Genomic DNA, 43,406 nt, shown 5'->3' on the forward strand with positions numbered 1-43,406 from the left:
TGGTGTCTTCCCTCCGGCGCGACGGCACCGTGATTCCGGACAATCTCCGCTGGGGCGTCTTCGTGGTGTTCGAGGGCGAGACCGACTATGCGCGGCGCTGCTTCGCCGAATACGGCGTCGCCACCGACCGCGCCGGCCGCTACGCCGCGCTGTGGCGACCCTACCATTTCATCGGGCTGGAACTCGGCGTCTCCGTCGCCTCCGCCGCGCTGCGCGGCGAAGCGACGGGCTGCGCGGAACGCTGGGCGGCGGATTGCGTGGCGGTGGCCAAGCGCGACCTGCGCGTGGGGGAGGTGCTGGACGGCGAGGGCGGGGCCATGGTCTGGGGCCGCTGCATCCCCGCCGCGCGATCCGTCGCGCTGGGCGCGGTGCCGATCGGGCTGGCGCAGGGCGTGGCGCTGGCGCGCGCGGTGCCGGCCGGCGCCCTGCTGACGGAGGCGGACCTCGCGCCGCGCGCGGCGGACGGGGCGGAGGCGCTGGCCCTGCGCGCCGCCATGCGATCGCTGCGCGAAGCCTGAGTGAATAGTTCGATCCATCTGATGAATGCGGGCTTCTCCCGACGCGGCTCCGACGGCTAGGTTGTAAACAAATGCCCATGGCGTCCGCATTCCGGCTGCTTTTCGCGGCCGTCATCCTGTTTGGCGGCGCCTGGCCCATCACCAAGGCCGCTCTGGCGGACGCAACACCGCTGTGGTTCGGCACGGGCCGGTCTGCCCTGGCGGCGCTGGGGGCGGCCATCCTGCTGGCGGCGCTCGGCCGGCTGCGGCTGCCGGCGGCGGAGGATCGCCGTGCCGTCGCCTTCCTCGGCCTGTTCCAGCTCGGGGGCTTCTTCGCGCTGACCCATCTGGCGGTGGCGCTGGTGCCGGCGGGGCGCACCGCGGTGCTGTCCAATGTCGTGACCTACTGGCTGATCCCGCTGTCGGTGCTGGTGCTGGGCGAGAAGGTCTCGCCCACGCGCTGGGCGGCGGCCGGGCTGGGTCTGGCCGGCGCCGGCGTGCTGATCGGCCCCTGGGCGGTGGACTGGTCCGACCATGACGTGCTGCTCGGGCATTTCATGCTGGTGATGGCCGGGCTGCTCTGGACCATTGCCATCATCGCCTCCCGCAAATGGCCGCCGCGCACGCCGATGTTCGACCTGCTGCCCTGGTGCTTCGGCATCGGCGCGCTGATGCTGGCGCCGATCGCCCTGATCGTGGAACCCGAGGGCGGCGTTGGTGCCGGCGGCTGGCCGCATCTGCTGTATATCGGGCTGATCGCCGCGCCGATCGGCACGTGGTGCGTGATCGAGGCCGGCCGCAAGCTGCCCGGCGCCGTCGCCTCGGTCGGCTTCCTGATGGTGCCGGCCTTCGGCGTGCTGGTCTCCACCCTGTGGCTGGGGGAGCCGCTGGGCTGGGACGTGCTGGTGGGCGGCGGTCTGATCTTCGCCTCTGTCGTGATGGCGGCGCGCGGATGAACGTGATGGCGGCGCGCGGATGAACGTGATGGCGGCGCGCGGATGAGGCTCGCGGTCACCACGCTGGGCGAGGGCGCGCCGGTGGTGCTGCTGCACGGGCTGCTCGGCGCCGGGCAGAATTTCGGCACGGTGCAGAAGGCGCTGGCGGCGGAGGGGTTCCGGGTTCTGGCGCTGGATTTGCGCAACCATGGCGCCTCCCCCCACGCCGCCGGGATGGCCTACCCCGACATGGCCGCCGATGTGGCGGAGACGATGGCCGCGGAAGGCGCCTGGCCGGCGGCCGTCATCGGCCATTCCATGGGCGGCAAGGTGGCGATGGCGCTGGCCCTGACGCGGCCGGAGGGCGTTTCGCGGCTGATGGTGGCAGACATCGCCCCGGTCCCGTACCCGGCGCCGCTGTTCAACGCCTATATCGCCGCCATGCGCGGCCTGGATCTGCGCCCGGGCCTGGCGCGGCGGGAAGCCGATGCGGCGCTGGCCCCCGCCATGCCGGCGGCGCCGCTGCGCGCCTTCCTGCTGCAGAACCTGGACTTCGCCCAGGAACCGCCGGCCTGGCGGATCGGGCTGGAGGCGATCGCCGCCGGGATGCCGGCCATCGCCGGCTGGCCGGATCTGCCGGGGCGGTATGAAGGCCCGGTCCTGGTGCTGGCGGGGGAGAGGTCGGACTACATCCAGCCGGGGCATCGGCCGCTGTTCCAGCGCCTGTTCCCGGCCGCCAGGCAGGGCTCGATCCCGGCCGGCCATTGGCTGCACGCGGAAAACCCAACGGCCTTCCTGGCGCAGGTGCGGGGCTTCCTGGCGGCCTGATCCAGGCGGCCTCCCGCCGGCGCCACGCCCCATGCCGCCTGGCGGCCGCCTGCTCGCGGACATGTGTCTGGCGCAGAGCGCGCCGCGCTGCCATCCGCTGGATGCCGGGCGCCCGCGACGCGGGCGGAGCCCGGTCCGCGCCGGTGCTTTCCCGGCTGTCGCAGGACCCCGCCTTTGGGCGCTGGGGCGGCGGCATCGATGCCAATCGGGCCACGGGCGCTTCGCCGACGGGCCGCAGCCAGAAGACAGTCCTTGCCGGCATGATCAGCCATGCACACCGCACAATCTTCGTGCATATCCAGAAGACGGGCGGAACCTCGGTCACCGCCGCCTTCGGCCAGCCGATCAACGCGCCGGACAAGCATCACCGGGCCGACCAGCTGCGGGAGCGCCTCGGGGCGGCGGTGTGGGACAGCTACTTCACCTTCGCCTTCGTCCGGAATCCCTGGGACCGCCTGGTCTCCTGGTGGTCCATGATCGATGCGATGCGACCCCGGCTCGACAGCGGGGCGCCGCTGAACGCCTTCAGCCGCTACGTGCTGCGCAGCGCGCGCAGCTTCGAGGAATTCCTGCTGCACGCGACCGAGGAGATCGTCGAGGAGGGCGGCGCCAAATCCATCACCCGCTGCCAGACCGACTATCTGGTGGATTCGCAGGGCCGGTTGCTGGTGGATTTCGTCGGCCGCTTCGAGACGCTGGAAGCCGATTTCAGCCGCATCGCGGCGCGGCTCCCCCAGCCGCCGGCGCCGCTTCGGCACATGAACCGGAGCCGGCGCTCCGACTACCGGCAATACTATACGCCCCGCCTGGCCGATCTGGTCGCGGCCCGGTTCAGCAAGGATATCGAACGCTTCGGCTATCGCTTCGGGGAAGCTGCCGCGGGGCACGCCCCTCAGGAAAGCCCGGTCTTCGGCCGCGCCTCAGTGAATTCATCCGCCTCGGCATCCGGCCCCGGGCCGGGCGTTCCGTAGTCGAAGCCGGGCACGCCGCCGCCCTGGGTATCCTGGCCCGCCTGGCCCGCGCCCCCCACCACCTGGTCCAGGGCGTCCTCGGGAATCGGCTCGGGCCTGCTGCGCTGGGTCACGTCGATGCTCCTTTCCTGCTGTCTTCGATCTGCACATTTTATCCGATTGCAGACGAGGCAGGAAAGTCACGGGCAGTTCAGGCCTGGCCGAAGCCCAGCCGGATCAGCGTGATCTCAGGCGGCACGCCGAGGCGCACCGGCAGCAGCGAGGTGCCGAGCCCGCCGGAGACCACCAGGTGCCGCCCCTGCTCCACCACATGCCCATAGGCATAGCGGTTGCCGAAGGCGGAGGGGACATAGGGCGAATAGCCGGCCAGCCGCACCTGGCCACCATGGGTGTGGCCGCAGATCGTCAGCGCCACGCGGTCCGGCGGCACGGAGGGGAAGAGGTCCGGCTCGTGGCACAGCAGGATCACCGGGTCGCGGTCCTGTACCCCGCCCAGGGTGCGGTTCAGGTCATTGGCGCCGAGGAAGCGGCCGCCGCCCTCGCTGAAGGCCCAAAGGCTGCCGCTGCCCGCCACCCAGAAGCCGCGGCCGCGGAAGCCGGTCTTCACCGCGGCGTTGTGCAGCACCGAAATGCCGGCATCGGCCAGCACGCGGGCGGTGCGGGGCACGCCGCGGCGCGACCGCTGCACCTGCGGGTCCTCCCACCAATCATGGTTGCCCAGCACCGAATGCACGCCATGCGGCGCGCGCAGCCCCTTCAGCACCGCCGCCGTCTCCGCCACCGGGATGCCGTGCTTCACCAGCGCGCCGCCGCCCATGTAGTCGCCCAGCAGCACCACCAGCTCCGGCCGCAGCGCATTCGCCGCGGCGACGATCTCCGCCACCCGCTGCAGGGGCATCTGCGGCTCGCAGGCATGGATGTCGGCCAGCGCCACGATGCTCAGCGGGTTGCCGCGCGGCCAGCCGGGCGGGTCCAGCCGGTATTCGGCGATGCCCAGCCGGTAGGTGGGCTCGATCCAGAAGCCATACAGCCCGGTCGTCGCCCCCAGCACGGTCAGCCCGCCCAGGGTCGTCAGCAGCGCGCGGCGTGTGGACATGCAGGCTCCCTCGGTTGCGCGATGGCGGAGCGGGCCGATCTGCCGGGGATGCAGCAGATCAAATCGCCCGACCGGCCGCCCGACTGGCTCACCGACCGGGCCGCCACGCTCCGCCACCTCGCCGGATTCGCGGCGCGCATGGGGCCCGATTATGCGCAGGGTCGCAACAGCGACCTCGGCCCGGGCGCGCCCGCCGCCGTCTCCCGCCTCTCGCCCGCCTTGCGCCACCGGCTGGTGACGGAGGCGGAGGTGGTGGGCACGGCGCTGGCCGCGCAGGGGGCGGAGCCGGCCTCGAAATTCATCGAGGAGGTGTTCTGGCGCAGCTACTGGAAGGGCTTTCTCCAACTGCGCCCGGCCCTGTGGGAGGATTACCGGCAGGGCCTGGCGGAGGATCTGGCGCTGGCCGCCCGGGATGCCGGGCTGCGCGCGCGGCTGGCGGCGGCGGAGGCCGGCGCCACCGGCATCGCCGCCTTCGATGCCTGGGCGGCAGAACTGCGCGACCATGGCTGGCTGCACAACCACGCCCGGATGTGGTTCGCCAGCATCTGGGTCTTCACGCTGCGCCTGCCCTGGCGGCTCGGCGCCGACCTGTTCCTGCGCCAGCTGCGGGATGGCGATGCGGCCTCCAACACCCTGTCCTGGCGCTGGGTGGCCGGGCTGCACACGCCGGGCAAGGTCTATGTGGCGCGGGCGGAGAACATCGCCCGCTTCACCGGCGGCCGCTTCAACCCCGCCGGGCAATTGGCGGAGGATGCGGCACCGCCGCCACCCGAGCCGCTGCCGCCGCCGCGCCCGCTGCCGCCGGCCGGGCCACTCGCCGGGCGCCTGCCGCCCGGCCCGCTGGCGCTGCTGCTGCACGAGGACGACCTGCACCCGGAAAGCCTGTTGCCGCCCGGCGTGCGCATCGCCGCCATCGCCGGCCTGGCCTCCCCCCGCGCGCGTTCGCCGCTCGGCTGCGCAGCCCTGGTGGAGCGCCATGTGCAGGCCTGCCTGGCCGATGGCCTGGGCCGCGCCGCGGCGCGGTTCGGCGTGGCGGCGCAGCCATTGGCGGCGGCGGCGGTGCCGGGCTGGGCCGCCGCGCATGGCCTGCCGGTGGTGATGGCGGAGCCGCCCATGGGCTGGAACCCGGCCGCCACGCTGCTGCCCGGCGCCATCCTGCTGCGCCGCGACTGGGACGCGGCCTGCTGGCCGGCGGCGACCCGCGGCTTCTTCGCCTTCAGAGAGCGGATCCCGGCATGGCTCCGGGAACTGGCCCCTTCGCCGCCTTCGGCTTGAGGCTGCCTGCCTTCGCCGCATCCGCCGCGCGCCACAGATACCAGGCGGCGACGGACCGGTAGGGCGCCCAGGCGGCGCCGATCTCGGCGAGTTCCTTCGGCTTCGGCTGTGCCTCCAGCCCGGCCGAGACCCGCCAGCCCTCCCGCACCCCGAAATCGTCGATCGGCAGCACGTCGCGCCGGCCGAGGGTGAAGATCAGCAGCATCTCCACCGTCCAGCGGCCGACGCCGCGGATCGCCACGAGCCGTTCCACCAGCGCCTCGTCCGGCAGCCGCGCGGCGACCCTGGCGCTCGGCACCAGGCCGCCGGCGGCCTTCTCCGCGATGTCGCGGATGGCGGCGACCTTGTTGCCGGAAAGCCCGCAGCCGCGCAGCGCCTCCGCCGGCATCGCCAGCACCTGCGCCGGGGTGGGGAAGGGCATGCCGGGGAACAGCGCCACGAAACGGCCGAGGATCGCCTCCGCCGCGCGGCCATGCACCTGCTGGTGGGCGATGGCGCGGACCAGCGCCTCGTAGGGGTCGCGCAGCGCGGGCACCAGCGTGCAGGGGCCGATGCGGCGGATCACGGCGCGCAGCACCGGGTCCTGCCGCAGGTGACGAAGCGCGGTCGGGCCGGCGAAGGGGCGGGGGGTGGTCATGGGGCCGAGGCTAGCCTGAAGCGGCGCGCGGTGCAGCCATGCGCGATTTTTGAGCGGTCGCTCATGTCAGCCACGCAACCGGCGCCATGCAGAAAAATCGTTGAAAATGAGGGGCGTGAGATTCGTTTCCCTGTGTTTCGCTGCGCTTGCGCAACCCTTTCGGCGTGGGTCCAGATGCGCCCGCCTGCCAAGGGAGAGACCGAGATGACGTCGCACCCCACCCCCCTGATGCCGCAAGGGCCGAGCCCGAACGGCGACGAGACGACCCACGGGAAGGACAGCGCCTTCCCCTTCATCGGCAATTTCCACAAGACCCTGCCGCATGACCGCTTCGGCATGGTCGACCCCGCCGCCTACGAGGTCTTCCGCCAGGCGGCGGCGGACACACGGCCGGGGCCGGCCGCGCCGGACTATGAATCGCTCGGTGGCGGCGCGGTGCCGCCCGGCAGCATCCCCGCCGGCAATCGCAGCGCCGCGCCCTTGGTCAGCCCTCAGGCCGGCCGGGCGCGCGAATTGCTCGGGCTCGACCCGTTCCAGGTGAACCTCTGGCCCGCGCCGAAGGTGCTCTCCGACAGCACGGCGGCGGAGATGACGGAGCTGTTCTGGATGGCGCTGTGGCGCGACGTCCCGTTCGACGCGCTGCAAGGGGGCGATGCCGCCACCATGGCGTCGGTGCAGGATGCGGTGGCGGAGCTGACGCCGATCTTTGAGCGCGCCATCGCCGCCGATGGCGAGTCCGGCATCCGGCCCGGCCTCGACCTGCCGATGGACGCGCAGGGGCGGCTCGACCTCAACCCGATGACGCTGTTCCGCAGCGGCTTCCAGGACGAGCAGCTTGGCCCGATGGTCAGCCAGTTCTTCCTGCACGACGTGCCCTTCGGCACGCAGACCATCAGGCAGACCCAGTTCCCCTACGCGCCGCGCCGCGACTACCTGCAGAACACGCAGGACTGGCTGATGGCGCAGAACATCGGCCGCGACACGCATGGGCGCCCCTACCCTAACGCCAACGACTTCGGGGACGACAATGCCGCCTATGAGCCCGGCAACGCGCAGCGCTACATCGGCAGCATGCGCGACCTGGCGCGCTTCGTGCACAAGGATGCGCTGCACCAGGCCTATTTCAACGCCGCCCTGCTGCTGCTGGACTGGGGGGCGCCGTTCGATGCCGGCAACCCCTATGCCAGCCGGCTGAGCCGCCAGGCCGGCTTCGCCACGCTGGGCGGGCCGAACCTGCTGACCATGGTCTCCGAGGTCGCCTCCCGCGCCCTGAAGGTGGTGTGGCGGCAGAAGTGGATGGTGCATCGCCGCCTGCGGCCGGAAGCCTATGGCGGGCTGATGACCATGCAGCACGTCCACGACAAGGCCATCGGCCTGCCGGACTGGGTCTTCACCACGCGCGCCGCCGCCGCCATCCGGCAGAAGAACCACGCCGCGAATGCGGGCACGGCGCATGCGGCGGAGGACAATTTCCTGCTGCCCATGGCCTTCACCAGCGGCGCGCCGGCGCACCCCGCCTATGGCGCCGGCCACGCGACCGTCGCCGGCGCCTGCGTCACCGTGCTGAAGGCGTGGTTCGAGGAGAAGCACCCGATCAAGGGCCTGGTCGAGGCTTCGCGCCACCCGCAGACGCGCGCGGTGCAGCGCCTCTTGCAGCCGACGGTCACGGCGGGTGCGCTGCCGGCCTATGCCGGCGCCGATGCCGGGGCGATGACGGTGGGCGGCGAGCTGAACAAGATCGCCAGCAACGTCGCCATGGGCCGCACCATGGGCGGCGTGCACTGGCGCAGCGACAACACCCGCAGCCTGCGGCTGGGGGAGGCGATCGCCACCGTCATCATGGCGCGGGAGGTGAAGGAGTATGCGGAGGCCGATGTCAGCTTCCGCTATTGCAGCTTCGACCGGCACGAGGTGCTGATCGACCCGTCCGGCGTGAAGGTGCCGGGCGACCCGCCATTGCAGGCCTGGTATGCCGGGCTGCTGGCCCGCTGCGGCATCTGACGGGCGGGCGGAGGGGGCGTGCCCCCTCCGCCACCGGCTTACCGGAACACCATCTGCGGCAGCGCCATGGCGATCCAGGGCACGTAGGTGATCAGCATCAGGCAGGCGAAGATCACGCCGATGAACACCGGCAGGTAGCGCATCATCTTGTCCACGCTGGTGCCGGCCACCTGCGCCGCGGCGAAGAGGTTCACGCCGAAGGGCGGCGTGATCATGCCCATCGCCAGGTTCACCACCATGATGGTGCCGAAATGCACGCCATCGATGCCGAAGCGCTGCGCGGTTTCCTGCAGCACCGGGGCCAGCACGATGATCGAGGCGCTGGTCTCCACGAACATGCCGATGACGAACAGGAACAGGTTCACGCCCAGCAGGTACAGCGCGGCGCCGTCGAAGGTGGTGACGAGCCACGCCGCGGCCGCATCCGGCACGCCCTGCCGGTTCAGCAGCCAGGAGAAGACGGCCGCGCAGGCGATGATGAACAGGATCACCGCGCTGCTGATGACCGACCGGCGGAAGATCGGATACAGATCCCGCCAGCCGATCTCCCGGTGCAGGAACATGCCGACCAGGACCGCATAGGCCACGGCGATGACGCTGGCTTCGGTCGGTGTGGTGATGCCGCCATAGATGCCGCCCAGCACCACCACCGGCATGAAGAGCGCGAAGCCGGCCTGGCGGGTCGCCACCAGGAAGGGCAGGCGGCCCTCGCCATCCTGCAGGCCCCAGCCCTTGATGCGGCACCAGACCAGCACCGTGCCGACCAGCGCGCCGGCGATGAGCAGGCCCGGGCCGAAGCCGGCGATGAACAGTTCCGGGATGCTGACCTGCGTGGTCACGCCGTAGAGGATCATCGGGATCGAGGGCGGGATCACCACCCCGAGTTCGGCCGATGTCGCCTGCAGCGCCGCGGCGAAGGCCACCGGGTAGCCGGCGCGCACCAGCGCCGGGATCATGATGGCGCCGACGGCAAAGGTGGTGGCGACGGAACTGCCGCTGATGGCGGCGAAGATCATGCAGGTCAGCACGCAGGTGGCCGGCAGGCCGCCCTGGATGCCGCCGACGATGGATTGCGCGAAGGCCACCAGGCGGCGGGAAATGCCGCCGACATCCATCAGGTTGCCCGCCAGGATGAAGAAGGGAATGGCGGCGAGCGGGAACTTGTCCAGCGCCACGAACAATTGCTGCGCGGCGACGATCAGCGGGAAGCTGGTGAAGCCGGCGATGCCGACCAGGGCTGCGATGCCGATGGCGATCGCGACCGGGATGCTGGCCGCGAACAGCACCAGCATCACCGTAAGCATCGTGCCGCTCATCGGCTGCGCTTTCCCATCGAACGGTGCAGGCTCATACCGCGCTCTCCAGTTCCTCGTTGCGGCGGTCGAGGAAATGCCCGATCGCGCCGAGCATCGCGAAGGCCGCGCCGAGCGGGATCGCGGCATAGCCCCAGGACATGGAGACCTCGAGCCCCGCCATTTCCTGGAACTGCACGCGCTGCGCCATGATCCAGCCGAACCAGAAGGTGACGCCAAGGAAGGACAGCGTGCAGGCAAGCGACGCGGCCTCGATGGCGCGACGCAGGACGCCGCCGGTCAGACGGTGCGCCACGTCGATCGACACCAGCGCGCCCGCCCGCAGCGCCACGCCGACGCCGATATAGGCCATCCAGACCAGCGCGGTACGGACCAGCGCCTCGGACCAGATGGAAGGCGTTTCGGTGGCGAAGCGCGCAAACACCTGCCACAGCCCCGCCAGCACCGCGATGGCCAGTGCCAGGCAGGCCAGCAGCGCCGCGATGAAGGTGACGATGCGGTCCAGGCGCAGCAGCGCCGCCCGGATCGTGCCGCGGGTCCCGCCGCCGGGCCCGGACCCGACCCACAGCGCCAGCAGCACGACGGCGAGCGTCGCCGCCCCCGTCACCTGCAACGGCACCACGTTCATCATGTTCATCGCGTTGCTTCCGGCTCTCGAAGGGGCGGGGCGCCGTGGCCGTTCCCGCTCAGTTGGCGCGCCAGTCGCGGATGCGGCGCAGCGTGGCGGAATCCAGCGTCCGCTCCCACTCCGCGAAGGCCGGGGCCAGCGCCGCCTGGAAGGCGGCGGTGTCCACCTGGGTGATCACCGTCATGCCGCGGCGGCGCAGCTCGGCCACGCCGGCCTCGTCATCCGCGCTGACCCGGGCGCGGTTGGCGACCTGCGCCTCACGCGCCGCCTGCTGGAACAGGGCGCGATCCGCCTGGCTCAGCCGCGCGATCATCGCCGGGTTGCAGATCATCACCTGCGGCGAATAGACGTGGCGCGTCATCGTCATGTAGCGCTGCACCTGGTTCAGGTTGTTCGCCACGATGACCGAGATCGGGTTTTCCTGCCCATCGACGGTGCCCTGCTGCAGGGCCGGCACCAGTTCGGAAAACGCCATCGGCGTCGGCAGCGCGCCGAGCGTGGTGAAGGCGCGCATGTGCACCTGGTTTTCCATGGTGCGGATCTTCAGGCCGCGCACATCGGCCGGCGTGTTCACCTCGCGCCGGGAATTGGTCAGGTTGCGGAAGCCGTTCTCGATCCAGATCACGCCCACCAGGCCGCGCGCCGGGAAGCGCGCCAGCACCTGCTGGCCGATCTCCGAATCCAGCACGCCGCGGGCATGGGCTGCGTCGCGGAACAGGAAGGGCACGTCGAACAGCCGCACTTCCGGCACGAAGTTGCCGACCGGGCCGGTGGAGGTGAAGGTGCAGTCGATGGTGCCGATCTGCACGCTCTCGACCATCTCGCGCTCGTTGTCGTTGCGCTGGGTGGCGACGCGGTAGCGCCCGCCGGTCAGGCGTTCCAGCGCTTCCTTGAAGGTGCTGGCGCCGACGCCGGTGTGGCTGTTCAGCGGCAGGGCGTGCTGCACCGTCAGCTCGGTCTGCGCCAGCGCCGGGGCGGCGCCAAGGGCGAACGGCAGCACGAGCGCGGCGGCCTGGGCCACGCGGCGGATCATGGTCATCGATGAGCTCTCCCTGGATGAGCCCCGTTGGATCGGCGCCCTATGCACAAGCCGTATAGAAGGATTGCGGCGGGAGCATCAATCCTGCGGGAGCCACGCAGGCGGCCTCGCGCGTCGATTCAATCACCGGGGCGCGGAATTCCGCGCCCCGGTGGCCCCGCCTCAGTTCGGCTGCCAGGCGCGGATGCGGCGCAGCAGGGCGCCGTCCAGCGTCCGCTCATACTCGGTGAAGGCCGCGGCCAGCGCCTGCTGGAAGGCGGCGCTGTCCACCTGCGTCACCACCGTCATGCCGCGGCGGCGCAGCTCCGCCACGCCGGACTGCTCATCGGCCGTGACGCGCGCGCGGTTGGCGGCGGCGGCGGCCTTGGCGGCTTCCAGGAAGGCGGCGCGATCGGCCGCCGACAGGCGCGCCAGCATCGCCGGGTTGCAGATCAGGATGGCCGGCGAATAGACGTGGCCGGTCAGCGTCAGGAAGCGCTGCACCTGGTTCAGGTTGTTCGCGACGATGACCGGGATCGGGTTCTCCTGCCCGTCCACGGTGCCCTGCTGCAGCGCGGGGACGAGTTCGGAGAAGGCCATCGGCGTCGGCAGCGCGCCGAGGGTGGAGAAGGCGCGCATGTGCACCTGGTTCTCCATGGTGCGCACCTTCAGGCCGCGCACATCGGCGGGCGTGTTCACCTCGCGCCGCGAATTCGTCAGGTGGCGGAAGCCGTTCTCCATCCACACGACGCCGGCAAGGCCGCGGGCGGAAAAGCGGCCCAGCATGGTCTGGCCGATTTCGCTGTCCAGCACGCCGCGGGCATGGGCGGTGTCGCGGAACAGGAAGGGCACGTCGAGGTTGCGCGTCTCCGGCACGAAATTGCCGACCGGGCCGGTGGAGGTGATGACACATTCGATGGTGCCGATCTGCACGCTCTCGATCGCCTCGCGCTCATTGTCGTTGCGCTGGATGACGACGCTGTAGCGGCCGGCGGAGGCGCGCTCGAAGCTTTCCTTCAGCGCGGTGGCACCGGCGCCGTAATGGCTGTTCAGCGGCAGCGGGTGCTGGATGGTGATCTGCGTCTGCGCCATGGCCGGGGCCGCGAGCGGCAGCGCCAGCGTGGCGGCAAGGGCCAGGCGGCGGGTCATCTTCATCAAGGCGGTTCACTCCCCGTATGCGGCCACCCGGTTCGGCGACCCCGATGGGGTGCGGTATAGGTGAAGGCGGGGCGGGGCCACAATGCCCCGCCCGAGGCCCGATTCAGCGGCTTCCGCTCAATGCGGCGTGGCTGCGTGCGGCACCGGCAGGGGCAGGCCGAGCGCCAGCGTCTCGTTCGCGGCGGCCGCCCCCTCCCACAGCAATTCGACGCCGATATAGGCGATCAGCGCCAGCCCGACATAGGCGATGAGCTTGTAGCGATCGAGCAGCCTGGCCAGCGCGCCGCCCAGCAGGCCCATCAGCAGGATGGAGACGGTCAGGCCGATCACCAGCATCACCACGTTGTTGCGCGCCACCGCGGCCACCGCCAGCACGTTGTCGAGGCTCATCGAGACGTCGGCGATGATGATCTGGCGCAGCGCCTGCACCAGCGTCTTCTCGGCCGGCTCGGCGCCCGATTCGGCTTCCGCCGCCTCATGCCGCAGCTCCTTCCAGAAGCCCCAGGCGATGTAGAGCAGCGCCAGCCCGCCGATCAGCTCCACCCACCACAGCCCCAGCAGCCAGGTGGCGCCGAGCGAGAAGACGATGCGCAGCGCGGCGGCGGTCAGGATGCCGAACAGCACCGCCTTGCCGCGCAGGTGCGGCGGCAGGCCGGCCGCGGCCAGGCCGATGACCACGGCGTTGTCGCCTGAGAGAATGATGTTCAGCCAAAGAATTTCCAGGAACTGCGGTGCCTGGGCGTAAAGCGAGTCCATCCCTGATCTCCGGGCACGGCTTTCCCTGGCCGTTCCTGCCCAGGGCGCTTCTAACCGCCCGGCCCGTTGTGCCGAAGTGTCGACTTGGCAACGTCTCGGTCATGCCGGAGATGCCCGTCAGGTTAACCCCGCGTTACTTGTGCCAGGCCGGCCTGCGCCAGAAGCCAGTCGCGAAAGACACGGAATCCCTGCGCTGCCGCCCGCTCCGGCCGGTGCACCAGGTACCAGCCCTCCGGCTTGGCCAGGGCCAGGGGAAAGGGGGCGACCAGCCTGCCGGCGGCCAGGTCGTCGTCGACATAGGGCCGCACGCCCATCGCCACGCCCAGCCCATCCGCCGCTGCCTGCAAGGCCTGGCCATAGAACTCGAAGACCGGGCCGGCAGCGGTGACCTGCGGTGCGCCGGCGGCGGCGAGCCAGCGCGGCCAGTCGGCCTCGGCATGCGCCACGCGCAGCAGGGCGGCCCGGGCCAGCGCGGCTGGGCTGGGCAGGCTGCGGGCCATCTCCGGCCGGCAGACCGGCACCAGGTCGGCGCCGAACAGCCTTGTCGCCATCAGCCCCGGCCAGGCGCCCTGGCCCAGGCGGATGCCGCAGGTCCAGGCCTCGGAATGGGGGATGGCGGCGCCGCCGGTGGTGATGCGCACCTCGATCCCCGGCGCGCGGCGCTGGAAATCCGCCAGGCGCGGGATCAGCCAGCGGATCGCGAAGGTGGGGCCGACGCCGACCACCAGGGCGCCGCCACCGGCCCGCTCCGCCACCTGCTCGGTCAACCGGCCCAGCGCATCCAGCAGCGGCAGCACGCCCTCCGCATAGGCGCGGCCGGCCTCGGTCAGCGCCAGGCGGTTGGCCTGGCGGATGAACAGCGCCACGCCCATGCGCTGTTCCAGCAGTTTCACCAGCCGGCTGACCGCAGCGGGCGTCACGTGCAACTCCGCCGCCGCGGCCACGAAGCTGCCGCCGCGCGCGGCGCTGGCAAAGGCGCGGATGCCGTTCAGGAAGGGCGGGCGGGGGGCGGGCAGCATCAGGAAATCTCATGCCAGGCTCAGCATTCGCAGTTTGTGTGCCGGCGCGCGCGGGCGCAATGAAGGCCGCGGAGGAAACCGGCCGATGACCATTGCCACCATGCTGCTGCTCTGGGCCGTGATGGTCGCCACCTCCCTGCTGTCCGGCATCTTCGGGATGGCCGGCGGGCTGGTGCTGGTGGGCGTGCTGCTGATGGTGCTGCCGCTGCCGCTGGCCATGGCGCTGCATGCGGTGACGCAGATCGCCTCCAACGCCTGGCGCGCCGCCTTCCTGCTGGCGCATGTGCGCTGGCGGATCGTGGCGGCCTACATGCTGGGCTGCGTGCTGGCGACGGGGCTCTGGTCGCTGGTGTTGTTCGTGCCGGACAAGCCGGTGGCGCTGATCGCCCTCGGCCTCAGCCCCTTCCTGCTGAAGCTGCTGCCCGCCGGCGCCAAGGCGGATCCGGAACGGCCGGGCCATGGCCTGGCCTGCGGGCTGGCCAGCATGTCGCTGATGCTGCTGACCGGCGTGGCCGGGCCGCTGCTGGATGGTTTCTTCCTCGGCGGCCGGCTGGACCGGCACGGGATCGTCGCCACCAAGGCGGTGTGCCAGGTGCAGGGCCATGCGCTGAAGCTGCTGTATTTCGGCGGGCTGGTGGCCGGGGCGGATGCGCTGGACCCGGTGCTGGCGGGGGGTGCCGTGCTGGCCTCGCTGGTCGGCACGCTGGCGGCGCGGCCGCTGCTGGCGGCGCTGACCGAGGTGCAATACCGCGCCTGGGCCGGGCGGCTGGTCACCGGCATTGCCGCCTTCTACATCGCCCAGGGCGGCTGGCTGCTGCTGTTTCCGTAACGTGAGGGAGGTGCCGCGATGGACCCCGAGGAGGCCCCCAAGGAAGCATTGATCCGTGACCTGCTGGCCTGGCTGGCCCCCGCGCCGCGCCCCTATGCCGAGGTGATGGAGGCCTGGCGTACGAGCTGCCCGCGCCTGACGGTGTGGGAGGATGCGACGGAGCGCGGCCTGATCGCCTGCGAAACCCGCGATGGCGGGTTGTGGGTGGCCGTGACGCCCGCCGGGCGGGCCGTCCTCGGCGCTACCCCAGCCACGCCACCATGATCCAGCCCAGCACCAGCACCCCGGCCAGGGAGGGCGCCAGCAGCCGCCCGATGCCCGCCGGCCGCGCGCCATCGGCCAGCAGGCCGCAGATCATGGCGGTGACGGCAAACGACATGCCGGCCCCGGCGGCGCCGGCGAAATTGTGCAGGGCCGGGGCCAGCAGCGGCGGCAGCCCGGCGGCCTGGCCCAGCGCCGCCTGCACCGGCATCAGCGCGGCGTTGGAGCCCACATTGCTGCCGGTGACGATGCCGGACGCCAGCCCCAGCACCGGCACCGCATAGGGGGCCAGCGGCCCGAGCGCCGCGGCGGCGGCCAGCGCCAGCGCCCCGGCGATGCCGGACCCCGCCATCCAGCGCGCCAGCACCACATAGAGCAGCATGGCGAGGGCCGGCCGCCGCGCCCGGCCAAGGGCGGCGGCCACCCGCGCCCGCGCATCCGTCCGGCGCAGCAGCAGCAGGCCGGCGGCCAGCCACAGCACCACGGCCACATGCGTCACCGGGAAGCCCGGCAGGTCGGGATAGGGCGTCCAGGCCGGCGCTGTCTGCCAGCCGCGCGCCAGCAGCAGCGCCGCCGTCAGGCCCAGATAGGGGGCCATGGCGCGCCCGGCGCGGCGCCAGCCCGCGGCGCCCTGCGGCGGCTCCAGCCGCCACAGGCAGGCCAGCAGCGGGATGCCGGTGGCCAGGATGCCCGCGGCCTCGAAGGGGAACAGCGCGTGGCTGCCCAGCAGGATCGCCGCCATCGCCAGCAGCAGCGCCATCTGGGCCAGCTTCTCCCGCCCCGGCACGGCGATGCCGGCGGCGCCGCACAGCCGCCACAGCACCGGGCCCATCAGCAGCAGCCAGGCGGCATTGGGCCAGGCGGTCAGCGCCGCCACATCCTGCGCCGGCAGGCCGGTCAGCGCCGCGCCCAGCGAGGTGCCGGGGCCGAGCCCGCCCCAGGGCACCAGTGTCAGCGACAGCAAGGCCATGGCCCCCGCCGGCGCCCCGCCCAACCCCATCCCGCGCAGCGCGGAAAGGGCGAAGACGGCGCCGACGGCGAAGCCGGTCACGCTCTCCATGAAGCCGCCCATCAGCAGGCTGGCCACGAAGATGCGGCGCGGATCGGCCGGCTGCGTCGCGGCGCCGGGCCGGGCCGGACCCGCCACCGCCGCGTGGAACAGCAGCCCGCCCATCACCACGGCGATCGGCTTCAGCGCCAGGAAGCCGCCGCGCAGCGCCTCCGCCAGCAGGAAGGGCAGGGGGGGCGCCTGCAGCGTCAGCACCACCGCCGGCAGCGCCGCGGCCAGCGCCGCCAGCACCGCCGGCACCGGGCCGGCGCGGCCGGAGACCAACAGCGCCACCAGCAACAGCAGCGGGGCGGCCTGCAGCGCCAGGATCATGCGGAACCTCTTGCGGAACGGGTCGGCGGTGCGGCATCTGCGGGGCGATGCTCTACGCCGCCTATGGCAGCAATCTGCGCCACACCCGCATGCTGGAACGCTGCCCCGGCGCCACGCCTGCCGGTGCCCTGCTGCTGCCCGGCTGGCGCCTGGTGCTGCGCCGCGCGGCGGATGTGGAGCCGGATTCGTCGGGGCTCCTGCCAATCGGCCTGTGGCAGGTCGGGCCTGAGCACCTGGAACGGCTGGATCGGGCGGAGGGCACGGCGCTGCGCGTCTATGACCGCCGTCGCATCGCCCTGCCGGATGGCAGCGGCGCCTGGATCTATGTCGGGCATGGGCTGCGCCAAGATCCGCGCCGGCTGCGCGCCGACTATGTCGAGCATCTGCGGCATGGCTATCGCGACTTCGGCCTGTCGCCCGCACCGTTGGAGGCGGCGCTCGCGGCCTGCGGATTCATCGGCTGAGCCGCCGCGGGCGGCGCGGCCTGCGCCACGGCGGCCAGCGGTGCCGCCCGGCGCCGCGCCACCGCGGCTTCCCGCCGCGTGATGTAGATGGCCGACCCCACGATCAGCACCGCCCCGGCCGCCAGCCAGGCATCCGGCACTTCCCCGAACAGCGCCACGCCGAAGCCCGCGGCGAAGACCAGCCGGACATAGGAGATCGGCGCCAGCACGCTGGCATCCACCATGCGCAGCGCGGTGATCCACAGCTGCATTCCCGCAGGCCCGCAGATCGCGCACAGCAGCAGCAGCCCGGCATCGCGCCAGCCCGGCCAGGCCAGGTGCGGGATGGCGATGGGCAGGGCGAAGGCCACCGCCACCACGCCGATCCAGAACATGATGGTGCCGGTGCGCTCCGTCCGCGCCAGCAGCTTCGTGGTCATCACGATGCCGGCGCCGAGCAGCGCGGAGGCGAGGGAGGCGGCGATGGGCCAGCCCAGCGCCAGCGTGCCCGCATCCGGCCGCACCACCAGCACCACGCCGGCGAAGCCCACCAGCGTTGCCGTCCAGCGCCGCCAGCGCACCACCTCGCCCAGCACCGGCCCGGCCAGCGCGGTGACGAACAGCACGGCGGAGAAGGACAGCACCGTCGCCATGGCCAGCGGCAGCCCGGTGAAGGCCAGGTAGTAGGTGTACCAGGACACCACGGAGAGCACGCCGCGGAAGATCTGCATCGGCAGCGCCCGGGTGCGCGGCAGCGTCGGGTCGCGCGCCAGCGAGGGCAGCGTCCAGGCGAGCTGGCCGAGCGCCCGGGCCAACACCAGCGTGGTCACCGGCACATCGGCCATCGCCTTCACCAGGATGGTCTCCAGCGTGAAGACGAAGCCGGCCGCGATGGTCAGCAGTGCGGCGCGGGCATAGACGCTCACCGCCGCCGCGCCTCCGCCACGGTGATGACCAGGGCGCCGGACAGGATGATGGCCGCCCCCAGCCAGCCCCAGGCATCCGGCAATTCGCCGAAGATCGCCCAGCCGGCGATCGCCACCACCACCAGGCGCAGATACTGGAAGGGCGCGATGGCGCTGGCCTCGCCATGGCGCAGCGCCTCCGTCACCAGGAAGATGATGCCGGGCATCACGGTGGCGATCACCAGCAGCAGGCCGAGGTCGACCAATTCAAGCGGCACCCAGGCACGCACCGCGAGCGGCAGCACGCCGAGGCTGGTGAACACGCCGACCCAGGCGAGCACCGTCAGCGTGGCATCGGTGCGCGTCAGCGCGCGGGAGGACAGGGTGATGCCGCACCAGGCAATGGCGGCGACGATGGCGGCCGCCGCACCCAGCACATCCACCTGCGCCCCCGGCCGCAGCATCACGGCCACGCCGAGCAGCCCGGCGATGGTGCCGAACCAGCGCCAGCGATCCACCCGCTCCCCCAGCACCGGGCCGGCGAGCAGCGTGGTGAACATGACGTTGGTGAAGGACAGCACCGTGCCCGTCGCCATGTCGAGCCGGGTGAAGGAGTAGTAGTACAGGCCCCAGCAAATCAGCGAGGACAGGCCGCGCAGCGCGTGCATCGGCAGGCGCCTGGTGCGGAACACGGCCAGGCCGCTCGTCGCGATGCGCGGCGTCACCCACAGCAGCTGGCCCAGCGCGCGGGCGAACAGCTGCACCTCCACCGGGATGCCGCGCAGCGTCATCCAGCGGATCATCAGCACCTCCGCCGCGAACAGCACGGCGGCGGCGGCCATCAGGGCGGCGCCGCGCAGGTTACCGCTTCTCTCGGGGCGCATTGACGCGGGGCTGGTCCTGTCTAGCCTGGATCCCAGGGTGGTATGCCGGCGCCACCGGGCGCAAGCGCGCCGGGCGCATGGCCGGCATCGGCCTGGATGGAAAGGCCGGCATCGGCCTGGACGGAAAGGCCGGCATCGGCCTGGATTGTTCGGCCGGCATTGTTGAAGGGGGGCGGCAGTTGGCGGGACGCGAGGGGGCGAGGGACGCCGTGGACCACGGGCCGATCCTGATCTGGGGGGCGGGCGCCATCGGCGGCACGGTGGGGGCGCATCTGGTGCGGGCGCGCCATGCGGTGGTGTTCTGCGACGTGGTGGCGGACCACGCCGCTGCCATCGCCGACCCGGCGCACGGCCTGCGCATCGAAGGGCCGGTCGCGGCCATGAAGGTGGTGGCCCCGGCGGCGACCCCGGACCGCGTCCAGGGCGTGTTCCGCCGCATCTTCCTGGCGGTGAAGACGCACGACACCGAAGCCGCCTGCCGGCAATTGCTGCCGCACCTGGCGGAGGACGGCTATGTGCTGTCGCTGCAGAACGGGCTGTGCGAGCGCGTGATCGCCGAGGTCTGCGGCGCGCATCGCACCATGGGGGCCTTCGTCAATTTCGGCGCCGACTGGATCGAGCCCGGGCGCATCCTCTACGGCAACCGCGGCGCCGTGGTGGTGGGCGAGCTGGATGGCGCCACCACGCCGCGCGTGCAGGCGCTGCACGCCCTGCTGGCCGAGACCTTCGAGCCGGATGCGGTGCTGACACCGAACATCTGGGGCTATCTGTGGGGCAAGCTGGCCTATTCCAGCCTGCTCTACGCCCAGGGCCTGGCCGAGAAGGGCATCGCCGACACGCTGGCCCGCACCGAATTGCTGCCGCTGGTGCGCGCCCTGTGCGGCGAGGTGATTGCGGTGGCGCGGGCGGAAGGCATTTCTCCGCTTGGCTTCAACGGGTTTGTGCCGGAGGCCTTCGGGCCGGGCGGCACGGAGGATGCGGCGCGCGCCTCCATGGCCGCGATGGAGGCCTTCAACCGCCCCAACGCGAAAACCCATTCCGGCGTCTGGCGCGACCTGTGGGTGCGCCACCGCGCGACGCCCGCCGATGCGCAGATCGGCGCGGTGCCGCCGATCGGCCGCGCCCACGGCCTGGCCTGCCGGACGCTGGAACGGCTGATCGGGATGATCCACGAATGCGAGCGCGGCGAGCGCCCGATGTCCGACGACAATCTGCTGGAGTTGATGCGATGAACATCCGCTATGACGGCGTGGTGGTGGCGGTGACGGGCGCCGGCCACGGCTATGGTCGCGCCATCGCCCGCGGATTTTCCCGGGTGGGCGCCAGGGTCTTCGCCTGCGACCTCTCGGCGGAGGAGCTGGCGGAGACGGCTTCCGGCGAGGCCGACATCACCACCGCCGCCTTCGACCTGACGGCCAAGGGCGCCGCCGCCGGCTGGATCCGCGACATCGAAGCCGCGACCGGCCAGCCCCTCGGCGTGCTGGTCTGCAATGCCGGCGGCGTGCGCGGCCAGGTGATGCGCCCGATCGAGGAGGTGCCGGAGGAGGACTGGCACGCGATCTTCGACATCAACACCCATGCCGCCTTCAACCTGTGCAAGGCGGCGGCGCCGGGCATGAAGCGCGCCGGCACCGGCCGCATCGTCACCATCAGCAGCGGCGCCGGGCTGAAGGCGAGCCTCACCGGCATCCAGGCCTATTGCAGCTCGAAGCATGCGCTGGTGGGGCTGACGCGGCAGCTCTCCCGCGAATTCGGCCCCTTCGGCATCACGGTGAATTCCGTGGCGCCGGGCTTCGCACTGTCGAACCCGGCCTCGATCAAGCAGTTCGAAAGCTATGGGGAGGAAGGCCAGAAGGCGATGCTGGGCCGCATCGCCATGCGCCGCCTGGGCGAGCCGGAGGACATGGCGCATGCGGTGATGTTCTTCGCTTCGCCCTTCGCCAGCTGGATCACCGGCCAGATCCTGCAGGTCGACGGGGGCAGCTGAGCGGCCCGGCAGGCCGCGGCGATCCGCGCCGAAATCCCGCGGGTGCTGCTGCGCCGCGGGATCCGGGTGCCTTCGCCGGTTTCGCCTGCCGGCCGGCTTCAGCCGGCGGCGGGCGCGCAGGCCTGCAGCGAGCCGCCGGCCAGCCCGCGCCGGAAGGCCGCCACGCGCTGCGCGGCGCTGCCATGGGTGAAGCTTTCCGGCACCACCTGCCCGCCGCCGCGGCGCTGCAGCCGGTCGTCGCCCACGGCGGCGGCGGCGCCCAGCCCTTCCTCGATGTCGCCTTCCTCCAGGATGGCGCGCGCATCCTGGGCGCGGCGCGCCCAGGCGCCGGCCAGGCAATCCGCCTGCAGCTCCACCCGCACCTGCGCCGCATTGGACTGCCGGCCCTGGCCCAGCGCGCCGAGCAGGTTCTGCACATGGTGGCCGACCTCATGCGCGATCACATAGGCGGCGGCGAAGTCGCCGGGCGCGTTCAGCTGGCGCTGCAGCGCGGCCAGGAACTCCAGGTCGATGTAGACCTGCCGGTCCTGCGGGCAATAGAACGGGCCGACCGTGGCCTCCGCGGTGCCGCAGCCGGTGCGCACGGCGCCGCTGAAGAGCACCAGGATCGGCGGCTCGTAGGTCCGGCCGATCTCGCGGAAGGCAGGGGTCCAGACATCCTCGGTTTCCGCCAGCACGCGGCGCACGAAGCGCGCGCCGGGGTCCTGCGCCGGCGGGCCCTCCGTCTGCACCTGCGCCGGCCCTGCCCCGCCGGCACCGGACAGGATCACCGCGGGATCGACGCCGAACAGCAGCGCCAGCACCACCAGCACCACGCCGCCCAGCCCGCCGCCCACCGCGATGCCGCCGCGGCGGATGCCACCGCCACCGCGGCGGTCCTGCACATTGTTGCTTTCCCGCCCGCCGCCCAGCCGCATCGCCGACCCTCCGTCACGCGATGGCAACGTCCGGCGGTGGATGAAGTTGCGGCGGCCGCCCCTCAGCCGCCGCTGAGCAGCGCGGCCAGGGCCGGCGACAGGCCGAGGCCCGTCCGCCCGGCGGGGGCGGCGAAGCTGCCGGTGCGGGGCTTCGGCAGGTGCAGCGCCGCCAGCGCCTCGGCCAGCTTCACGGCGCAGGCGATGCCATCCAGCAGCGGTACCGCCGCGCGGTCCTGCAGCCGCGCGGCCAGGCCGGCCAGCGCCGCCCCGGCCAGCACCACCGAATCGCAGCGTTCCGCCATCGCCGTGGTCGCGGCCAGCACCTGCGCTTCCGCCGCCGCCGGATCGGCGATGGCCTGCTGCGGCGTCAGCGGCAGGCCGACGACCGCGGCACAGCGCGCCGCCAGGCCGTGCCGGGCCACCAACTCCTCATAGGGCCGGGCCTGGCCGAGCGTCAGCACGCCGAATTGCCCGCCGACCAGGCAGGCCGTCAGGCAGGCGGCCTCCGTCATGCCGATCACCGGGCAGGGCATCAACTGCCGCGCGGCGTCCAGCGCCGTGTCGTGGCTGACCGCCAGGATTGCCGCCTCGATGCCCCCGGCATGCTCGGCCAGCGTCGCCAGGATGGCGTGGCCGGCGATGGCGTTCTCCGCCCGGGTCGAGATCACGGTCGGCCCGAAGGCGGGCGTCGCGCCGATGATCTCGGTGGCCGGCGCGGCGGCGTCCCGTGCGGCGGCGACGCAGGCCGCCGTGATCGCCTCGGTGGTGTTGCCGTTCAGCACCAGGATGCGCATGGCTCAGCCGCCCACCATGGCAGCGCCGTTGCCAGCGGCCGCCGGACCCTCGCCGAGTGCCAGCAGCCCCTGCGGCAGGGCGCGGGAGGTCTCCGTCAGCAGCAGCAGCCGGAGCGCCACCCGCATCCCGGCGGCGGGCGTCGGGGCGGCGGGGGCGGGCGGCGCCGGCTCGGCCTCCACCAGGCTGTCCCGGGCCTCGGGCGTTGGCGGCACGGGGTCGCCAGGCAGGGCTTCCGCCGGTGGCTCCGCCACGCCTTCCGCCCGGCGCTTCCAGACCTGCAGCGGGTTGAACAGCAGCACGTCGCCGGGCCGCACCTCCATCCGCAGCGCCAGGCCCGGTTCGGCGCAGAGGCTGTCCAGCAGGTCCAGCGCCTGCACCTGGGCGCCCGTCAGCCGCGGGGTCTCCGGCAGGCGCTGCGCCGCCTCGATGGCATCCCGCGCATAGCGCCCGACGAAGGCGCCGGAGGCGGAGGAGAACACCGGCAGGTCGCGCACCTGGCCATCCGGCGTCAGATGCGGCAGCGGGCGGTGCAGGATCTCCAGCGCCGCGCGGTCGCGCTTCATCATCTCATTGTGCACGGTGGCTGCGGCGACCAGCATCGCCGGGTCCACATCCGGCGGCTGCCGCAGCACCAGCAGCGCGACCACATCGGCCGCATCGGCATGGAAGCGCCAGCGCAGCTTGCCGCCGGCCTGGCTGGTCAGGCGCTGCACCGCCCCTTCCGCCCCCGGCAGCGGCCGGCCGAGATGCACGCCGAGCGCCATCAGCAGCGCTTCCTCCGCCAGGTTGGCGTCGCTGCGGCCGAGCGCGAGGCCGCGCAGCAGCACGAAGCCGCGGCCGGTATCGAGCCGCGTGGCGGCGTTGCGCAGCACCGCGCCGAGGCGGGGCAGCGGCGCCTCGGCGGCCGATTCCGGCGGGCGCCCGCCGAGCGCGGCCAGCGCCTGCTCCAGCTCCGCCGCATCCTCGGCACCGACCGGGATCATCCAGTCGGAGGGGCGCAGGTCGGTGGCGCGCCAGGCGGCGGGGCCGGCCTGGGGCACCAGGCGCGGGCGTGGCGCGACCAGCGCGGGGGAGGGGGCGGAGGAGGGGGGGGGCTTGTCGCTCATTGCCGCCACACTACCAGCCCGCGCGCCCGCTGCCACATCTTGCCTTGCCGGCCGCCCTGCCCCCAGGCTGGCGGCAGAGCAGGAGACGCAAGCCGATGGACGCCCCAGCCCCCACCCGCGCGGATTTCGACCCGGCCGGCCTGCCCTTCGACGTGGAGTCGATGCTGGCCGGGCTGCGCGGCTGGGTGGAATGCGAAAGCCCCACCTTCGACGCCGCGGCGGTGAACCGCATGATGGACCTGGCCGGGCGCGACCTGGCGCTGCTGGGCGCGCGGGTGGACCGCATCCCGGGCCGCATGGGCTTCGGCGACTGCGTCCGCGCCCGCTTCCCGCATCCGCTGGGGGAGACGGTGCCGGGCATCCTCATCCTGGCGCATCTGGACACGGTGCACCCCGTCGGCACCCTGGCGAAGCTGCCCTGGCGGCAGGAGGGCGGGACCTGCCGCGGCCCCGGCATCTTCGACATGAAGGGCGGCACCTACCTCGCCATCGACGCCATCCGCCAGATGCACCGCGCCGGCGTGCCGATTCCGCTGCCCGTCACGGTGCTGCTGACCCCGGACGAGGAGGTGGGCAGCCCCTCCACCCGCGACCTGATCGAGGCCGAGGCCAGCCGCGCCCGCTTCGTGCTGGTACCGGAGCCGGCGCGGCCGGATGGCGGGGTGGTGACCGGCCGCTACGCCATCGCCCGCTTCAACCTGCGCACCACCGGCCGGCCCAGCCATGCCGGCGCCACGCTGGGCGAGGGCCGCTCCGCGATCCGGGAGATGTGCCGCCAGGTGCTGGCGATCGAGGCGATGACGACGGAGGACTGCACCTTCTCCGCCGGCGTCATCCGGGGTGGGCAATGGGTGAACTGCGTCGCCACGCATTGCGATGCGGAGGTTCTGTCCATGGCCAAGCGGCAGGCGGACCTCGATGCCGGGGTGGCGCGGATGCTGGCGCTCCAGCCGGCCGCGCCCGATGTGGCGCTGGCGGTGACCCGCGGCGTGACCCGCCCGGTGTGGGAGGCCGATGCCGGCACCATGGCGCTGTATGGGCTGGCACGGCAGGTGGCGCAGGGGCTGGGCTTCGACATCGCGCACCAATCCTCGGGCGGCGGGTCCGACGGCAATTTCACCGGCGCCATGGGCATCCCGACGCTGGATGGCCTCGGCGTGGCCGGCGCCGGGGCGCATACGCTGGACGAGCACATCGCCATCGGCAGCCTTGTGCCGCGGGCGCGGCTGTTCGCGGGGATCCTGGCGCGTCTTTCTTGAGATTGGGCGAGCGTCCCAATTTCTGTTAATCTTCCGCCCAACGGAATGCGGGAGATCGACATGCGGCACCGGATGGCACTGATGGTGGTTATTGGGCTTGGCCTGCCGGGCCTGGCGCTGGCGCAGGGGGCGGCGATCAACGGGCCGAACGCGGCCCAGCTGCATGGGCAGAACTGGAACATGCGCCAGGACCTGTCCTCCGCCACGCCGGCGGATGGCGTGCCGGAGACGCGGACCCAGCGCCTGCGCCGCCAGGCCGCGGAAGCGGCGGCGCGCGAACGGGCGCAGCAGCAGGGCATTCCGCGGCGCTGACCGACCACTGTTCAGCGAGGTGGGGCAGCCGGTTGGGGCGTTCGGCTTGGGAAGCGCGCGCCTGCGCCGGCGCCCTGCCGCCGGCGCCAGATCAAATGTGAAGGCCCGGCAGGTAGGTGGTCTTTCCGCTCTGCTTTTCCTTGACCGCCGTCAGCACCTGCATCCGGTTGCCCGTCGGCACGACGGAACAATGCACCCAACCCGAACTCGGCGCCCCCTGGGTGTAGAATTCGAGGATGAGTTGGTCATGGACCAGATTGGCCTTGATCCATCTGCAGATGTCACCATTGGCGACCCCCGGGACCTCGAAATCCACGGCCTCGCCCTGCATGTGCTGGGACTTCTTCGACCCGCCGATCTTGGCATTCAGGGCCGGTGAGCGGAAGCCGCTGTTGACCGTGACCGGCCGGCCGAATTTCGAGCGCACTTTTTCGAGGATGTAGATGCAGCAGTAGCGAAGCTTCTGGATGGTCTCCGGCGTGACCGGCCAGTTGTCGATGCTCTTGTGCGAAGTGGCCAGCAATTCCGACAGCCGGAAATGCGGCGTAAGCAGGATGTCCGACTTGGTGCGGATGACCTCCGCGAGTGCCCGTTGCGAGTAGTCCACGCCATTGTCTCCGCGGCAGAGCGCCTGCCAAGCCATTGCGATCATGCACAGGAATTGCTGATACCGCAACGAGATCCGTGGCTGGTACGGGGAGCGCGCGGGCACGGAAGTGCCTATACTGCCGCCATGCCGCACATCGCTGTCGCCCGACTCTGGTTCGAGGGGAATTCCTTCTCCCCCACCCCCACCGATGCCGCCGCGCTCCGCTCCCGCGAATGGGTGGCGGGGCCAGCGGCGCTCGAGGCCTATGCCGGCACGGCGACGGAACTGGGCGGGCTTGCGGCCTTCCTCGCGGCGCGGCCGGCCTGGCGCGCCACCATCCTGCGCTGCACTTCCGCCCAGCCTGGCGGCCCGCTGACCCGGGAGGCCTTCGAGGGCTGGCTGGCGGAGGTGGAGCAGGGGCTGCGGGACGGTGCGCCGTGGGACGGCGTCTACCTCTCCCTGCATGGCGCCTGCGTCGCCGCCGATGAACCGGCGGCGGACCTCGCCATCATCCGCCGGGTGCGCGCCCTGGTCGGGCCGGACACGCCGCTGACCGCCAGCTTCGACTTCCACGGCAACATGGCGGCCGAGATCGCCACGCTGCTGGATGGCGCCAGCGTCTACCGCAGCTACCCGCATCTCGACATGGATGCGACGGCGGCCCGCGCCCTGGCGCTGCTGGAACGCCGCATGGCCGGGGAGCGTCTGCACGGCGCCATCGCCAAGCTGCCGCGCGTGCTGCATTCCTTCCACATGCGCTCCGCCGGCGGCCCGATGGCGGAGGTCTGGGCGGTGGCCGCCGCGCTCGAATCGCCGGATGTGCCGGAAGCCGCGCCCTTCGGCGGCTTCTCCTGGGGCGACACGCCGCATGCGGGCCCCAGCGGCATGGCCTGGGCCACCACGCCGGACGCAGCGCGCCAGGCGGCGGCGGCGGTGCGGGACGCCATCGCCACCCGGCTGCCGCGATTCGCGGTGGAACTGCCGGGGCCCGAGGCGGCGCTGGCCACGGCGCTGGCCGCCCCGCCCGGCCTGGTGGCGCTGCTGGACCCGGCGGACAACCCGCTGTCCGGCGGCGTGGCGGATACGCCGGACCTGCTGCGCGTGCTGCTGCAGGCCGGCCCGCCGGTGCCCACCGTCTTCGCCTTCCTGCATGATCCGGACACGGTGGCCGAGGCCGCCGCCGCCGGCCCTGGCGCCAGCCTCGCGGTGCGCCTCGGCGGGCGCTCCACCCCGGCATTCGGTCCGCCGGTTTCGGCGCAGGCGGTGGTCGAGCGGCTGACCGAGGGGCGCTTCACCAATGAAGGTCCGATGGAGCGGGGCGCGCCGGTGGATCTCGGCGCCACCGCCGTGCTCCGGCTTTCACCGACGCTGCGCGTCATCCTGACCAGCCGGAAGGAAGCCGCGGTGGACCCTGGCTTCTTCGCGCTGCACGGCATCGACCTGTCCCGGACCCGGCTGCTGGCCAACAAGGCAAAGAACCACTTCCGGGCGGCCTACGCCGAACGCTGTGCCGCCATCGTCGAATGCGACTGCCCTGGCCCGGCGGCGCTGGACCTGGCGGGGCTGCCCTTCCGGCACGTGCCGGTGTCCTGGCGCGTCAGGATTTAGAATCGTCACCGATTCAGTGCGTTGACCTCACGAATCGCGACGTGACATGAAGGGTTGCGTCGGGGCGAATCGGGGGATGGCATGGCCGTGCAGGTCGGGTTTGCGCGAACCAGCGACTGGGGGCTGGGCTTCGTCGGCCAGGTGACGCTGACGCCCGACACGGCGCTGAATGGCTGGACCCTGTCCTTCGCCGCCGGCTTCACCATCGACAATATCTGGGGCGCCGAACTGGTCAGCCAGTCCGGCGGCATCACGACCCTGCGCAACGCCGGCTGGAACGGCGTGGTGGCGGCGGGCGGCACGCTGGGCTTCGGCTTCACCGCCTCCCCCGGCGGCAGCGTCGCCGATCCCGCCGGCTGGACCCTGGGTGGCCAGGTGGTGGCGCCGCCAGCGCCGCCCCTGGTCTCCGTCGCCGACACCACGGCGTGGGAGGCTGCGGGCGTCGCGCTGTTCCAGGTCAGCCTGTCCCAGGCCAGCGCCACCCCGGTGACGATCCACTACGCGACCGACCCCGGCACCGCCCGCGCCGGGCGCGACTATGCCACCGCCACCGGCAGCCTGACCTTCGCCCCCGGCGAGACCAGCCGCAGCATCGCCATCGCGCTGCTGGACGATTCCCTGCCGGAGGGCAGCGAGGCCTTCTCGCTCCGCCTGACCGAGGCCAGGGGCGCCACGCTGGGGGACGGCGTGGCGGCGGCGGTGATCCAGGATGATGACGGGCCGCGCCTGTCGGTCGGCGACGCCACGGTGGTGGAACGCCATGGCGGACAGGTGAACCTGGTCTTCACCGTCACCCTGTCGGAGGCCGCGGCGCAGAACGTGGTGTTCCGCTACGCGACGGCCGACGGCACCGCCCGCGCGGGCGAGGACTACCTGGCCGCCAGCGGCAGCATGACCATCGCCGCCGGCACCACCAGCCGCACCGTCACCGTGAAGGTGCTGGGCGACCGCGTGACCGAGGCGGACGAGACCCTGTTCCTGCGCCTGAGCGACCCGGTGCGCGGCGTGCTGGCCGATGCGGAGGGCCTCGGCAGCATCCGCAACGACGACCTGCCGCGCCTGCTGATCGCGGATTCGCCGGCGGTGACGGAGGGCGACGCCGGCGCGCATCGCATGGTCGGCGCCCTGTCCACGCGCGGGGCCCAGATCATCGACGCCACCGGCACGGCCGTGCAGATCGCCGCGGTGAACTGGTTCGGCCTGGAGACCACGAGCTTCGCCCCGCATGGCCTGCATCTGCGCAACTGGCAGGAGATGATGGACCAGATGGCGGGGCTCGGCTTCAACGCCATCCGGCTGCCCTTCTCCGCGGAGGCGATCCAGAAGGGCGGCACGCCGTCCGGCATCGACTTCAACCTGAACCCGGATTTGGCGGGGCTCACGCCGATCCAGATCATCGACCGCATCGTGGCGTATGCCGGCGAGATCGGGCTGCGCATCATCCTGGACCACCACCGCAGCAGCGCCGGCAACGGGCCGAACGGCAACGGCCTGTGGCATGAGGGCGAATACACCACGGCGCGCTGGGTGCGGATGTGGGAGGGGCTGGCGGAACGCTATGCCGGCAACCCCACGGTGATCGGCGCCGAGCTGCACAACGAACCGCATGGTGCCAACTGGAAATCCTGGGCCCATGCCGCGGAGATCGCCGGCAACGCGGTGCTGGCGAAGAACCCGGACTGGCTGGTGCTGGTGGAAGGCGTCGGCGAGCACAATGGCGAGCACTACTGGTGGGGCGGGAACCTGATCGGCGCGCGGGACCGGCCGGTGGTGCTCAGCGCGCCGGACAAGCTGGTCTATGCGCCGCACGACTACCCGAACTCGGTCTATCCGCAGCCCTTCTTCTACGCCGCCGACTTCCCCGAGAACCTGCCGGCGATCTTCGACCGCATGTGGGGCTACCTTGCGAAGGAAGGCATCGCCCCGGTGCTGGTCAGCGAGATGGGCAGCCGGCTCTCGGACCCGCGCGACGTCGCCTGGCTGGACAAGCTCGTGGCCTATCTGTCCGGCGACACCGATGCGAATGGGGTGCAGGACCTGGCCGGGCCGGGCCTGTCCTATGCCTGGTGGTCGTGGAACCCCAATTCGGGCGACACCGGCGGGATCCTGGCCGATGACTGGCGCACGGTGCTGCCGGCGAAGATCGCAGCCCTCGACCCCATCCTGCCCGACCCGCCCGGCACGCTGCACCGCGCCACCTTCGACGTGACGCTGACGGCCGCCCCGGCGGAGCCGGTTCTGGTGCACTGGCGCACGGTGCCGGGCAGCGCCGGCGAGGCGGATTTCGTCGCCGCCGCCGGCATCCTGATCTTCGAGCCCGGCGAGACCCGCCGCAGCATCTCCATCGACCTGCTGGCCGATTCGGTGCCGGAGGGCACCGAGTGGTTCAAGGTGGAACTCTCCACCCCGGTGGGCGCCACCATCGCCGATGGCAATGGCATCGCCCGCATCACCGACGACGACTGGATCGTCTGACCGCAGCCGCGCGAAGGCTTCACCTTCCAGCCCCGCGGGCGCCGCGCCGCCGCGCGTGCCGGCTCCGCCGCACCTGCTGCGGCGGCGATTCGGGTCGGCGATTCGGGCTGCAGGCCAAGACGTGTTGCGCCGGGCAGGCGCAGCCGCCCCGGCCTCCGGCCGGGGCAGGCCTTCGGTCCTGTCTATTCCACCCGGGCGCCGGAGCGCTGCACCACCACCGCCCATTTGGCGATCTCCGCCTTCACGAAGGCGTCGAAGGCCTGCGGGCTGGTGCCGCCATCGGCCGTCAGGGCCGGCATCATGCCACCCAGGTCGGCCAGCTTCTTCTGCATGTCGGCATCGCGCAGGATCAGGTTCATCTCGTCGGAGAGGCGCTGGACGATGCGCGCCGGGGTGCGGGCCGGGGCCTGCAGACCGAACCAGGCGGTCGCCTCAACGGCGGGCAGGCCGGCTTCCGCCGTGGTCGGCACCTCCGGCATCGCCGGCGAGCGCTCCTTCGTCGTCACCGCCAGCGGCCGCAGGCGGCCGTCGCGCAGATGGCCGATGACGGAGGGCAGGTTGTCCACCCCCACCTCCACCCGCCCGGCGATGATCTCCTGCAGCATCGGGCCGGCGCCGCGGAAGGGCACATGAGTCATGTCGATGCCGGCCTCAAGCTTCAGCAGCTCCCCGGTCATGTGCAGCGAGGTGCCGGCGCCGGAGGAGCCGTGGTTCAGCACGCCCGGCTGCGCCTTGGCCAGCGCCACCAGCTCCGCCAGCGTGCGGGCGGGGACCTGCGGGTTGACGAAGATCGCGTTCGGCACGCGCATCATCAGCGCCACCGCGGCGAAATCCTCCGGCTTCACCGGCATGCGGGTGCCGTACAGGGCGTAGTTGATGGCGCCGCCGCTGATCGTCTGCATCAGCAGGGTCAGGCCGTCGGGCTCGGCCTTGGCGACCACGTCGCTGCCGATATTGCCACCGGCGCCGGGCCGGTTCTCCACCACCACGGTCTGGCCCAGCCGGCGGCCCAGCGGCTCTGACAGCAGGCGCGCGGCAATGTCCGTGGTGCCGCCCGGCGGGAAGCCGACGACGATGCGGATGGGGCGGGCGGGCGACCAGGCACCCTGGGCCAGGCTCGCCCGCGGCAGCAGGGCGGGGACGGCGAGGCTGGCACCGAGCAGGGTTCGACGGCTGAATGGCATGATAAACATCCTCCTTGCGGCGGGCTTCGGAAACTCTCGTCCCGTTGTGCCGCTTGCACCGCGTTCCTGCCGCGTTTCGGCGCTCACTTGCAAGCGGCGCGATTATTGGCGAGGTCTGGTTGCGAAGAGGTTGCCCCGCGGCGCTGCCGGGGCGCCGCCCCCCCCAGGGACGCGTCTGGCGGGCCGGGCGTGGTCTGCGCGATGGTGGTGGGGAGGGAAGGGTACCGGCACATGGGGTTCCTGCGGCTTTACCTGCGTGTGCTCCGGCTGCTGGGCCCGGATCGCTGGATCGCCTATGGCCTGTGCTTCGCCGCCCTGGCGCTGGCGGGGCTGCAATTCCTGGAACCGGTCCTGTTCGGCCGGGTGATCGACCTGCTGGCGCGATCCGAAAGGCTGGAACAGGCGGCCCTGTGGCAAGAGGCCCTCGCGCTGCTGGTGCTCTGGGGCGCGGTGGGGCTTTCCGCCATCGGCGCCAATGTCGCCGTCGCCCTGCTGTCGGACCGCATGGCGCACCGCAACCGATTGACCGTGATGGCGTGCTACTTCGAGCATGTGCTGTCCCTGCCGCTGTCCTACCACGGGGATACGCAGTCCGGCCGGCTGATGAAGGTGATGCTGGTGGGCGCGGACAACCTGTTCGGCCTTTGGCTGTCCTTCTTCCGTGAGCACCTGACCACCTTCATCGCCGCCGTGGTGCTGCTGCCGCTGACGCTGGCGATGAACTGGCGGCTCGGCCTGCTGCTGATCGCGCTCGTGGTGCTGTTCGCGGTGGTGTCCGCCTGGGTGATCCAGAAGACCGAGGCAGCCCAGGGCGAGGTGGAGACGCTGCAATCGCGCCTGGCGGGCAATGCGCAGGATGCGCTGTCCAATGTGGTGGTGGTGCAGTCCTTCTCCCGCCTGGCGTCGGAGGCGCGGATGTTCGGCGACATCGTGCGCCAGGTGCTGGACCACCAGTTCCCGGTGCTGAACTGGTGGGCGGTGGTGGCGGTGCTGACGCGCGCGGCCTCCACCGTCACCGTCATCGCCATCTTCGTGCTCGGCACGCTGCTGCATGTGCAGGGCCGGGCCTCGGTGGGGGAGATCGTCTCCTTCATGGGCTTCGCCACGCTGCTGATCGGGCGGCTGGAGGGCGCAGTGGGCTTCGTCTCCCGCCTGGTGTTCCAGATGCCGTCGCTCGAGGAATTCTTCGCCGTGCTCGATGCCCGCTCCTCGGTGCCGGAAAAGCCGGACGCCACGGCGCTTGGGCGCGCCACCGGCGCGGTGCGGTTCGAGAACGTGGCCTTCGCCTATCCCGGCGGCCCGCCCATCCTGCGCGATGTGGAGATGGAGGCCGCGCCGGGCCGCACCATCGCGCTGGTCGGCCAGACCGGCGCCGGCAAATCCACCGCGATGGCCCTTCTGCAACGGCTGTGGGACCCGGTGGAAGGCCGCATCACCCTGGACGGGCACGATCTGCGGGACCTGACGCTGGACAGCCTGCGCCGCAATGTCGGCGTGGTATTCCAGGAAAGCCTGCTGTTCAACCGCACCATCCGCGCCAATCTGCTGATCGGCCGCCCCGACGCGACGCAGGAGGATCTGGAGCGCTGCTGCCGGATGGCGGAGGCGCACGACTTCATCATGGCCAAGCCGCAGGGCTACGACACGCTGGTGGGGGAACGCGGCGCGGCGCTGTCCGGCGGCCAGCGCCAGCGCCTGGCCATCGCCCGCGCCCTGCTGAAGGACCCGCCGGTGCTGATCCTGGACGAGGCGACCAGTGCGCTGGATGCGGCGACGGAGGCGCGGGTACAGCGGGCGCTGCGCGCGCTGATGGCCGGCCGAACCACCTTCGTCATCGCGCATCGCCTGTCCACGGTGCGCGATGCGGATGAGATCCTGGTCTTCGAGCAGGGTAGGGTGATGGAGCGCGGCAGCTTTGCCGCGCTGGTCGCGCTGAATGGGCGCTTCGCCGAGCTGGTCAGGACGCAGCTGGCCGGGGCGGAGGGCGCCGCCGCCTGAGGCCCCGCGCCACCGCCACGGGCCATCGGTTGCTGGCCTATGCGCCCTGCGGGTGCCAGACCATGCGCTCCACGCAATGTGCGGCTGTGCCCATGGCGGACCTGCACGCAATCCTTGAATCCTCCCGCTGCATCCTGTCACGATCCTCTTTCGGCCGGGCGCACCCTGGCGCTCCCGGCCGTGTCGGGAGGAAAACAACCATGACCATCGCCATCATCCTGCGCCGCAAGGGCACGGAGGTGATCTCGGTCGCGACCGAGGACACCGTCGGCCAGGCCGCGCAGGTGCTGTCCAACCATCGGATCGGCGCCGCGCTGGTGCGCGATTCCGGTGGCGAGGTGCTCGGCATCGTCAGTGAACGCGACATCGTCCGCGTGCTCGGCGCGCATGGCGCGGAAGCCGTCACCCTGCCGGTGGCGCATCTGATGACCCGCGCCCTGCACACCGTCACGCCGCGCACCCGCATCGCCGCGGCGCTGGCGCTGATGACCGACCGCCGCGTGCGTCACTTGCCGGTGCTGGAGGAGGATGGCAGCCTCGCCGGAATGGTCTCGATCGGCGACCTGGTGAAGGCGCGGATCGAGGAAGCGGTGCACGAGGCGGAGGAGCTTCGGCACTACGTCGAAAGCGCGGGGTGAGACGATGCGGCGTGCGATCCTGGCCACCTGCCTGTCCCTGCTGCCCGCACTTGCGGGCGCACAGACCCTCACGGTCGCCACCGGCGCGCCGCCCACCTCGGTGGACCCGCACTACTACAACGCCGCCCCCAACTTCGCCCTGTCGATGCACATCTTCGACCGGCTGGTGGAACGCGATGCGGAGGTCAAGCCCTACCCGGGCCTGGCCGCGTCGTGGGAGGCGATCGAGCCCACGGTCTGGGAATTCAGGCTGCGCCCCGGCGTCACCTGGCATGACGGCCAGCCCTTCACGGCGGAGGATGTGGCGTTTTCCATCGCCCGGCCGCCGCTGGTGCCGAACAGCCCGGCCAGCTTCAGCCCCTTCGTCCGCGCCATCAAGCGGACCGAGGTGATCGACCCGCTGACGGTGCGCTTCCACACCGCCGCGCCGCACCCGCTGCTGCCGGTGGAACTCGGCTCCATCGCCATCGTCGCCAGGCATGCGGTGGAGGGCCGCGGCACGGAGGATTTCAACGCCGGCCGCGCCGCCATCGGCACCGGCCCCTACCGCATCACCAGCGCGGTGCCGGGCGACCGCTTCGAACTGGCGCGCAACCCCGCCTGGTTCGGCCCGGCGCAGCCCTGGGAACGGGTGACCTACCGCGTCGTCGCCAACGACACCGCCCGCGTCTCCGCCCTGCTGGCCGGCGATGTGGACGTGATCGACCAGGTGCCCTCCACCGACCTCGCCCGGCTGCGCCGCGACAGCCGGGTTTCCATCGCGGAGGTGCAGGGGCTGCGGCTGATCTTCATCGCCTTCGACCGCTCCCGCCGCGGCAACCTGCCGCAGGTGACGGACAATGCCGGCAACCCGCTGCCGACCAATCCCTTCGACGATCTGCGCGTGCGCCGGGCGCTGACCATCGCGGTGAACCGGGAGGCGCTGGTCGACCGGGTGATGGAGGGCGCGGCGGCGCCGGCCGGGCAGTGGATGCCGCGCGGCACCACCACCCATGCGCCGGATGTCCCGGTGCCGGCCTTCGACCCGGAAGCAGCGCGCCGCCTGCTGGCGGAAGCCGGCTATCCGGACGGCTTCCGCATGACGCTGTTCACGCCCAACGACCGCTACCCCAACGATGCCCGCACCGCCCAGGCGGTGGCGCAGATGTGGACGCGGATCGGCGTGCGCACGGCGGTGGAGGCGCTGCCCTGGACCAGCTTCTCCGTACGCTCCTCGCGCCAGGAATTCCCCCTCCGCCTGGCCGGCTGGGGCAGCAGCACCGGGGAGGCCGGCAGCTTCCTCATCAGCGTCATCGGCACCTTCGACCGCCGGGCGCAGCGCGGCGCGGCCAATGCCGCGCGCTATTCCAACCCGGCGCTGGATGCGCTGACCGATCGCGCGGCGACGCTGCTGAAGCTGGAGGACCGCGCCGCCGTGCTGCAGCAGGCGATCCGCCTGGCCACCGACGATGTCGCAATGGTGCCGCTGTTCAACATCGCCAATGCCTGGGCGACGCGCCGTGGCCTGGTGCATGAGCCGCGGATGGATGAACGCACCGTGGCCATGGGCACCCGCCCGGCACCCTGACCGCGGGCGCGCTGCAGCGCGCGGCGCGGCGGGTGCTTGATTCACGTCAAGGACCCGCCGCGGCGCCGGGGCGAGGATGGCGGCACAGCAACGCCAGGAGTCCCGGCATGAACCACCAGCACCGCAAGGTCCTGCACGCCCTGTTCGCGCATCCCGTCAGCGCCAATATCGACCCGAAGCAGGCCTTCCATGTCTTCGAGGAACTGGGCGCGGAGATCGCCACCGGCGGGCATGGCCAGGTGAAGGTGACGCTTGCCGGCCACACGCACGGCTTCCACGACACGCATCACAGCCTGTCGAAGGAGGAGGTGGTGGAGATGCGGAAATTCCTCGCCGCCGCCGGCATCGACCCGGCGCGCGACTACCCGCTGTAGCCCGCCCGCCGCCTGGCCCCGCCCTCGGGGGCTTGCCCGGGTGGCGGTTGGGGGTGATGCTTCGGCCACGGAGACCAACATCCGAGGGACAGCTTCACCATGATCGACCGCCGCCACCTCCTCGCCGCCACGGGTGCCGCCCTGGCGCTGCCGGCGCTTTCGCGCGGCGCCGCCGCGCAGACCCGCTGGCAGATGGCGACCCCCTACGCCGACGGCAATTTCCACACCCGCAACATCCGCCAGATGCTGACGGACATCGAGGGTGCGACCGGCGGCCGCCTGTCCATCCAGCTGCATTCCAACGGCGCGCTGCTGCCGATGCCGCAGATCAAGCGCGGCGTGCAGACCGGCCAGGTGCAGGCCGGTGAGATCCTGCTGACCGCCTATTCGAACGAGGACGTGTTCTTCGACGCGGATGCGATCCCTCAGCTGGTCACCAACTACCCGCAGGCGAAGAAGCTGGCCGACCTGCAGAAGCCCTATATCGAGACGCGCCTGGCGCGGCAGGGGCTGACGCTGCTCTACATGGTGCCGTGGCCCCCCGCCGGGCTCTATGCGCAGCAGCCCATCACCACGATCGAGGGCCTGCGCGGCCTGCGCTTCCGCACCTTCAGCCCGGCCACCAACCGCTTCGCCGCCCTCGTCGGCGCGCAGCCCACGCTGGTGCAGTCGGCCGAACTGGCCCAGGCTTTCGCCACCGGCGTGGTGCAGGCGCAGATCACCTCCGCCGCCACCGGCGTCGACACCGCGGCCTGGGACTACGCCAAGGTCTTCACGCCGCTCGGCTTCTCCATGACCAAGAACGCCGTGCTGGTTTCCCGCCGCGCGCTGGACGCGCTTTCCGCGGCCGACCAGGCGGCGATTCGTGCGGCGGCCGCGGCGGCCGAGACGCGCGGCTATGCGATGAGCGCGGAGGCGCAGCGCACCACGGAAGCCACGCTTGGAACCCGCGGCATGCAGATTCTGCCGCCGACGCCGGAATTCCTGGCCGGCCTCGGCCGCATCAGCCAGACCATGACGCAGGAATGGGTGGGCCGCGCCGGCGCCGACGGCGCCAAGCTGATCGCCGACTACAAGGCCTGACCCGCACGGCCCCTTTCCCCCTCCGGGGCAAGGGGCCGGCACGCTGCGGTGCAACAACCCCTTGCACCGCAGCGCCTTTCGCCGCGATGATCCGTGGCAGAAAAACATTCACGAGACAGGGGCTTCCAGCATGATCCTATCCCGCCGCGGGCTGCTTGCGGCCAGCCTTGCCATGCCTGCCGCCGCCCAGGCCCAGGCCACGCGCTGGCAGTTCGCCACCCCCTATCCGGACGGCAACTTCCACACCCGCAACATCCGCGCGTTCATCCAGGCGGTGGAAGCGGCCTCCGACGGCCGGCTCGGCATCACGCTGCACGGCAATGGCAGCCTGCTGCCGCTGCCGCAGATCAAGCGCGGCGTGCAGACCGGCCAGGTGCAACTGGGCGAGATCCTGATCTCGGCCTACGGCAATGAGGATCCGCTGCTGGAAGTGGACAGCATCCCGCAGCTCGTCACCTCCTACCCCGAGGCGAGGAAGCTGGCCGACCTGACGCGGCCGATGCTGGAGGCGCGGCTGGCACGCCAGGGGCTCTCGCTGCTCTACACCGTGCCCTGGCCGCCTTCCGGCTTCTACACCAACACCCCGGTGGAGACGCTGGAGGCGCTGCGCGGCACGCGGATGCGCACCTTCAACGTGATGACCAACCGCTTCGCCACCCTGATCGGCGCCACGCCCACCCTGGTGCAGGCGGCCGAGATTCCGCAGGCCTTCGCCACCGGCGTGGTCAACGCCATGGTCACCTCCGCCGCCACCGGCGTGGACAGCGCGGCCTGGGACTATGCGAAGTTCTTCACGCCGATCGGCTTCACCTGGACGAAGAATGCGGTCTTCGTGAACCGCCGGGCGCTGGAGGCGCTGCCCGCCGACCTGCAGGCGAAGGTGCGCGAAGCCGCCGCGGCGGCCGAGACTCGCGGCTGGGCGATGAGCGCGCAGGCGCAGCAATCGGCGCAGGCGACGCTGGCCGCCCGCGGCATGACGGTGGCCACCGCCAGCCCGGCGCTGATGCAGGGGATGGCGCGCATCGGCGCCGCGATGGCCGCGGAATGGGTCGGCCGCGCCGGCGCCGATGGCCAGCGCGTGCTCGATGGCCTGAAGGCGGCCGGCTGAGATGGCGGCGCTGCGGCGGGGGCTCGACCTGCTCTATCTCGCCGGCGGCATCGCCGGCGGCCTGGCGCTGGCCGGCATCGGCATCATCATCGCGCTGCAGGTCATCGGCCGGCAGTTCGGGCTTTCGCTGGACGGCGCCGACGACCTGACGGCCTTCGCCGTCGCGGGCTCGGCCCTGCTGCCGCTGGCCTATGCCTTCCGCCACGGCGCGCATATCCGCGTCGACCTCATCATCGGCCATCTCCACGGCCCGGCGCGCTTCGCGATGGAAACGGTGGCGCTGGTGCTGGGCACCGGGCTCTGCCTGTTCCTGGCCTATGCGGTGGCCGACCTCGCGCATGACAGCTGGATGTTCGAGGACGTGGCCCAGGGCACGGTGCCCTGGCTGCTGTGGATCCCGCAGGCGGCCTGTGCCGCGGGCTGCACGCTGTTCGCCCTGGCGCTGCTGGACGATCTGGTGGTGCACCTGGCCGGCGGCACGCCGTCCTACCGCCTCGCTGCCGAGAAATCCGCCATCGAGCGCGCCGGGGAGGAGCTCTGACCATGGATCTCGCACAGACCGAAGCCGGGGTGCTGCTGCTCGGCGCACTGTTCCTGATCCTCGGCCTCGGCGTCTGGATCGGCATGGGGCTGCTGGCCACCGGGCTGGTGGGCGTGGTGGCGCTGCCCATGCTGATGGCCGGCATGGCGTCCTTCCCGGCCGAGAAGGTGCTGGGCTCCGCCGTCTGGGGCTCGCTCGCCAGCTGGACGCTGGCGGCGCTGCCGCTGTTCATCTGGATGGGGGAGATCCTGTTCCGCACCCGGCTGTCGGACGATATGTTCCGCGGCCTGGCGCCCTGGGTGCAGTGGCTGCCCGGGCGGCTGATGCATGTGAACGTGATCGGCTGCGGCATCTTCGCCGCGGTGTCCGGCAGTTCGGCCGCCACGGCGGCCACCATCGGCAAGATGTCGCTGCCGGCGCTCACCAGCCGCGGCTACCATCAGCCGCTGGCCATCGGCTCGCTGGCTGGCGCCGGCACGCTGGGCCTGCTGATCCCGCCCTCCATCGTGATGATCGTCTATGGCGTGGCGGCGGAGGTTTCCATCGTCCGGCTGTTCATCGCGGGGCTGGTGCCCGGGCTGCTGCTGATGGGGCTGTTTTCCGGCTACATCGCCATCTGGTCGCTGCTGAACCCGAAGCTGGTGCCGCCGGCCGATCCGCCCATGCCGTTCAAGGACAAGCTGCGCGCCAGCGGGCAGCTGTTCCCGGTGCTGCTGCTGATCGGCTTCGTCATGGGCAGCATCTATTTCGGCTGGGCGACGGCGACGGAAGCCGCGGCCTTCGGCGTGGCCGGGGCGCTGGCGCTGTCCGCCTGGGGCGGCACGCTGAACCGCGCCTCCTTCGCCGCCAGCCTGATGGGGGCGGTGCGGCTGTCCTGCATGATCAACCTGATCCTGGCGGGGGCTGCCTTCCTGACCAAGGCCATGGCCTATTCCGGCATCCCGGCGGCGATGGCCACCTGGGTGGGCAGCCAGGGCTTCAGCCCCTTCACCATCATCGCGCTGCTCACCATCATCTACCTGGTGCTCGGCTGCTTCATCGACGGCATCAGCATGATCGTGCTGACCGCCTCCGTCGTGCTGCCGATCATCGCGCAGACCGGCTTCGACCTGATCTGGTTCGGCATCTTCATCGTGCTGGTGGTGGAGCTGGCGCAGATCACGCCGCCGGTCGGCTTCAACCTGTTCGTGCTGCAGGGGCTGACGGGGAAGGGAATGATGACGGTGGCGGCGCACACCATGCCCTTCTTCGGGCTGCTGCTGGTGGCCGTGGCGCTGGTGACGCTGTTCCCGGGCCTGGTGACCTTCCTGCCCAACACGATGATGGGCGGCTGAACGCAAAGGCGCCGCCACCCGGGTGGCGGCGCCAGTCGGGTCGCCCCGCGGCCGGGCGCCGCGGGGGTGGCCCGGATCAGTTGGTGGAGCTGCTCGGGCTGGCGGCGGCGCCACCGCCGGGGCTGTCGTTGTTGCTGCCGGCGCCCGGCTGGTTTGCCCGGTCGGTCCCCGCGCCCTCGCTCGTCGGGCGGTTGCCCGGCATCCCGTCATTGGCGCCCATGCCGCCGCCGGAGGTGCCGCCCATGCTGCCCTGGTTCGCCCCGGTGCTGCGCATGCTGTCCATGGACTGCCTGCCGCCCTGGTTGCCGCTGCCGGTCAGGCTGGCCATGCTGCTGCGATCAAGCTGGCCGGTCGCCGCCATGTTGTTGGCGCGCTGGTACTCGCGCATGGCGCTGCGGGAGCGCGGGCCCCAGATGCCGTCCACCGGGCCGGCATTGAAGCCCTGCTGGTTCAGCGCGCGCTGCGCCTCGCTCACCCGCTCGGACCGGCCGCTGCGATAGCTGCCGCGGTCGGCGGATCGCTCGTTCACCCCGGGGACGCGGGCATTCGGGTTGTCCCAGACCGGTCGGCCGAGGTTCACGTCGCGCGGCTCCGTCACCGCGCCGGTTACCGCACCGGCGCCGCCGCCGATCGCAGCCCCCGCGAGCGCCCCGACCGGCCCGCCCAGCGCACCGACGCCGGCCCCCGTCGCCGCCCCGGCGGCCGCACCGCCGGACACCCGTTCCTGCGGGTCGGTACCGCAGGCGGCAATCATCAGGCTGAGCGCCGCGGCGCCCATCAGGCGTGTCTTCACGTTCATGATCTTCGTTCCCTTCGCCGATGCCGCCCGTCCTGCGTCCCGCCTCGTGCGGTCCTGTCCGGAGTGGCCGATGGGCGAGGGAACGCCGCAGGTGACGGTGTGGTTGCAACCGCGCGTCACGATCCGGGCCCGGGCCGGCGCGCTCAGGCCGGATCGATGGCCCCGGCACCGGTCAGCGCGGCCAGCCGCGCGGCAATGGCGGCTTCCGCCGAAGCCTCCAGCCCCAGCAGGCGCACCACCCCGGCGGCCAGCTCCGCCTCCGTGGTGCCGGGCAGGGCTGCTAGAAGCGCCTTGGCCGCGGCTTCCACCTCCTCCGGCGGCAGGGCGGTGGCACGGCGGAGATGCGCCGCGGCGGCGCGGCGGTCGCGCGGGAGCACCGGGCCGGCGCCCTCCGCCCGCCAGAAGCCGCCGGCCTCCGCCACGCCTTCCAGCCGCGTCGCCAGGCGCAGCGCCTGGCCCAGCGCGGCGCGGTCGGCGGCCGAGAGCGTCGGCTGGCCCCACAGCAGGCGGGCGCGTTCCAGCACCGAATCGGTGGCCGCCGGATGCTCCACGCGGATGATGGCGGCGAGAATCCCGGCCAGGCGCGCGAAGCCGGCCTCCGCCATCGGCGTTCCCGCCGGCACCGCCGGCGCGGCCTCCGCATAGGGAATGGCGAGGCCGGGATCGGCGGCGGCGGCGGGCGCGGCCTCGGCCTCGGCCGGCGCCAGGCCGAGCGCGGCGCGCAGCCGGGCGCGCTCGGCCCCGGGCTGCTGCAGCCAGGCCAGGCCCCAGGCGCGGTGCAGCGACCAGCCCATGCGGGCCAGCGCCGCCGGGCGGCCGCTGTCACGGTCCCGGGCGCCGCGCAGCGCCGCCCAATCCGCGCCATCGGCCTCCACGCCCAGCACGAAATCGGCCTCCCGCCGCGCCGCGACATCCAGGAACAGCCCGGCGCTGCCCACCCGTCCCACCGGTTCCAGCCCGGCGGCGATGATCTCCGCCGCGATGACGCGCGGCAGCGGTGCCTCCACCGCCCCCGCCTGCACCGCGCGCAGGGCGCCACCCCCGGCCTGCTGGAGGAAGCGGCGCAGGGCGGCGACGCCGGGGCCGGCGGCGCGCTCCAGGTCGATATCCTCGGGCAGCAGCGCGGTGAAGACGCGGCAGCAGGTCCGGGCGCGGGTGATCAGCACGTTCAGCCGCCGCTCCCCGCCCTCGGCCGAGAGGGGGCCGAAGCGCATGGCCAGCCTGCCATCGGCGCCGGGCGCGTAGCCGACGCTGATCAGGATGGTGTCGCGCTCGTCGCCCTGCACATTCTCCAGGTTCTTGACGAAGAAGGGCTCGTGCGGGTGTGCGGCGAAGAAGGCCTCGCCGGCCGGATCGGCGCGGCGCAGCGCCTCCAGCGCGTCCAGGATGGCGTCGCGCTGGCGCAGCGAGAAGGCGGCGACGCCCAGCGTCTCCCCCGGGCTGTCCTTGGCGTGTTGCAGCACGGCTTCCGCCACCGCCTGCGCCTCCGCCCGGTTCACGCCGGCACCGGCCTCCCACCGCCCGGCCACCGGCACCAGGGAAAGCCCCAGGCGTTCCGACCGCGCGCGCGGGGAGGGCAGGACCACCAGCCGCCCGCCATAGAATTCGGCGTTGCTGGTGGCGATCAGGCTTTCGTGCCGGCTGCGGTAGTGCCAGCGCAGCATCACGTTGGGCACGCCGCGCGCATTGGCCAGGCCGAGGATGCTCTCCACCTCCCGCGCCGCCACGGGGGTGTCGGGCGGTGCGTCGTCCTCGGCCGCCTCCGGCTCCTCCGAGGTCATGCGCTGGAAGAAGCGGGTGGGTGGCATCTGCCGGTCGTCGCCCACCACCACCATCTGGCCGCAGCGCGCGATGGCGCCCAGCGCATCCACCGGCTCGATCTGCGACGCCTCGTCCATCACCAGCAGGTCGAAGGAAAGCCCCGGGCGCAGCCCATGCGGCGGCGCCAGGAACTGCGCGACGGAAAGCGGCGACATCAGGAAGACCGGCTTGGCCGCCTGCACCGCCGGGCCGGCGCGCAGCAGGATCTCCCGCACCGGCAGGTGGCCGCGCTTCTTCTCGAACTCGCCGCGCAGCAGGCGGAAGCCGGCCAGGCCGCGCGCCCGTTCCAGGCCGGCGGCGTGCGCCGCGCGGGCCTCGGCGCGGGCCAGGGCGATGCGATCCCGGTCGGCGTCGCGGAATTCCGCCACCAGCCGGTCGAAGCCTGCGCCCTCGAAGGTCGCGAGTTCCGGCCGCGCGCGCATGGCGGCCTTCAGCAGCGCCTCGGCCAGCGCATCCTCCAGGGCCTCGGCCGCGGCTTCCGGCGCCAGCCTGTCCCCGGCGAGCGGCGCGGCCAGCGGCGCCAGCCTCTCCCCGGCCAGGGCCAAAGCGCGGCGCCAGGCAAGCCAGGCGGGCAGGGCCGCCGGCTGCGCCGCCCAATCGCCCAGGCGTGCTGCCAGCTCGGCCAGCGGCGGGTCGGGGATGCCGAATCCAGCCATGGGGTCGAGCGCGGTGGCCGCCGCCAGTTCGGCCCAGGCGGCCAGGGCGGCCTCCACCGGCGCGGGGTCCAGCGGCGGCAAGGGCAGGGCCAGCGCGGCCGCGGCTTCCGCGTCATGCCGTTCCCGCCAGGTGACCAGCGCCGCCATGGCGGGCGCCTCGCGCCACAATGTGCCGAAGAGGGCCCGGCCGGCGGAGGCGGCGAGCCGGGCTTCCGCCTGCTGCGCGGCGAGCGCGATGTCGAGCGCCGCCAGCGGTTCCGCGCCTTCCGCCACCGCCTGCGCCGCCAGCGCCTTGGCCTGCCGGCGGGCCGAGGACAGGAAGCCGAAGACGCCGCCGGGTTCCGCCAGCACGGCGCGCGCCTCGGCCAGGCCGGGCAGGGCCAGCGCGCCGGGCCGGAGCCGCGCATCGCCGGCCGCCGC

The 43,406-nt window shown here is 72.3% G+C and carries 41 protein-coding genes (1 of these 41 only partly in view); 23 read left to right on the forward strand and 18 right to left on the reverse strand.

The annotated features are described in order from the left end of the window. The 4 genes from HEQ75_RS07325 to HEQ75_RS07340 all read left to right on the forward strand — a co-directional run. Nucleotides 1–518 carry the end of an NAD(P)H-dependent oxidoreductase gene (locus tag HEQ75_RS07325; protein WP_168028776.1) on the forward strand. It extends 829 nt beyond the left edge of the window, so only the last 518 of its 1,347 coding nucleotides appear in the window; its start codon lies off the left edge, out of view; the stop codon is at nt 516–518. Between the two features lie 77 nt (nt 519–595). Next, nucleotides 596–1,453 carry a DMT family transporter gene (locus HEQ75_RS07330; protein WP_235961370.1) on the forward strand — a complete coding sequence of 286 codons (858 nt, stop codon included), beginning with the start codon at nt 596–598 and terminating at the stop codon, nt 1,451–1,453. A 42-nt stretch (nt 1,454–1,495) separates the two neighbouring features. After that, complete coding sequence (locus HEQ75_RS07335) at nt 1,496–2,260, forward strand: alpha/beta fold hydrolase (RefSeq protein ID WP_168028780.1); 765 nt, start codon at nt 1,496–1,498, stop codon at nt 2,258–2,260. A 260-nt stretch (nt 2,261–2,520) separates the two neighbouring features. Then, the gene (locus HEQ75_RS07340; RefSeq protein ID WP_168028782.1) at nt 2,521–3,231 is read left to right on the forward strand and encodes a sulfotransferase family 2 domain-containing protein; all 711 of its coding nucleotides are present in this window, start codon (nt 2,521–2,523) and stop codon (nt 3,229–3,231) included. 190 nt (nt 3,232–3,421) lie between these two features. Here the strand turns inward: HEQ75_RS07340 and HEQ75_RS07345 are convergent, their stop codons facing one another. Then, on the reverse strand, nt 3,422–4,327 hold the full coding sequence (locus tag HEQ75_RS07345; protein WP_168028784.1) for a metallophosphoesterase: 906 nt from the start codon (nt 4,325–4,327) through the stop codon (nt 3,422–3,424). 21 nt (nt 4,328–4,348) lie between these two features. Between HEQ75_RS07345 and HEQ75_RS07350 the strand changes: the two genes are divergently transcribed. After that, nucleotides 4,349–5,602 (forward strand): FAD-binding domain-containing protein, encoded by a 1,254-nt coding sequence (locus HEQ75_RS07350; RefSeq protein ID WP_209318395.1) that lies wholly within the window; start codon nt 4,349–4,351, stop codon nt 5,600–5,602. Here the strand turns inward: HEQ75_RS07350 and HEQ75_RS07355 are convergent. Continuing rightward, nucleotides 5,544–6,239, reverse strand: a complete 696-nt coding sequence (locus tag HEQ75_RS07355) for a DNA-3-methyladenine glycosylase family protein (RefSeq protein ID WP_168028786.1) — start codon at nt 6,237–6,239, stop codon at nt 5,544–5,546. The genes HEQ75_RS07350 and HEQ75_RS07355 overlap by 59 nt on opposite strands. A gap of 204 nt (nt 6,240–6,443) precedes the next feature. Here HEQ75_RS07355 and HEQ75_RS07360 point away from each other — a divergent pair, with 204 nt between their 5' ends. Further along, nucleotides 6,444–8,240, forward strand: coding sequence for a vanadium-dependent haloperoxidase (locus HEQ75_RS07360; protein ID WP_168028788.1), 1,797 nt, complete (start codon nt 6,444–6,446; stop codon nt 8,238–8,240). A gap of 38 nt (nt 8,241–8,278) precedes the next feature. Here HEQ75_RS07360 and HEQ75_RS07365 read toward each other — a convergent pair whose 3' ends face one another. The 6 genes from HEQ75_RS07365 to HEQ75_RS07390 all read right to left on the reverse strand — a co-directional run bounded on the left by HEQ75_RS07365 (nt 8,279) and on the right by HEQ75_RS07390 (nt 14,132). After that, complete coding sequence (locus HEQ75_RS07365) at nt 8,279–9,556, reverse strand: TRAP transporter large permease (protein WP_168028790.1); 1,278 nt, start codon at nt 9,554–9,556, stop codon at nt 8,279–8,281. A 31-nt stretch (nt 9,557–9,587) separates the two neighbouring features. Continuing rightward, nucleotides 9,588–10,190, reverse strand: coding sequence for a TRAP transporter small permease (locus HEQ75_RS07370; protein ID WP_235961371.1), 603 nt, complete (start codon nt 10,188–10,190; stop codon nt 9,588–9,590). A gap of 49 nt (nt 10,191–10,239) precedes the next feature. Next, a complete protein-coding gene (locus HEQ75_RS07375; RefSeq protein WP_168028792.1) occupies nt 10,240–11,220 on the reverse strand; it encodes a DctP family TRAP transporter solute-binding subunit in 981 nt (326 codons plus the stop codon). A 162-nt stretch (nt 11,221–11,382) separates the two neighbouring features. Next, entirely contained in the window at nt 11,383–12,354 is a 972-nt protein-coding gene (gene dctP, locus HEQ75_RS07380; RefSeq protein WP_168028794.1) for a TRAP transporter substrate-binding protein DctP, read from the reverse strand. A gap of 120 nt (nt 12,355–12,474) precedes the next feature. Next, nucleotides 12,475–13,113: a YjbE family putative metal transport protein gene (locus HEQ75_RS07385; protein ID WP_168028796.1), complete on the reverse strand. Its 639-nt coding sequence runs from the start codon at nt 13,111–13,113 to the stop codon at nt 12,475–12,477. Nucleotides 13,114–13,235: 122 nt separating this feature from the next. After that, nucleotides 13,236–14,132: a LysR substrate-binding domain-containing protein gene (locus HEQ75_RS07390; protein WP_168028798.1), complete on the reverse strand. Its 897-nt coding sequence runs from the start codon at nt 14,130–14,132 to the stop codon at nt 13,236–13,238. An 85-nt stretch (nt 14,133–14,217) separates the two neighbouring features. Here HEQ75_RS07390 and HEQ75_RS07395 point away from each other — a divergent pair, with 85 nt between their 5' ends. Next, a complete protein-coding gene (locus HEQ75_RS07395; RefSeq protein WP_168028800.1) occupies nt 14,218–14,961 on the forward strand; it encodes a TSUP family transporter in 744 nt (247 codons plus the stop codon). A gap of 18 nt (nt 14,962–14,979) precedes the next feature. Then, nucleotides 14,980–15,225, forward strand: a complete 246-nt coding sequence (locus HEQ75_RS07400; RefSeq protein WP_168028802.1) for a hypothetical protein — start codon at nt 14,980–14,982, stop codon at nt 15,223–15,225. Here the strand turns inward: HEQ75_RS07400 and HEQ75_RS07405 are convergent. Further along, nucleotides 15,203–16,603 carry an L-lactate permease gene (locus tag HEQ75_RS07405; RefSeq protein ID WP_168028804.1) on the reverse strand — a complete coding sequence of 467 codons (1,401 nt, stop codon included), beginning with the start codon at nt 16,601–16,603 and terminating at the stop codon, nt 15,203–15,205. The genes HEQ75_RS07400 and HEQ75_RS07405 overlap by 23 nt on opposite strands. A gap of 47 nt (nt 16,604–16,650) precedes the next feature. Between HEQ75_RS07405 and HEQ75_RS07410 the strand changes: the two genes are divergently transcribed. Continuing rightward, the gene (locus HEQ75_RS07410) at nt 16,651–17,067 is read left to right on the forward strand and encodes a gamma-glutamylcyclotransferase family protein (RefSeq protein WP_168028806.1); all 417 of its coding nucleotides are present in this window, start codon (nt 16,651–16,653) and stop codon (nt 17,065–17,067) included. On the opposite strand, the gene HEQ75_RS07415 is transcribed toward HEQ75_RS07410, so the two are convergent. Together HEQ75_RS07415 and HEQ75_RS07420 are read right to left on the reverse strand one after the other, a co-directional pair. Continuing rightward, complete coding sequence (locus tag HEQ75_RS07415; RefSeq protein WP_328733476.1) at nt 16,998–17,972, reverse strand: DMT family transporter; 975 nt, start codon at nt 17,970–17,972, stop codon at nt 16,998–17,000. The two genes, HEQ75_RS07410 and HEQ75_RS07415, sit on opposite strands and share 70 nt — an antisense overlap. Continuing rightward, nucleotides 17,969–18,835: a DMT family transporter gene (locus tag HEQ75_RS07420; protein WP_235961372.1), complete on the reverse strand. Its 867-nt coding sequence runs from the start codon at nt 18,833–18,835 to the stop codon at nt 17,969–17,971. Before HEQ75_RS07420 ends, HEQ75_RS07415 begins: the two co-directional genes overlap by 4 nt. Before the next feature lie 77 nt (nt 18,836–18,912). Between HEQ75_RS07420 and HEQ75_RS07425 the strand changes: the two genes are divergently transcribed. Continuing rightward, complete coding sequence (locus HEQ75_RS07425; RefSeq protein WP_168028808.1) at nt 18,913–20,067, forward strand: ketopantoate reductase family protein; 1,155 nt, start codon at nt 18,913–18,915, stop codon at nt 20,065–20,067. Continuing rightward, complete coding sequence (locus tag HEQ75_RS07430; protein WP_168028810.1) at nt 20,064–20,822, forward strand: SDR family NAD(P)-dependent oxidoreductase; 759 nt, start codon at nt 20,064–20,066, stop codon at nt 20,820–20,822. The genes HEQ75_RS07425 and HEQ75_RS07430 overlap by 4 nt, the downstream gene beginning before the upstream one ends. A 98-nt stretch (nt 20,823–20,920) precedes the next feature. Here the strand turns inward: HEQ75_RS07430 and ypfJ are convergent, their stop codons facing one another. From ypfJ to HEQ75_RS07445, 3 genes are all read right to left on the reverse strand, one after another. Then, nucleotides 20,921–21,739, reverse strand: a complete 819-nt coding sequence (gene ypfJ / locus HEQ75_RS07435; protein ID WP_168028812.1) for a KPN_02809 family neutral zinc metallopeptidase — start codon at nt 21,737–21,739, stop codon at nt 20,921–20,923. 62 nt (nt 21,740–21,801) lie between these two features. Further along, the gene (locus HEQ75_RS07440) at nt 21,802–22,533 is read right to left on the reverse strand and encodes an aspartate/glutamate racemase family protein (RefSeq protein WP_168028814.1); all 732 of its coding nucleotides are present in this window, start codon (nt 22,531–22,533) and stop codon (nt 21,802–21,804) included. A 3-nt stretch (nt 22,534–22,536) separates the two neighbouring features. Continuing rightward, nucleotides 22,537–23,640: a TauD/TfdA family dioxygenase gene (locus HEQ75_RS07445; protein ID WP_168028816.1), complete on the reverse strand. Its 1,104-nt coding sequence runs from the start codon at nt 23,638–23,640 to the stop codon at nt 22,537–22,539. Nucleotides 23,641–23,735: 95 nt separating this feature from the next. Here HEQ75_RS07445 and HEQ75_RS07450 point away from each other — a divergent pair, with 95 nt between their 5' ends. Together HEQ75_RS07450 and HEQ75_RS07455 are read left to right on the forward strand one after the other, a co-directional pair. Continuing rightward, nucleotides 23,736–24,899 (forward strand): M20/M25/M40 family metallo-hydrolase, encoded by a 1,164-nt coding sequence (locus HEQ75_RS07450; RefSeq protein WP_168028818.1) that lies wholly within the window; start codon nt 23,736–23,738, stop codon nt 24,897–24,899. A 45-nt stretch (nt 24,900–24,944) separates the two neighbouring features. Further along, nucleotides 24,945–25,211, forward strand: a complete 267-nt coding sequence (locus HEQ75_RS07455; RefSeq protein ID WP_168028820.1) for a hypothetical protein — start codon at nt 24,945–24,947, stop codon at nt 25,209–25,211. Nucleotides 25,212–25,302: 91 nt separating this feature from the next. Here HEQ75_RS07455 and HEQ75_RS07460 read toward each other — a convergent pair whose 3' ends face one another. Next, entirely contained in the window at nt 25,303–25,863 is a 561-nt protein-coding gene (locus HEQ75_RS07460) for a D-Ala-D-Ala carboxypeptidase family metallohydrolase (protein WP_209318398.1), read from the reverse strand. A gap of 81 nt (nt 25,864–25,944) precedes the next feature. On the opposite strand from HEQ75_RS07460, the gene HEQ75_RS07465 reads away from it, so the two are divergent. Both HEQ75_RS07465 and HEQ75_RS07470 read left to right on the forward strand, forming a co-directional pair. Then, nucleotides 25,945–27,408 (forward strand): M81 family metallopeptidase, encoded by a 1,464-nt coding sequence (locus HEQ75_RS07465; protein ID WP_168028822.1) that lies wholly within the window; start codon nt 25,945–25,947, stop codon nt 27,406–27,408. Between the two features lie 81 nt (nt 27,409–27,489). Beyond that, complete coding sequence (locus HEQ75_RS07470) at nt 27,490–29,883, forward strand: Calx-beta domain-containing protein (protein ID WP_168028824.1); 2,394 nt, start codon at nt 27,490–27,492, stop codon at nt 29,881–29,883. Between the two features lie 182 nt (nt 29,884–30,065). On the opposite strand, the gene HEQ75_RS07475 is transcribed toward HEQ75_RS07470, so the two are convergent. After that, entirely contained in the window at nt 30,066–31,067 is a 1,002-nt protein-coding gene (locus tag HEQ75_RS07475) for a Bug family tripartite tricarboxylate transporter substrate binding protein (protein WP_168028826.1), read from the reverse strand. 231 nt (nt 31,068–31,298) lie between these two features. On the opposite strand from HEQ75_RS07475, the gene HEQ75_RS07480 reads away from it, so the two are divergent. The 8 genes from HEQ75_RS07480 to HEQ75_RS07515 all read left to right on the forward strand — a co-directional run bounded on the left by HEQ75_RS07480 (nt 31,299) and on the right by HEQ75_RS07515 (nt 39,710). Further along, nucleotides 31,299–33,065, forward strand: a complete 1,767-nt coding sequence (locus tag HEQ75_RS07480; protein ID WP_168028828.1) for a glucan ABC transporter ATP-binding protein/ permease — start codon at nt 31,299–31,301, stop codon at nt 33,063–33,065. 200 nt (nt 33,066–33,265) lie between these two features. Further along, nucleotides 33,266–33,703 (forward strand): CBS domain-containing protein, encoded by a 438-nt coding sequence (locus HEQ75_RS07485; RefSeq protein ID WP_168028832.1) that lies wholly within the window; start codon nt 33,266–33,268, stop codon nt 33,701–33,703. Nucleotides 33,704–33,707: 4 nt separating this feature from the next. Further along, complete coding sequence (locus HEQ75_RS07490) at nt 33,708–35,270, forward strand: ABC transporter substrate-binding protein (protein ID WP_168028835.1); 1,563 nt, start codon at nt 33,708–33,710, stop codon at nt 35,268–35,270. A 107-nt stretch (nt 35,271–35,377) separates the two neighbouring features. After that, nucleotides 35,378–35,644 carry a hypothetical protein gene (locus HEQ75_RS07495; protein ID WP_168028837.1) on the forward strand — a complete coding sequence of 89 codons (267 nt, stop codon included), beginning with the start codon at nt 35,378–35,380 and terminating at the stop codon, nt 35,642–35,644. Between the two features lie 99 nt (nt 35,645–35,743). Then, nucleotides 35,744–36,727 (forward strand): TRAP transporter substrate-binding protein, encoded by a 984-nt coding sequence (locus HEQ75_RS07500; protein ID WP_168028839.1) that lies wholly within the window; start codon nt 35,744–35,746, stop codon nt 36,725–36,727. Nucleotides 36,728–36,857: 130 nt separating this feature from the next. Next, nucleotides 36,858–37,835: a TRAP transporter substrate-binding protein gene (locus tag HEQ75_RS07505; protein WP_168028841.1), complete on the forward strand. Its 978-nt coding sequence runs from the start codon at nt 36,858–36,860 to the stop codon at nt 37,833–37,835. Nucleotide 37,836: 1 nt separating this feature from the next. Next, complete coding sequence (locus HEQ75_RS07510) at nt 37,837–38,376, forward strand: TRAP transporter small permease (RefSeq protein WP_168028843.1); 540 nt, start codon at nt 37,837–37,839, stop codon at nt 38,374–38,376. A 2-nt stretch (nt 38,377–38,378) separates the two neighbouring features. Then, a complete protein-coding gene (locus tag HEQ75_RS07515) occupies nt 38,379–39,710 on the forward strand; it encodes a TRAP transporter large permease (RefSeq protein ID WP_168028845.1) in 1,332 nt (443 codons plus the stop codon). A 76-nt stretch (nt 39,711–39,786) separates the two neighbouring features. On the opposite strand, the gene HEQ75_RS28135 is transcribed toward HEQ75_RS07515, so the two are convergent. Next, nucleotides 39,787–40,509: a peptidoglycan-binding domain-containing protein gene (locus tag HEQ75_RS28135; RefSeq protein WP_168028848.1), complete on the reverse strand. Its 723-nt coding sequence runs from the start codon at nt 40,507–40,509 to the stop codon at nt 39,787–39,789. Between the two features lie 143 nt (nt 40,510–40,652). Beyond that, the coding region (locus tag HEQ75_RS07525) for an AAA domain-containing protein (protein ID WP_235961373.1) at nt 40,653–43,406 on the reverse strand (2,754 nt) is incomplete at its 5' end.

It is taken from the genome of Falsiroseomonas selenitidurans (assembly GCF_012103215.1).
GTDB classification, from domain to species: Bacteria; Pseudomonadota; Alphaproteobacteria; order Acetobacterales; family Acetobacteraceae; genus Falsiroseomonas; species Falsiroseomonas selenitidurans.

Excerpts from the sequence above, each read along its gene's own strand:
- HEQ75_RS07505 (WP_168028841.1), top strand. The coding sequence starts at position 36,858 with ATGATCCTATCCCGCCGCGGGCTGCTTGCGGCCAGCCTTGCCATGCCT.
- dctP (WP_168028794.1), bottom strand. The coding sequence starts at position 12,354 with ATGAAGATGACCCGCCGCCTGGCCCTTGCCGCCACGCTGGCGCTGCCG.
- HEQ75_RS07420 (WP_235961372.1), bottom strand. The coding sequence starts at position 18,835 with ATGCGCCCCGAGAGAAGCGGTAACCTGCGCGGCGCCGCCCTGATGGCC.
- HEQ75_RS07515 (WP_168028845.1), top strand. The coding sequence starts at position 38,379 with ATGGATCTCGCACAGACCGAAGCCGGGGTGCTGCTGCTCGGCGCACTG.
- HEQ75_RS07490 (WP_168028835.1), top strand. The coding sequence starts at position 33,708 with ATGCGGCGTGCGATCCTGGCCACCTGCCTGTCCCTGCTGCCCGCACTT.
- HEQ75_RS07480 (WP_168028828.1), top strand. The coding sequence starts at position 31,299 with ATGGGGTTCCTGCGGCTTTACCTGCGTGTGCTCCGGCTGCTGGGCCCG.
- HEQ75_RS07485 (WP_168028832.1), top strand. The coding sequence starts at position 33,266 with ATGACCATCGCCATCATCCTGCGCCGCAAGGGCACGGAGGTGATCTCG.
- HEQ75_RS28135 (WP_168028848.1), bottom strand. The coding sequence starts at position 40,509 with ATGAACGTGAAGACACGCCTGATGGGCGCCGCGGCGCTCAGCCTGATG.
- HEQ75_RS07440 (WP_168028814.1), bottom strand. The coding sequence starts at position 22,533 with ATGCGCATCCTGGTGCTGAACGGCAACACCACCGAGGCGATCACGGCG.
- HEQ75_RS07340 (WP_168028782.1), top strand. The coding sequence starts at position 2,521 with ATGATCAGCCATGCACACCGCACAATCTTCGTGCATATCCAGAAGACG.
- HEQ75_RS07410 (WP_168028806.1), top strand. The coding sequence starts at position 16,651 with ATGCTCTACGCCGCCTATGGCAGCAATCTGCGCCACACCCGCATGCTG.
- HEQ75_RS07400 (WP_168028802.1), top strand. The coding sequence starts at position 14,980 with ATGGACCCCGAGGAGGCCCCCAAGGAAGCATTGATCCGTGACCTGCTG.
- HEQ75_RS07465 (WP_168028822.1), top strand. The coding sequence starts at position 25,945 with ATGCCGCACATCGCTGTCGCCCGACTCTGGTTCGAGGGGAATTCCTTC.
- HEQ75_RS07450 (WP_168028818.1), top strand. The coding sequence starts at position 23,736 with ATGGACGCCCCAGCCCCCACCCGCGCGGATTTCGACCCGGCCGGCCTG.
- HEQ75_RS07360 (WP_168028788.1), top strand. The coding sequence starts at position 6,444 with ATGACGTCGCACCCCACCCCCCTGATGCCGCAAGGGCCGAGCCCGAAC.
- HEQ75_RS07350 (WP_209318395.1), top strand. The coding sequence starts at position 4,349 with ATGGCGGAGCGGGCCGATCTGCCGGGGATGCAGCAGATCAAATCGCCC.
- ypfJ (WP_168028812.1), bottom strand. The coding sequence starts at position 21,739 with ATGCGGCTGGGCGGCGGGCGGGAAAGCAACAATGTGCAGGACCGCCGC.
- HEQ75_RS07405 (WP_168028804.1), bottom strand. The coding sequence starts at position 16,603 with ATGATCCTGGCGCTGCAGGCCGCCCCGCTGCTGTTGCTGGTGGCGCTG.
- HEQ75_RS07500 (WP_168028839.1), top strand. The coding sequence starts at position 35,744 with ATGATCGACCGCCGCCACCTCCTCGCCGCCACGGGTGCCGCCCTGGCG.
- HEQ75_RS07470 (WP_168028824.1), top strand. The coding sequence starts at position 27,490 with ATGGCCGTGCAGGTCGGGTTTGCGCGAACCAGCGACTGGGGGCTGGGC.
- HEQ75_RS07370 (WP_235961371.1), bottom strand. The coding sequence starts at position 10,190 with ATGAACATGATGAACGTGGTGCCGTTGCAGGTGACGGGGGCGGCGACG.
- HEQ75_RS07365 (WP_168028790.1), bottom strand. The coding sequence starts at position 9,556 with ATGAGCGGCACGATGCTTACGGTGATGCTGGTGCTGTTCGCGGCCAGC.
- HEQ75_RS07335 (WP_168028780.1), top strand. The coding sequence starts at position 1,496 with ATGAGGCTCGCGGTCACCACGCTGGGCGAGGGCGCGCCGGTGGTGCTG.
- HEQ75_RS07330 (WP_235961370.1), top strand. The coding sequence starts at position 596 with ATGGCGTCCGCATTCCGGCTGCTTTTCGCGGCCGTCATCCTGTTTGGC.
- HEQ75_RS07355 (WP_168028786.1), bottom strand. The coding sequence starts at position 6,239 with ATGACCACCCCCCGCCCCTTCGCCGGCCCGACCGCGCTTCGTCACCTG.
- HEQ75_RS07475 (WP_168028826.1), bottom strand. The coding sequence starts at position 31,067 with ATGCCATTCAGCCGTCGAACCCTGCTCGGTGCCAGCCTCGCCGTCCCC.
- HEQ75_RS07430 (WP_168028810.1), top strand. The coding sequence starts at position 20,064 with ATGAACATCCGCTATGACGGCGTGGTGGTGGCGGTGACGGGCGCCGGC.
- HEQ75_RS07345 (WP_168028784.1), bottom strand. The coding sequence starts at position 4,327 with ATGTCCACACGCCGCGCGCTGCTGACGACCCTGGGCGGGCTGACCGTG.
- HEQ75_RS07395 (WP_168028800.1), top strand. The coding sequence starts at position 14,218 with ATGACCATTGCCACCATGCTGCTGCTCTGGGCCGTGATGGTCGCCACC.
- HEQ75_RS07385 (WP_168028796.1), bottom strand. The coding sequence starts at position 13,113 with ATGGACTCGCTTTACGCCCAGGCACCGCAGTTCCTGGAAATTCTTTGG.
- HEQ75_RS07445 (WP_168028816.1), bottom strand. The coding sequence starts at position 23,640 with ATGAGCGACAAGCCCCCCCCCTCCTCCGCCCCCTCCCCCGCGCTGGTC.
- HEQ75_RS07375 (WP_168028792.1), bottom strand. The coding sequence starts at position 11,220 with ATGACCATGATCCGCCGCGTGGCCCAGGCCGCCGCGCTCGTGCTGCCG.
- HEQ75_RS07425 (WP_168028808.1), top strand. The coding sequence starts at position 18,913 with ATGGCCGGCATCGGCCTGGATGGAAAGGCCGGCATCGGCCTGGACGGA.
- HEQ75_RS07390 (WP_168028798.1), bottom strand. The coding sequence starts at position 14,132 with ATGCTGCCCGCCCCCCGCCCGCCCTTCCTGAACGGCATCCGCGCCTTT.
- HEQ75_RS07460 (WP_209318398.1), bottom strand. The coding sequence starts at position 25,863 with ATGATCGCAATGGCTTGGCAGGCGCTCTGCCGCGGAGACAATGGCGTG.
- HEQ75_RS07510 (WP_168028843.1), top strand. The coding sequence starts at position 37,837 with ATGGCGGCGCTGCGGCGGGGGCTCGACCTGCTCTATCTCGCCGGCGGC.
- HEQ75_RS07495 (WP_168028837.1), top strand. The coding sequence starts at position 35,378 with ATGAACCACCAGCACCGCAAGGTCCTGCACGCCCTGTTCGCGCATCCC.
- HEQ75_RS07455 (WP_168028820.1), top strand. The coding sequence starts at position 24,945 with ATGCGGGAGATCGACATGCGGCACCGGATGGCACTGATGGTGGTTATT.